The sequence below is a fragment of the Arcicella aurantiaca genome, assembly GCF_003148625.1.
GTDB classification, from domain to species: Bacteria; Bacteroidota; Bacteroidia; order Cytophagales; family Spirosomataceae; genus Arcicella; species Arcicella aurantiaca.
In genome coordinates this window covers 61,995-119,665 of sequence record NZ_QGGO01000004.1, presented here as the reverse complement: position 1 = coordinate 119,665, position 57,671 = coordinate 61,995, and the positions used below count along the sequence as shown (strand labels likewise).

Here is a 57,671-nt window from a genome sequence, read left to right as displayed (position 1 = left end):
AACACATTAAAGAGCAACCTTACGATAACGAAGCCGTTTACGACCATGAATATTATCGTCTGTTTAGCGATTACCACGCAAGTATAGAAAGTGCCAATGGAGAGTTTCCGATAAACTTGCTCAAAGTATCTAAAACTTTGGTGAAGGAATATATTTTGCCTCCATTTTTAATAACATCGGAAAAAGATGATGATAAAAAACATTGGTTCAAAGGAGAATACCTTCCCACAGAAGAGCTTGATGAGGCTTTGCAAGGTAAAATAATCCTACCAGATTCGTTTGGTATAGGCGTTGTAGAGCCTTATAAGCCAAGAGTTTGGTTTACTGAATTAATGCAAATTAGCGTTGTTTCAGTGGCAATATTATTCTTTATCCATGTGTTTTTTTCAAAAAGTGAATTGGTGTTTGAAAAGAAGTTTTACAGCGAAACAATTAGTGAAATGCGTAATGTGGGTAGTGGTTATGACAGCTCGAAGGTCTATATTTCGCCAAGTTTTCAATTAAAAAATGGGAATGCTAATTTAGAATTTACGCTTGAAGCGAACGTTGATAATAATTGGCTTGAAACAGATATTGTTTTAGTGAATGATAAAACGGGTGACGAATATAATGTGTCGATGGGAGTAGAGTTCTACTCAGGTGTTGAAGGTGGTGAGTCTTGGACTGAAGGTAGTAAAGAAACCGATTCTATGATTGAAAAAATACCAGAGGGGTTATATCACTTAGAGATTTCTCCCTCTACAACGTATCCAAATTTAGTGTCTAATTTTACATTGAAGGTGCATCGGGGAGTGGCGGTTTATGGTGGTCTTTTCATTATTTTGCTTTTACTCTGTATTTACCCAATCATTAGCTACTATCAGGAAAAAACTTTTGAGTATCGTCGTTGGCAAGTGAGTGACAATACTCCTTTTGAAGAAGATTCTTGGTTGGGCGTTTTTTAATCAAAATTGAATATGAAAATCAATAAGCAAGCACCCGAAAAAATTACTTACATTGGTGTCGTAGCTCTTATGTTATTCTACTATGGGTATTGTAGATATAATGGTCAAGGCTTATTTTATTTCATGGATTCTCATCCTGAAAAATGGTCGCCACAAGGTGCAAGTAATGGATTTCATCATAAATAAGTATTTAAATAGGGGTAGAGTTTAGTTGTTGGGCATTAGTGTTGGAACTCCCTATTAATCAGCATATTGCAACATAGTTAAACATAAACTAATTCTTAACGAATACTTAGCAGTCGAAATATTATGGTTTTCGGCTAAACCTTTTACCACAAAAACATGGAAAATATCATTCACCTAAAATCTGTTGTTGACTCAATTCTTTTCTCATTTATCGGTATTTGTATTTTGGTGATTTCTTTCGTGATTATCGAAAAAATAACGCCTGAGAATATCTATAAACAGGTGGTGGACAGAAATAATACAGCTATTGCCATCATTTTTGCCGCTTTTATTATTGCCATTGCTATCATCATTAGCTCGGCTATTCACGGATAATTATGCCCATACTTCTATTATTCGCCGTTTTTGTCATTGCTACTTGTGGACTTATCTACGAGCTTATTGCGGGAACACTCGCCAGTTATTTGTTGGGTGACTCCGTGACGCAATTTTCAACTATTATTGGGGTTTACTTATTTTCCATGGGCGTTGGTTCTTATTTCTCGAAGTTCGTTGAGAAAGAACTATTGGCATGGTTCGTGAAAATTGAAATCTTAGTGGGTTTAGTAGGCGGAACAAGTTCATCAATTTTGTTTTTGGTATTCGATAAGGTGGCTTCTTTCCGAATCATTCTTTATTTCCTCATCGGTCTTACGGGTGTTTTGGTAGGTTTAGAAATACCCCTATTGATGAGAGTATTAGAAAAAAGCAAGTTTGAATTTAAAGAAATTGTTTCTAAAGTTTTCACCTTCGACTACATCGGAGCGTTGTTGGCTTCCGTACTTTTTCCCTTGCTTTTTGTACCTTACATGGGGTTGATTCGTACCTCGTTTTTCTTTGGCGTTTTCAATACCATCGTTGCCTTAATTGTCTGTTATCAATTTTCGGATGAATTAAAGAATAAAATTGCTCTAAAAATATCCGCTTGGTCGGTGTTGGTTCTGTTAGTAATTGGCTTTATACTTTCCGATAAAATTATGTCGTGGTCAGAATCTATGGCGTATCAGGACAAGATTATTTTTGCGAAATCAAGCCATTACCAACGTATTATTTTAACTCGGAATAAACGAGAATTGAAACTATTCCTTAACGGAAATTTGCAGTTTAGTTCAACTGATGAATACCGCTATCATGAGGCATTGGTTCACCCAGGCATGGCAAGCCGACAAGCTATTAAAAATGTGTTGATTTTAGGTGGTGGAGATGGTTTAGCGGTGCGAGAATTATTGAAATATCCTCAAATTCAACACATTACTCTGGTTGATTTGGATACTTACATGACGGATTTATTCAAGAAAAATCCGCTACTTACTACGCTAAATCAAGGTTCTTTGACTAATCCTAAAGTAAAAGTTATCAATACTGATGCCTTTCAGTGGGCAAGAAATACCAATGAGCAATTTGATTTTGTAGTAATTGACTTTCCCGACCCTTCTAATTTCTCCGTTGGAAAATTATACACTAATACTTTTTACCGTGAAGTTTGCAAACTAATGAGTCACGAAGCCGTTTTGGTGGTACAATCAACATCGCCGTATGTTGCTCCAAAGTCGTTTTGGTGTGTTAATAAAACGCTTCAATCAGTCGGATTACTAACGCAACCTTATCATTGTTATGTGCCTTCATTTGGAGAATGGGGCTATGTTTTGGCTTCAAAATCGGCATTTCACGTAGCCGAAACTTATGTGCCAGACTTGAAATTTTTAAACAAGGATTCTTTCAAACAAATGGCTTATTTTCCGAAAGATATGCAGTCAGTTCAAACAGAAACAAATAAATTGAATAACCAGATTTTGGTACATTATTTTGAAGAAGAATGGGGAAAGGTGCAATGAAAAACAAGCTGACACGTAAAACATTCTTACTCCGTTCTTTGGCAGGATTAGGAGCTTTCTTTGGATTGTCGTGGGGAACAAAAGCAATTTTAAATCCTATAAAACCCACCATTAAAGGGCGAATATTGGGAGCTAATCATCAAATAGGACATTTATTAAGAAATTTATCAAGTCCTCAAAAAGCCGAAGAAAAGCAAAGCGAAGAAATCATTGAAGTACCCATTTTGATTGTGGGGACGGGGATTGCTGGACTAAGTGCCGCTCGAAAATTACAGAAAGCGGGTCACAAAAACTTTCTTTTAGTGGATTTAGAAGACCACATTGGCGGAAATGCTGATGCAGGGAAAAATGCAACAACTGCTTACCCTTGGGCAGCTCACTATTTGCCTATTCCTAATAATGAAGACCAAGAATTATTGGCATTTTTAGAAGAACACAATATCATAACAGGCTATAATTCAAAAGGTTTACCCATTTATAATGAATATCATCTATGTCAATCACCACAAGAACGACTCTTTTTGAAAGGACGTTGGCAAGAAGGATTAATTCCAAACTATGGTATTTCAGAAATTGATAGAAAACAGATAAGTAGCTTTTTAGCTTTGATGAATAAATATCGTCAGGAAAAAGGTACTGATGGACGTTGGGCTTTTGATATTCCTTTGGCGTTGGCATCAAAAGATGAAGTGTTTCAACAATTAGATAAGATTTCAATGACTGACTTTTTGAGTCAGCATAATCTTGACTCTGAATATTTACTCTGGTACGTAAACTATTGTTGTAGAGACGATTATGGCATCACGAGTGCCAATACTTCTGCTTATGCTGGTATTCATTATTTTGCAGCGAGAAGAGGAAATGCTGACAATGCTGAAAGTAACGCAGTATTGACTTGGGCAGAAGGAAACAACTTTTTAGCAAAAGCCTTATCAACCGATTTCAAAGATAAAATCAAGACTAAAACACTGGTAACGCAAGTAAATTGGAATAGTGATGGAGTAGAAGCTACCGCTTATGATTGGGATAAAAATGTTTCAGTGAAAATTAAAGCTCAGCGAATTATTTTGGCTACGCCACAATTTGTCAATCAGCGAATTTTACCAAAAGAGTCCATTCAAATATCCACGGATTCATTTCAATACGCACCTTGGTTGGTTGCCAATATCACCGTTAACCAAGTACCGATTGAAAGAGATGGTTTTTTATGTTGGGATAATGTGGCGTACAATTCCAATTCATTGGGTTATATCAGTGCCACGCATCAAGAAGTAAGTCGGGAAACGGATAAATGGGTACTCACTTATTATTTACCTTTATCACATAAATCGCCCGTAGAAGCACGTAAAGAGGCTATTAAGAAAATTTATGAAGAATGGACGGAGGAAATTTTAATGGATTTAGAAAGTTTTCATCCTAATATAAGAGCAACAATTGAAGAAATTAACCTTAAAATTTGGGGACATGGTATGATTGCTCCAATGATTGGCTTTCTTTCTTCTGAAAACAGAAAATTAGCTTCCAGAAATATTGATAACCGAATATTCTTTGCTCACAGCGATTTGAGTGGAGTTTCTATTTTTGAAGAATCATTTTATCAAGGTAATCGAGTAGCCGATGAACTACTACCATATTTATCAATTTCATGACAAAACAACCTTGGATTACAAACGCAAAGACTGATTTATTATTCATCATTGCCCCAACTTTTGTGGCATTAGCACTTGCTTTTGTTTTTGCTCAGTCTTATTTTTTCCATGAAACAACGCCACTCTGGGCGTGGGTAGTTTTTGTATTATTGATAGATGTTGCTCATGTTCATAGTATGCTTTTTAAAACTTATTTTGATGCTGGAAGCTTTCAAAAACATAGAATCCTTTATACGCTCACTCCCTTACTTTGTTACTTCGCTTTTGTCTCAATTTATTGGCTTGGTGGAAGTGAATGGTTCTGGCGGATTTTAGCGTATTTAGCTGTATTTCACTTTATAAGGCAACAATATGGCTTTGTTCGCTTGTACAATCGACAACATAGTCAGTCAAAATATTTAGATTTATTTGATGAAATTACCATTTATGGAGCGACTGTTTTGCCGATAATTCATTGGCATCTGAATTCACCAAGAGAGTTCCTTTGGTTTGTTGAACAAGATTTTCTCTCATTTCCTAACACTCAATATTTATCAATTATTAATTGGATTTATGCTGGATTAGTCGTGCTTTATATATTCAAGGAATCTTATAGTATCCTTAATCATCAAGTAAACATCCCTCGCATTTTACTGATTGCAGGAACAATGGCTTCTTGGTATTTTGGAATCGTTTACTTCAATAACGATTTAATTTTCACCATTCTGAATGTTGTAGCTCACGGCGTACCGTATATGTGCTTAATTTGGGTTGACCTTCATAAGCGAAAAGGGCAAGTAAAAGGATTTAGTAGGCTTGTATTCAATAAAAATGGGTTATTTTTTTTCATTATTATCATTATTTTAATTGCCTATTTTGAAGAAGCAATTTGGGACGCAACCCAATGGCGGAGCTACGATACACTTTTTTCTTGGGCTTATTGTTTGCCTACTACGTTTTCAACGATGTCTTTGTCGTTCTTAATACCTTTGTTAGCCCTTCCGCAAGTAACTCATTATGTTTTAGATGGTTTTATTTGGAAGAAAGGTTTTGAATGATAGGTAAACGTCAGAATTTGAATGATTTAGTATTATTTTTCATTGCTGTTTAAAAACCCCATTTTGAACACAAATAACTGCATTCTGAACACATCCAAACTTTTTCAACTTCAGACCTTTGTACCTCACAAATAAACAAAGCGATGAATAATAAATTAGAAAACAAAGTTGTATTGGTGATGAGTGTCGAAAAACTTGCGAGTGAATTAAATGTAACATCATCATATTTTAGTGATATGCTCATAAGTTTGACGGGACAAAATACGCAGCAACATATTCATAACAGATTGATTGAAAGAGCAAAAGAGATTCTAATCACAACTGATTTAACCGTAAGTGAAATCGCTTATCAATTAGGATTTGAATACTCGCAATCCTTCAGAATACTATTCAAAAATAAGACTAATTTAACACCCATTGAGTACCGACACAGTTATAATTAGGGGTGGTATTTATGTTTTATAGAGAATCAAGATGAAATGTCCAGTTTTTTAATTAAAAAACTGGACATTTTATATATTTAAAAGGAGGAACATTTAGATTAAAATATCCATTTTGAATTTTGAAAAGTGCATCCTGATGCACTTTTTTGCGTTTGGTATAAATTTTTTCTTATATTTATACAAATAAACGCAATATATTGCACAAATGAATAAGGAGCTATTAGGGAAAAATATAAAATATAGAAGGAAAGTCTTGAAAGTTCGGCAGGAAGATTTAGCCGAAATTTCGGGTGTAGCTCTTCGTACTGTTGTTTCTATTGAACGTGGAGAAGGTAATCCATCTTTAGAAACATTACTCAAAATTGCAGAGGTTTTAGGTATGGAGCTTCAATTAAACGTGAAATTATGAGAAAAGCAATTGTAAACTTTAAAGGAATGCCAGCGGGTATTGTAGAAGAAAATGAAACAGGATTTGTTTTTAGATACGATGATGATTATTTCCACAATCCTACACAAAGAGCTATAAGCCTTACTTTGCCTAAAACTCAACAGGCTTATTATCACACTTCGCTTTTTCCTGTTTTTTATAATATGCTACCAGAGGGTGCAAACAAAGAAATACTTTGTCGTGTTTTGCGAATTGATGAAAATGATTTCTTTGGCTTATTGCTTGCTACGGCTCAATACGATACCATTGGGGCAATAACCATTACACCAACCAATGACTGATTTTACCTTATCATGCTGTCCATCAACTCTCAAGGAGGGTTTTGATACTTTTAGCCCATTAGCATTAAGAAGGCTTTTTGGAGGTAAATCTGTTAATCATGTTTTACCTTTTACCTTGGAGTATTCGGCTAAAATTACCTCCGAAGTTCAACGTGTTTCTATTTCAGGAGTTCAAGAAAAGGTATCTCTTTTGCTGGAAAGGAACGAACTAAAACCCGTAAAAGAAAATGAACATGGGCAGTATATTCTGAAACCCATTCCCAATAGTCGTTTTAGAGCAGTTAATGAAATCCCTGCTAATGAGCATCTTACAATGCAAATAGCCAAACAAGTTTATAAAATTGAAACGGCTGAAAACTCCTTAATTTTCTTTCCAGACAGTAGTCCTGCTTACCTGACAAAACGATTTGATTATCAGCAAAATAATGGAAAATTAATGCTCGAAGACTTTGCTACGTTGTCAGGTAAATCCAAACTAAAAGGAGGTAGTACGCTCAAGTATGAAGGTAGTTATGAAGACATGGCTAAGCTCATTAAGAAAAGTGTAGTTGCTTATCCCGTTGAAATAGAAAAGTTTTTTCGGTTGGTGTTATTTAATTATTTGTTTTCTAATGGCGATGCTCACCTGAAGAATTTTTCATTGATCGAAACTTCCAGTGGCGATATGGTTTTATCACCAGCGTATGACTTACTGTGTACCCGCTTACACGTGAATGACTCGGATATGGCAACGTCAGACGGTCTATTTTCTGAAGATTTTGAAACAGAATCCTTTCAAGCAAATGCTTTTTATGCGTATGATGATTTTCTGGCTTTTGCCATAAAAATTGGCATTAATCAAAAAAGAGCAGAAAAGATTCTCCAGTTTTTTCAGCGAGACCATTCGCAAATACACGAGCTGACAAGTAATTCTTTTCTCTCGGAAGAAACTAAGAAAATTTATACTGATTTATATTTCGACAAGCTGAAGCGGTTGAGGTACTCTTTTTTGAAAGATTGAGGGTTTATCTCTAAAAAGGTTTTCATATCTTTGGCTCAAAGAAGACAAGTAGCTCAGCTTGGAAGAGCATCTGCCTATCACGCAGAGGGTCGTAGGTTCGATGCCTGCCTTGTCTTTTTTCTTCTATATGAAGAATGTAGTTTAATAGGAAAAACACAAGCTTGCTAAGCTTGAAATTTGGGTTCGATGCCTGACATTCTTCAACTCTTTACGACTTATCCCAATGAATCAATACAACTTTAGTGAAGAAGAGTGGAATACTTGTGTCAAAGTGTTAACTGCATTGAAAGAAAATCCTTTTGATAACCCAGATAATCAGCTATTTAAAACCCTCATTACTGCTATCCATAAAAAAGCAAAAAAGGAAATTCGTCAGATTGAAAATGATACTAAGCATTCTGAGGATATAGCCAAACTCACACAAACTACTATTGTGGATAATGCTCATAATAATGTCACTTTATATTCACATGAGCCTCTCTCTTCGTTTCAATTTACCGAATTAAATCACCCTCAAAGATGCTATTGCTGTGGTTCAAATTATACTACATTGCATTTTTTCTATCACAAACTTTGTCCAGATTGTGCAAAATTTAACTATGCTCAACGGCAAATAGAACCCAATTTCAAGGACTATCAAGTTATTATTACTGGTGGTAGGGTGAAGATTGGGTATTCAACGGCTCTTAAATTTTTGAGAGCTGGTGCCAATGTTTTAGTTTCAACTCGCTTTCCAGCGTTGGCATTAACACAATTCAGTAAAGAGGCTGATTTTACTAATTGGAAGGATAATTTGACACTCTATGGTTTGGATTTACGGAATATTAAGGCGGTTTATGAATTTGTTGAATTTTGTAAAAATACGCTCCCTTGCGTTGATATTCTCATCAATAATGCGGCTCAAACTATCAAATATACCCCTGAATATTATCACCCACTGATTCAGCGAGAACAGCAAAACTTACTTGATTTTCATAGTCAAAAGCTAATTGAGAATACTACGCCCGTAGTGCTAAAACAAGAACAGTTATTGGAATCAGCCAGTTTGAGCGATTTTAAAGTCAATCGTTTTGGGCAACCCGTTGATTATAGAGCTGTCAATAGTTGGAATTCTAAATTAGAGGAAGTAGGTTTAGAAGAGTTGTTGGAGGTGAATTTTATCAATCATATTTCTCCTTATATCTTAATTTCTGAATTGAAGAGTTTGATGGCTAAAAGCTCGCTGAAAGAGAAATTTATTATCAATGTTACGTCGTCAGAAGGTCAGTTTAGTTATGCGAATAAAACTATCTATCATCCACATACTAATATGACTAAGGCTGCACTGAATATGCTCACAAGAACTTCAGCGGCTGATTTTGTAAAGAAAAATATTTATATGAACTCGGTTGATGTAGGTTGGATTTCGACTGGTGCAAATGAAGAAAAACGTTCAAGACTTTTTGAAAAACTGAGTATTCCACCGCTTGATTCGGTAGATGGTGCCATGCGTATCATTCACCCAATCTTAGCAATACAAGAAGGAAATACTTCACTTTACGGAAAATTACTCAAAAACTACAAAGAAGTAGAATGGTAAACTAATCAATAGATTTCATCAGTTTTTTTATTTATCTTGCTTTTGAAATACACTTAAAAGCATCAAAATGAATAATTACTTTTTGATGATGTTAACCGCAATCAGAGAGCGAGAAGAAGTTATTCTCTACGATAATATTCTTCAAACATCTGAGCAAGAACAACATCAAGTTATAGACTATTTAAGTCAGGTTTATCACCAAGAGTCATTAGAATATCCGCACCAAATCCCACCGTTTGACGCTCACGCTGGACTATGGGCAGCCAATACGCTTTATGTCTCGGCTCAACTCTTACTTTATCGTAAGAATAGTAACGATGACCTGTCAGCATTACTTCCTCATTTTATGTATCCCAAAACGCCTTCGGCAGTTCTTTCTGCGGATTTGTCGCTTCGTTTTTTACCCGATGTTATCACTCACTTGGATAGAATTAATCCCGAAGATGAACTTATCCCCATTTTAGAAAATCATCTTTATTCATGGCATTATTCTGGCATTAATTACCCTTTGTTGGTTGAGAAACTTGATTTTACGATTGAACAGTCTGACCGATGTCTTCAACAATTATATGCCAATCGGATTATTAAGTACCAAAGAAAACCATTAGCCGAAACCATTGCATTTTCGGAAATCGTAGGGGCTTCATTAGGAGATTATCGTAAGAGTTTTTGGGTGAATTATTAAAACGTTTAAACAAATAAGTTAAGTTTTATGAATGCTATTGATAAGTTAAATCAAGTATTGTCCTACATCAAAGGGTCTTTTATCGGAAAGGATGAAATCGTTGATTTATTAGGAATTAGTCTAATTGCGAGAGAAAATGCTTTTTTATTGGGGTCTCCTGGTACAGCTAAAAGTGCTATTATCCGAATGCTATCCAATGGTATTGAGGATGGGAATAATTTTGAATATTTACTAACTCGTTTTACCGAGCCAAATGAAATTTTTGGACCATTTGACATTCGTAAATTGAAAGATGGAGAACTCATTACCAATACCGAAGGCATGATGCCAGAAGCATCAATGGTATTTTTGGATGAAATTTTTAACGCTAACAGTGCTATTTTGAATAGCTTATTGATGGCATTAAATGAACGAGTGTTTAGGAGAGGGAAAGAAACTCGGAAACTACCTGCCTTAATGTTTGTGGGGGCGAGTAACGTATTGCCCGAAGATGAAACGTTGAATGCTTTGCTCGACCGTTTTTTAATTCGTGTGAAATGTGATTACGTAAATCCAGATTTATTAGAAAGCGTATTAACCGAAGGTTGGAAGTTACAACGAGATGATAATGCCCCCATGCCAACCATTACGCCAGCCGAAATTAAAGAACTCCAACAGTTGAGTAAAACCGTTGATTTAATGCCTATTCGTAAGCAATATGTAGATTTAATCCATAATTTACGGAATACAGGTATTAAAATATCGGACAGACGTGCCGTAAAAATTCAGAATTTATTGGTGGCATCAGCTCTGATTTGTGGAAGAACAGAAACCATTATTTCTGATTTATGGGTAATGAAATACATTTGGGACACCGAAGAACAAATAGAAATTTTGGCGGGTATTATTGACGGAGTTATTGGCAAAGAAGCTGTTCCACAAAGTCATCCGCAGGCTTTATTTAACAAAGTTCCTAACAGTGAAGAACTAATAAAAGAGGTCGTTTTATTAACCGATAAATGGGAAAATAGCGGTTTGTCTTTCGAGGAACAAAACGTGATTAAAGATAAATTACGCTACGTTCAGAATAGAAGCGGATGGATTAAAAATCAAGAACATAGACAACATATTCAACAAAAAATAGAATCGTTATGGCACAAAATACTTCAAACGATATAAACTATTTTTTGGCTATCGACGAGAAACATCTTGATTTTTTAGGGAAAATCAGGCATTGGGCTAACCTCAAAATGGCAATGGAAGATAATTTTTGTTGGGTTAAAGACTTTACCTATGAGCAAATAAATGCTCTGGACGTGAAAACGATTCCCTACAAAACGATTTATTATTCTCAAGAAAATAAACTGTTCAAGCAAGATAGTTTACTGCCAGAGCGTACAATCCCGATGTTGTTGTGGACTCCTATTGAAAGAGCTTTATCAATTGAATTGCCAAGTTATAATTTTAATTATTTTGGAGTCAGCAACCAAGTTTCGATAAAACTCGTTCAGTCAGAACAGGAAAAGCCTGTGCTGGGAATGTTGGTTGAAAGGAAGACTTTAAAAGAATATATACAAAATGCACCTGCTATTAGACTTCAAAAGCTGAAATGGACTATTCTTGATGAGTCAGCAGTTTTTATCATTGGAGAACCTAATTTACCAATTCAAGGAGAAGGATTTTGGAAGAATGGAGACTTCTTTTTACCCATTGGTTATGATTTTGAACTGCCTATTTTAACCAACGTATTAAGCCTGCTAATTGACCCCAATCATCGAAATCATATAGTTTACGGTTTGGATAACCAGTATTTTTTAATGGGGAAACATGATTTTCAACCACTTTCAATAAGTTCATTCAGATTGAGTTTTTATAACCTATGACACTTTACGAATACTTTCAATCAACCAATAATTACTTTTGGCAATGGGAATACGATGCGGATTCTGAGGGCTTTAATGTCATTGGAATTCCAGAGGGAAATACCATTGTGTATAAAGATATGGTGATAGATATAATGGATAAGTTGAGTCACCAAGGGACACCTCCATTTGGTGTTTTATTGTTGTTATTAATTGCTACTAATCCCAATGGAGAAGAAGACATAAAAAGAATTGATAGAAAACTGACAGATTATCTCATCTATAGTCAAAATACAAAAAATACTAACATTGTATCCACAGTGCTGTCAATGGCTACTCAGTTTTTGTATTTAATAACGCAATTACCAAAAGAGTATAAAATAGGAGCAAACAGAATTTTGTTATTCCAAACTTTACTCCAAAAGAGCCATAATAAATTGGGGTATCAGAAGATTCGTCCGATTGTAAAGGCGATGCAATCAAAAAGTTATTCCGAAGTAGAATTACTTAAAGTCATAGAATTTAATGAGTCGATATTTCTGAAGGATTTTAGAATTGTAAGTTTATTAAAAAAACACTTTGACAATGTTGATGATATTATGTCAAAAATGGGCGACCTTTTGCCTATTGAAGAGGAATTGCTCACTGAAAATACGGATACAGACGAAATACCGAAGCTTGATTTTGTTGAAGAACTCATTGAAAATACAAATACTTTTCACGTTGGTACACTTTTGAAGAGAATTTGGTCGGGATTGAATGTGCCTTTTCATAATGTATTGCCGAGTCAACAACCCATTGGTGGTGTTTCAGATTTAACCAATAAAGGCAATTTTGATAGGCTTTTAATTTCAGAATTTGCTAACGATGATATTGTTTTTCTATCCAGAATTGCCAATAATGAAGCTTTATACATTAACCGAGAAGTGCCGCCACAGTCGGAAGATTTAGAAAGAATTATCTTGATAGATGTTTCTATTAAAAACTGGGGAACGCCCAAGTTGCTTGCTCATGCCCTATTGTTGGCTATTGCCAAACACCCAAAATCAAGTATTCATTGTACTGCCTATGCAGTTGGCGAAACCTATCAACCACTTAATTTTGATACGATTCACGAAATCATTAAAGGGGTACAATATTTAGAAGGCTGTTTGGAGGCGAGTAATGGTTTAACTGCTTTTTTTAACGATAATCCAGCGAATAAAAACAATGAAATATTTTTCATTACGACAACCGATGCAGTAAAATCTGCCGCCGTGCAAAAGGTATTAAGTGATAATCATTCAGCGATAAATTATTGGATTTATACGGATGCCGAAGGTAAAATTGACTTATTCAAAAGACAACATAGTAGCCGAAAGCATATCCAGACACTCAAATTACCATTAGAGGAATTATGGACAAAGAAGCCTAAGAATGATATAATGAAGGTTCCAGAAAAAGTGGAAAATAAACCTACATTTTATAACATCTTATTTCCTAAACAAAGGAAGGTGAGGTTTTCATTATCAACCACTAATAGTAAGGTTTATCACATTGCTCACGATTGTTTATTTGAGGAACGAGATAGCGAATACTTAAATAGAGGTTGGGAGTTAATTAGTGATGATATTCCCAAAGCTCAGGCATTTGAGATTGGATTAATGTCAAATAATGAATTAGTCTTACTGTGTTATGCGGATAATAAAAAAGAGATAACATTAATCAACTTTACCACTAAAATTAGAAAAAGTATTTCATTTGACTGGAAGGGGTCACCACATAAACATTTTGTTTTTGATAAGGATATTTTTCATTTTGCAACATATCCTCGAAATTATCATATAGCATTTGTAGATGGTGAGATACAGATTTCAAAAACTATGGAATACTCATATACTAAGCTATTTAAAGATAAATTTGAGGTAAATGCTGAACTGAGACTTAGAAATATTCATATTTCCAATACCTTGACCAACATCAACAGAGTGTATATCAATGCGAAGGGAAATTTGACAATAAATAATCATGAATACGTAATTGTTCAAGGAAATCAAATTAAACTTATTATATGTGGTGGTTTTTCATCTTCCGTTCAAGAAGTCACTATACAAAGTAATGAGAATGTTGTATTTCCTGTTGAAGCACAAATGCAAAGTAAAGATTACTTCGTTTTTCCCAATGGTTATTCTGTAACAGTTAATCGTTTAGGAATTTTGATTTTATCATATTTTGATAGTACCAACAATCGTGATGAAAAGATTTTCCTTCCAACTGTAATGGATAATCAACTTGGAGTAGCTTCCTATATACACTTTTCTGGGAATACTTTTTATAGTAGAAGAACTGACTTTGAAGGAAGACAAACAATGAAAGAACAAGACTTTTGGGATAAATACATAACACCTTTCATCAAAGACATCATAGATTATGAAGTTAACCATAGAACCATATCATCAAAATAATTATCCTCTCGGTGGTATTTTGATACAGGGAAATCAGCCTCATAAATGGCTGTCTGAAATTCAAGCAATGGGTTTGTTATTAGAAAATATTATAGCATATCCTATTCCAGCGACTACTCCCAACAGTGTTTGGGGGTGTTTTTTGATGGTTAATTTAGAAAAATATAAGGTTGATATTCGCCTAAATACATTCGTGCAGGTGATAAATCAAGTGTTGTATCTGCCCGAAAAAACTACTTTGTATCCAAGCCTTTCTAAACACGATATTGATAAATTGTTCCTGGATAAACCTGCTATTTTACATCCAGCTTTTGGTTTAGTGGAATTGTCAGAACCCATTAATTGGTTTGAATTAGTGATAAGTCCCACGCAAAAAGCAACACATTGTCGTCGCCCTGCTGATGCCGTTTTTATTCCTAAACGAATTAGCAGTTTTCAAATAATGCCGACTTCTGTTGAAGAAACTTTGCAACAGTTGGAAGAAAAAATATTTCCTCAGCAGAAAAATTTTGAAGACCAGCCACTAAATGTTTTTGAGAAGACAAAGTTGTTGCTGTACAAGCAATTATTTGACAAAAAAGCAAAGATAACAGAAACAGAATCCGCAGATTATCAAGAAAAACCTTTATTCTCGCTATTCAAATCGGTACTGAATATCTTTTCAAAGAAGGAATCTGAAATTACAGAATCCATGAAAGAAGACTTTGCTTCCTTAGAAAAGCGAAATCAAAAATACCTTGATAAGTTGTTGGAGATGTTCCAGAATAATTTGGAGGAAGCTTTAAAATATGCTATTCCACTCGACGAAGGTACATCGAGAGGCAGTAATTCAATAAGAGGAGCTGATTTTTCAATGCGTTGGAGTAACTTTTCTTTGTTTGGAAACAACGATAGTTCGGTAGGTGGAAGTACATTTTTTGACAATGATGGATACTTTAAATTGCAAAAAGAATATGCTGAAGCCGCACAGAAATTAATCCAACAAAAGCAGTATCACAAAGCCGCTTTTATTTTCATGAAGCTCCTGAAAAATCCTTTTCAAGCAGCAAAAACATTGGAAGATGGGGGGCTTTACAAAGACGCTGCATCAATTTATCTGAAGTACGTCAAGGATAAAAACAAAGCGGCCATTTGCTACGAAAAAGGCAATATGACCGTTGATGCGATTGAGCTTTACAAAGAATTAAATCAAAATGAGAAAGTAGGTGATTTATATGTAAGTATCAATCGTCAGAAAGAGGGATTTGTCTATTATCAAAAAGTAGTGGATGAATATAAAAATAGCTACCAATACGTAAAAGCTTCGCTACTGTATAAAAACAAAATGTTTGACGTAGAATCTGGACAAGCCCTATTGTTGGATGGTTGGCGAAATCAGCGAGATGCTTTTAATTGTTTGAACAACTACTTAAATAACATTCATCAAGACTCAACTCGTTGGCAAGAATTAGTGAGCGTATATAAAGAAGACGTTTCTCCTCAAAACCATGATATATTCCTTAATGTGCTAAAATATGAATTTGAGCGAGATGGTGAGTTTTCTGAAGGTATCCGAGATATGGCGTATGAGGTAATCACCAAACAACTTAAAACCAACCCAAGTGTTGTTTCTGAGCTGAGGACTTATAATAAAAAAGATAAGCAATTGGTGAAAGATACCATGCGGTATAAGTTGAATGTTGTAAAATAGGAGGATAGGTTATCTTTTGCACCTCCTATTCATTTCATTTTTAATATTTTCAGGTTCTAAAATTTCTAAATCTTCTGAAAACTCCATTAGTTTTCCCCACATTTCATTATTGGGCTTAACTGAAATACTAAAGGTTATGGAAGAATCGTTTTCAGATATTTTTTGCTGAGAAGAGTGCATTAGTTTTGTTTCAATGTAGTAAGCTCTATTTTTTCTTACGTTAAAGATTATGTTTTCAAGTTTGCTATCAGTGACTGTTACGCCAATGATGTCTTTGAAATAGGTTTTAGGGTTGAATTCTCCACTTGGTAATACCTCTTCATGCCAAAAACTAAACTTTGTAATTCTATCCAAAGGTAAGTTTTGGATATTTTCTCTTCCCTTTTCCCAGCCAAATAAAAACCAGCGACTATTGTATTGTTTCAAAAGTACAGGCTTAATAATTCGTTCTTGAATAGAGCCTTGATAAGGCTCGTACATAATCTTTAAAGTACGATTTTCTTTGATGTTTTTATAGAGTTTTTCCAGGTGTTCAAGTCCTTTTAATGACTGTTGTTCAAACTCAATGATTTGACTTTCTTCTCCACCCAATACGCCTATTCTTTGCTCCAATCTCATCAGAATTTCATCTAATACTTTCCAATCTTTTGCTTTCTGTTGGCGTAATAGAGCCAATAATTCATTCAAAGAGCCATATTCTGAATTGTCGAAAACTTCAAAAATTGAGTATGGAATATCATCATAAAAGTATTTTCCTTTACGCTTTTTAACGGGTGCAAAGAAGGTATTTTTTAAAGCTGAAATATCATATTCAATGGTTCGCTGACTCACTTTTATGTCTAATTTACTCTCACACGCATTTGCGAGTGCTTCCCAATCGTAATGAAATTTAGTGCGTAATTTTTGATGGATTAGGAATATTCGTTGGAATTTTTTCAAATCGACTGGCATACTAAATTGAATTTTAAGAGTTTTAGAATAAATAAGTAATCGTAAAATTACGCAAAAAACTTGCGTATTGTAGAGGTTGTTTTGTATCGAAATCAAAAAACAGGACTTATGACAAATACTACGATGCTTTCTTTTCTTGAAAGTCATTCATTAAAAATATGACATCTGAATATTAGAATTGATGTAGGGATTTCAACAGGAATGTTGGATATTTGGGGAGGAATTAAAATCCTTCCTTTTAAAGGATAAAATTTCAAAAATATAAGACACCCACAAGGTATTGATTTTTGCAAAGCGTTTCGCTTTGTGGTTTAGGCATTGTTCTAAACGTAATGTTATGTGTTAACATCGTTGCAAGACATTTGTGACGTATTTAGACATATTACTATTATATATATTATTTATTTAATAATGTGGGAAGTAGGTTCAATTCATACAAAAGAATACGTGGGTGTCTTTAAAATTTATGCAATTAACAGAAGAACAGAAAGAAACTATAAAAATTTGCTTTTCGACGATGGAAAGCATCGATGATTTAGTGGTACTCCTAAATTTTGTCAATCCATTGCTTTATCCTGAAAATTATGAAGGTAAAATAAATGCTATCCAGAAAAAATCTGTTACGTTTTACGCTAATCCAAAACTCTCAGGAGATAAACGCTACGCTGAGTTTTCTATCAGAAAGAAATCAGGAGGAGATCGTAAAATTGCTGCACCCCATAAGTCTCTGAAACTCATTCAAAGTGCGTTAAACTTTATATTTTCAGTTATTTATGAACCCAAAGAGTACGTTACAGGGTTTGTGCCTGAGAAAAGTATTGTTGATAATGCCAAGGTTCATGTTGGCAGAAACTATGTCTATAATATTGACTTAGAAAACTTCTTTCCGAGTATCGAACTCAATCGTGTAAAAGCGGTATTGAAACTCCCTCCTTTTTCACTTGAAGGTACAGAGCGTGAAAAAATTGCTTACTTGATTGCTTGCCTTGCTTGTAAAGATGGGCGTTTACCACAAGGTTCGCCCACTTCGCCAGTTTTATCGAATATTGTATGTCAGAAGATGGACAGACGACTAAGAGGTTTTGCCAAAGCCTTTCATTGCCGATTTACACGTTATGCCGATGATATAACGTTTTCTGCAAATAAAGATGTGTTTAATCAAACCTTCAAAACGGAGCTGAAACGAATCATCGAAGACCAGAATTTTACTATCAATGAAAAGAAAGTGAGATTACAGGGAAGAGGATACAAGCAAGAAGTTACGGGCTTAATTGTAAATGAGAAACTGAATGTAAGTAAAAAATATGTGCGTGAAGTACGTGCAATGTTGAATAATTGGGATAAATTGGGATATGAGAAAGCATCTGAAAAATTCAAGAAGCACTATTATGAAGATAAAGGTCATGTAAAGAAAGGAGAAGCATCTATGCAAAATGTAGTTTGGGGAAAATTGCAATTTTTGAAGATGGTAAAGGGAGAAGAGGATGCTGTGGTGTTGAAATATGAGGCACAGTATAAGAAATTGAACCCTCAACCTTTGCAAGTTAATTTGGATAATCCTACTCTGTCAGATATTTTAGCTATTTGGGAGAATGATATTAATGGAAAAGGAATTGAAGATGCTATGGAGTTATACTACTCTAAATTTAAGTAAAATGCAAAAGGATAAAATTGATTTTATAGTAGATTTATTAGCGGATAACCGAATTGAAGCACCTTTGAAAGAAAAGGTGTCAGATTTGGCTACAAAAGAATTGAAGAGAATTTTTAGTGTTGAAAGCGAGAATCGGGAGAGGATTTTGGAGATTGAAAGGAAGATGTTGAATTTAAAAAATGAGTCAACTTCTAATACACCCACTAATAATACTGACGAAAAACCTAAAAATGATACGATAACTCCACCTAACCCACTTCACACAAAGAACTTTCTTGCTTATTTTAGAGATAGCGAAGGATTAAAATACTTAACGCATGATTATAAAGATTTAGCTAATAAAATTCCAAGGGAAACATTACTTTCAATTGCAAAAAAAGAGTTTGACGAAGCGAAAAGAAAAAATCCAGATGTATATTCTAAGTTACTCAGGAGAGTTGAAGAGTTTGCTTTTAAAGAAAAGCCCAATTGGACAATTAGAAAAGGTAAAAAGGAAACAACGATTAATTTAGGCTGGAAGTCAAAAGAATTTATAGATTGGGAGGCAAGTTCGCTTGTGCATCCATGTATGGATTCAGTTTGGAATACAAAAATGATTGAACCATTTAAAAAAACTATTGAAGTAAGAGATGGTATGTTGTTAGAGATTATTGAAGAGACTATTTCATTAGTTTTTTCAAAAGAAGATTTAGATATTTTTGTAATTAATTATGATAAGACTAATCTCTTATCAGGTCGCTTTTTTACGGATGTAGATTGGTTTGGTCAAGCAATTTATAAGATATTGAGTGGCACAAAAAAGAAAGCGGAAAAGAATGGGTTTTATAATATATCAATCGAATATAAAGAGGTATTTGAGAATAATTATAAATGTCTTAAAATAATTCACCTGGACTCAAAACCAAATAGAAGTTCAGAATCTAATGATTTAATAAGTGGTGACTTTAAAGATATTAGGAGTGTATTGTGGAGTCTTTGCAATTGGGCAATAGAGGCTGAGTTCAGCAATGGATTTAGAAGGAAATATTTACTTTGGGATACTAATATTAAAGAAACAAGTTTTGAAATTCCAAAAGAAGAGGTCAAGGGATTTACACATTTACTTTTATTTTACTAATTATGATTTTAATATTTGATGACACTTTTGTAGAAAGAGAGGCAGACTATCCAACAGATTTTCTTTTGCAAGAAAAATATAAAAATGTTATAAACATACACACACAAATAAAGGGTAGCGAAATAAATACTTTTGAATCAAAAATAACCGATGCAACTTGTATTGCTTGCCATAGGACAATTAAGTTTTATGGTAATTCTGGAAATGTACTATCACAGGAAAAAAATATTCATTTTTTTGACAAATTAGAATCGTTCATCAATAATAGTGGGAAGCCTTACATTTCATTTAGTGGTTCAAATATTCATACGAAGCTAATTGGGGAGAATAATTTAGCAATTAATAAAAGACAGTTTTACTTTAATCTGCAAAATTTTGCTGATTATCTTATTGATAATCAGCAAGTAGAGCTAAGAACGTTAACCTATGGAAAGAATTGGTTAGGATACGAACTATCGGGAATTCAAAGTAATATTTTTTATATTTTAGGACGATACGAAATGTATCAATTTTTAACTGATTTTGATAATATTGAGTCTAAATTATTTTCTGAATTAATAAGATTTAATGATGTAAATGGTTTATTTACATCATCTGAAAGTTGGATACAATACTTGAGAACTAACTATAATGAAATTTTTTTTTTACAATCATTTCTTGAAAAAATTGTAAAATCGTACATAAAATATGGAAAATACATATATAATCTCTGACAATTCAGATTGGATACAGAAAATAACTAAACAATTAGAGTTACCTAATAATCAAGTTTTATTCTATCAAGAATGGCGGGAAGATTTTCTTTTTGATGATTGGGTAAGTATCAATATTAAACCTGATATATCGTACTTGATTATACCTATTGAATTAGGTTCAAATAGATTCAATTCATTTGAAGGGTTAAGGTTGGCAATGCACATAAGATTTATGAAAAGTCATGTAAGGTATTTGCCGATTATCTTCATTTCTAACCGTGAAGAATGGCAAATACGCCAAATGCTTCGTGATAATCTTGATAAGAACCATTTGGATTATTTAATTGGGACAAAAGGAACAGATTTTTTGAAACCTAATATTTCTGAGATAAAGGCTGTTTTAGAGAATATAAAACCTTTAAACGAAGAAGAATATAAAGCTCAATTTTATGACCATATTCATTTATTACCACTTGAAGAAGATGGCGGTAAACACTCCCTCGCTAATATTTGGGGTGCATTGAGATTAAATGAAGTCTTAAATCTCAATGCAATAAATGATAAAAATTTAACGAACCGTACCAAAGAACTTTATTTCAAGTATTTACGAGCTTTTCACGAAGAAAGCAAAGGCAGTTTTGAATATTTACAATCTTTGCAATGCATTGGAAAACGAATTTTGTTGATTGATGATGAGGCTGATAAAGGCTGGAATGATGTTTTAAAAGCAATATTTAAAGGTGCTGATTTCCAATTCATTGACTTTAATAATAAAACGTTTAAATATAAAAAAGAGTCCATAAAAAAAGTAAAAGACGAAAACTGGGATTTAATATTGCTGGATTTACGCCTTAATCCCTCAGAAGAAGACACAAGCAATAAATTAATAAAAACAGAAAACTATTCTGGTGCAAAAATTCTAAAAAAAATAAAAAGACATAACGCCGGGATTCAGGTAATCATGCTTACAGCCTCAAATAAGGCTTGGAATATGAAAAAACTGCTTGATTTAGGTGCTGATGGCTATTATATTAAAGAATCGCCAGAATTTAATTTTTCGGCAGAATTTACCCATGAAAGTTACGATAACTTTGGAAAAGAGTGTAACACTTGTTTTGAAAGACATTACTTACGGAAGATATTTGAGATGGATAAAGTAATTCAAAAAAGGTTAGATTTAGAGAATGGTATTTTGAGCAATGCTACACTAAATCGTGGTGCTGTAAATCTTATAAAGGTATATCTTAAACAAGCTTTTAACGCAATTTACAAATACTCACAGACTCAAAAAGAATATGCGTTATACAGCTTTCTGGAATATTACAAAATTGCAGAATTATTGGGAAAGGAATTAATAGATGATAATACTACCAAGTTTTTTATCAAAAAAAAATCGGGCAATATTGACTTCATAATCAAGACACCATTGCTATCCAAAGTAGAACCAGTCAAAGAGGCTTCGAGTACAGGAAAGTCTTTCTTAAAAGGCTACAAAGAAAAGGATTATACACCAATAAAGGATGATGATGAAGGGTTTTATAAGAAACCCACTTCGTCTTTACGCTTTTCTGGTCTTATGCTTTTAAGATTTGGTTTTGAGGAAGTCAGTGTAGAAACTTTTATGTCTTTGAATAACCTTAGAAATACAGTAGTAGCTCATTCGGCTGATAACTCAGCATCAGAAATTAAAGTTGAAAATGTAATTTCATTATTAGAAATATTGGAAAAAGTATTTCAAAAATTATAAATATGGGACAATACCTCGCTATCGGCATAGCAACTAACTTTACAGCCTCAAAAAGAGAAGTTGAAGCCGTTTCTATTGAAAAAGTAATAGAAAAAATGACCGCTGATATTGGTTTTGATACAAATCTTTATGAATTGGAAGAAACCGAATACTCTTGGCAATGGAATCTTAAAAGCGATAAAATTCAAAGTGAATTTGTGCCTTTTTTAGAGCATTTTTATAGAGTGATGGGTAAATTTGTTCGTCTCGATGATGCCGATGAGGTAATTCAAAAGTTAAAGTCTGAACAGTCCAAATCTCTTCAAGCATTTCTGAAAAAAGGGCATTTCTACAATTTTCAAGAAAGCTACTCAAATGATTCTTATGATTTTTTTTTCGAGAAAGAAGGTTCACAGATGAAAAACAGAGTACGCATCACTTCTGGTGTGATTAGTTTAGCTATGACAGGTAAAATAATGATGGAAGCCACAGGTGGTTTTTTTGAGTTCTTTGAAGCAATGATTCACCAAAATTTTAGTGAATTTGATTTATCGAAAAATATCCGTGTGTACATAGCAGGTTAAACGTAAATAAATACCTTATTTTTCTTTCAAGAACAAAAAAATATTAGACATAAGGAGTATTTTAAGGTGTATATTCTTCATAGACTAATATTTCAAGAAAAATAACACAACTCTCAAAATTTCCACCATTCTTGGTACTCAAACTAATGGCATAGTGTTAAAGGATTGACAGTCAATGGGTTGTGTATTTGTTTCGTCCAGACCGCAAAAGCTCAGAAATTTATTTCTGAGCTTTTTCTTTGTTGGTTAATTCGCTTATTGATAAGTTAGAATCTTCGCTTTTTGGTACATAACTAACGGAGCGTTGTTTACACCGAACAAGATTTTATCACCCACAAAAGCCATGTTTTTAACGTCGCCACGAATGTTTAAACCTGAAGTGTTTTGAGGTAAATATTCAAACGCTCCCTTTCCTTTGTTGATGAAGAGTTGCCCGTGATTGGCATCTAAATTCCCAATTCTTACTCGCATTTTTGAGTTGTTGCCTGCTAACAGTAAATCTGGGAGTTTGTCTCCGTTAATATCTTGAAATTTAATGGCGTTTACCATCGAGAATTGTGCTTGAATGGGTAGTCTTGTAAAACTTAATTCTCCATTATTATTCATTAAAATTCCCGAAGCCAATTCATGAATTTGAGTGGTGAATGATTCTTTGTCGTTCAATAATGTTAGTAAATCTGAGGTTTTTGTCTCTGAATATGATTTATAATCGGTGTATTTTTTCTTGATGCTTGGTAGTTGGCTCGATAGTTCATCTAAACTGTATGCAGGATAATTTTGTCCCTGTATAAAGTGAGACATAATTGGGTCGATGCTTCCATTGCCGTCAAAGTCTTTTACTGTGAGCGTAAATGGCTCGTTTACAGATGCTTTATATTGCGAATTAAGCCCCAAATTGCCTAATACAAGGTCTTCGTCGCCGTCATTATCTATGTCTTGAGCTTCAATGCTTTGCCAAAAACCGTTCAGATTTGGGAGTTCTTTTTTCTCAAAATTACCGTTTTTATTCATCAAAATCGTTACGGGAATCCACTCGCCAACCAAAACTATGTCTTTTAATCCGTCTTTGTTAATATCAATTGCCGTGGCATCTGTCACAATTCCTAATTTTGATAAATGTTCGTTTGGAAGCTCTTTGAAAGTTCCTTTTTCGTTTATTAAAATGGACGAAGGATTATACGCAGGGTAATTATGTGGCACTACATAACCTGCCAGAAATAAGTCTAAATCGCCATCATTGTCGGCATCAAATGGAAGGACTTTACTTTTTGAGCTTCTATTGAGAGGCAGTTTATCTTCCGATTTAGTGAAATTCCCTTTGCCATCGTTTAGGTATAAACGGTCTTGTAATAGAAAATCATCGACCAAATATTCATAACCTCCACTCACTACGTATAAGTCGAGGTCGCCGTCATTGTCTGAATCGAAAAAGGTCGCATCGGCATCGGTACAAAGTTCGTCTTGCTTAAAAATAGCTTGCTGACTTTCTCTGAAATTTCCCGATTTATCTTGTAGTAAAAGTTGTCCTTTTGAGCCTTTTCCACCACCCAAATAAACATCCTCGATTTTATCACCGTTGACGTCTCCAACTGCCAAAGCTGGTCCTTGATACGAATACATTTGTGGTAAAAGGAGCTGTTTGCTAAAATCATTAAATGGCATTTGGCTATGCACAAAGCTATTATTTTGAACTTCTGTATAATAAGGCGTTGGGCTAATAGATTGATATTCAGATTCTTTTTGGTAGTTGATTGTATTCGTTTGGTTTATCTGAAGATTTTTTATGATTTGTGTTGCGTTATCATTCCAGACAATTCTGATGCTATCAATTTTTGTATTGTTCCCTAATCCAAAATGTAGTGGAATGGAAACACTACTCTGAAATCCACGAAGATTTGACGCTTCTTGGTATTGTTTCAACCCTCCCGAATAAGCATAAACTTTTGATCCTTCAATGCTTTTATTGCCGTTTTTAAGGGTAATATTTACAAAATTTTGTGGAGTATTTTCTTGCTGTAAATTCTGATAAATACTGGCTTCTTCGTTGATATTATTGACGATTAATTCAAGGTCGCCATCGTTGTCTAAATCGGCATAAACGGCTCCGTTTGAGTTGATGGGTAACTCAATGCCCCAATCTTTGGTTAGGTTTGAGAAGGTTAAATCTCCGTTGTTTTTGAAGATGTAATTTGTCGTTAGGGTAGAAGGCATTTGCTTGATAATATCGAGCATACTGGCGTTTTCATCACTCTTTTTATCAGCGTAATATTTCACAAAATCCATGTTGGAATAATCTCTTAAATAGCCATTGGTGACAAATAAATCTTTGTAGCCGTCATTGTCATAATCTGCAAAAAGTGCCGACCAGCTCCAATCGGTATTTGAAATTCCCGAGACTTGTCCAATGTCGCTAAATGTGCCATTTCCATTGTTCATTTGCAACATATTTCGCATGATTTCTGGGTGAAAACCATTTTTTAACATAGATAAATATGCTTCATAATTGTCTGGACCAAATAACAATTTTTGACGCTTATTATCTTCTGGAAGCATATCGAGTGTGATAATATCGGGCAGTAAATCATTGTTAAAATCGGCAATATCATTTCCCATTGAAAAATAACTGGTGTGGTCAGTCATCTTGGCAATATTATCGCTAAATGTTCCGTCCTGATTATTGATGTATAAATAATCAGACTCGATGTAGTCATTTGAAACGTAAATATCGGGGAAGTTGTCGTTGTTCAAATCGGCAATGTGAAGCCCTAAACCAAAGCCAATTGGGTTTCCTTTGATGCCTGCCGCAACGGAAACATCAATGAATTTGCCATTATCATTTCGGAGTAATTTATCGCCTGCTAAAGAATCTCGCATGGCGTGAACTGCTTCAACATCAAAACGATTAAAATCTTTGACATTGTGGTTCATCACGAAGGCATCTAAATCGCCATCTTTGTCGTAATCAAAAAATGCAGTTTGGGTAGTAAAACCATTGCAATCAAGTCCGTATTCAGCCGCTTTTTCGGTAAATTGTGGCGATGAACTATTTTTATTATTGATGTAGAGTTTGTTTTTGCGTAATGCAGGATTGTCAACATTGCCCGAAACCGAAACATAAATATCATTCCAACCGTCGTTATTTATATCTACTATCGAAACGCCCGTTTTCCATTCGCCATTAAATGTAATGCCCGAATTTTCGGTAACATCTTCAAATTCAAGTCCTTTTCCTTTATTGATATACAATTTGTCGCTTCCCATATTGGCAGTAAAATAAAGGTCAATCAAACCGTCATTATTAAAATCAGCCGCTGCGACACCACCGCCATTATAGAAATATTCGTAGTTTAAAACATTTTGGGTTTCGTTTTCTTCGATTTTATTGATAAAGCTAACGCCTGTTTTGGCAGAACTTAGTCTATCAAATTTTTTATTGTTAGTCTTGCAAGAGGTTAAAAAAAGGACAATAATTATGGTAAAAAGAGGAGGAAGGAAAGGAAGGCGATTCATGTTTATATAAAGTATTTCGGGTTGACTTTAAATGAAAGAAACGGAGCAAATATAGCTCCGTTTCAGTAAATCTCTATTATGAAACAAAATTACTACTTATCCCACCAAATTTTAGATGTGAAAGTATCTCCACCTGTTAAAGATGCAACCGCAGCTTTATAATTATCAGGGTTGTATGATGCTTCCGTAGATTTGTATGGAATTCGTCGTGGAATTGTACCGTTTGAGAAACCGTTTGGATAAACAACTGCCGTTAATGCAGGGTATCCAGAACGTCTCCAGTTAGACCATGTTTCAATGAAGTTGAATGTGCTACCAGTAGCTACCCAAATTTGCTCATTGATTTGTTTTAACGATGCTTCTGTTGAACTTACGTTCAAAGGGTTTTTCGTTAAAAATGCGTCCATTGCCGTTACTGCTTTCGTAATTGAAGCATCACCGCTGGCAGTTGTATTAAACTGTGCTAATGAAGCTGCTGCTGCTTTTACACCTGCTTTGTAGTGGTCTGCTGCGGTAGTTGTTCCAACATTCCAACCTTTTATTTTTGCTTCTGCTAAAAGAAGTTCAGTTTCTGCATAAGTCAATACGAAGTTTACACCACTTCTATCAATGAAAACTGAAGTACGTGGACGAGAATATTTACCTACACGTGCTACGTCTGCTCCTGAACCCGATGCTCCCGGATATTGTGGATGTTTAGCAACGTCAGTTGTTCCACCGTTCAAATCATATCCGTTTGGCAAACCAATTTGGATTGCTTCGCTGTTATCTCCTGCAAGATTTTGGTCTGTATTTTTGGCGTAACCTTCTTGCGAAACTTCTGCAATAGCACTTAAACGTGGGTCAGCAGTTGCTTTTAAATAGTCAATGAAAGTTTTGCTCCATCTTACTTCACGGTAATCGTCTGGTACTCTTAATGCACCACTTGTATTATTTCCGTTTGTAGCGTTGTCGGTTAATACTTTTGCGTTATCGTCAATGCTTGAAAAAACACCACCTGTATATGCTTTTTCAGCCCAAGTTTTAGCGGCTGCTGCATCAATTTTTGTTAAACGCATCGCTAATTTTAGCATTAACGAATAACCAAATTTCTTCCATTTCGTAACATTTCCACCATACATTAAATCAGCGGTTGGACCAGCTTTTGAGGTGTTCAAAGCAGTAATGGCTGCATCTAATTCTGTAAGCATTGCAGGATAAATAGCCGCCTGAGTGTCATATTTCGGTAACGTAATTCCTTCTTTAGCCTTTAATGCTTGTGAATATGGAACGTCTCCGTAACAATCTGTAATACGAGCTAAACAAAGCACTTTCATGATTGTTCCAATGTTGTATAAATTGGACATTTCAGGTTTGTCTTTTGTCAAATTTTGCATTTCGTAAGACAATGAAGCCGCACGGTATGTTTCTTCATGTACTCTTCCTTGATAAGCAATAAAACTTCCAGAAGGTACATATTTATCACCGTTTCCGTAATAAGAAAACGTTGAAGCAAGCACTTGAGTCCACATACTTTGGAAAAGTAATTGTGAATAACCCGTATTTCCGTACTCAAATTGAGATTGAGATAAAAGGTAATTTGGATTAAAAACTGCGGAACTCGTCTTGTTTGGGTCAGTATTTATCGACTCGAAATTGTCAGTACAAGAAGTCGTAAATACCGTAATTAATGTCAATATATATGCTATTTTTTTCATATTTTCCGAATTTAGAATTTAACATTTAGGTTGAAACCGTAAGTTCTGGTTGATGGTAAACTGTTACCTTCAATACCTGCGTAACTTAAAATCGGAGAGAAACCTGCTTCTGGGTCGATATTATCAGTATATTTCAAGAATGTAAATAAGTTTCTACAAACTAATGATACTTCAACTGCCTTGATTGGCGTATTTCCAAAGATTTTTGGATTGATTGTGTATCCCAAAGTCACTTGTCTTAACTTAATGAAACTTCCGTCCATCACGTTCAATGCTGAAATTCTTCTTGCTAAGTTTTGATAGTAAGTTTGAGCTGGCACGTTTACTGTATTGGCAGAACCGTCAGCCGTAACACCATTTGCCACAACGCCCGTCTCACGACCTGCCAATGTCATCTGGTTCAAACCTCTGAAAATAGTGTAATAGTTTGTCGCTGAAAGCACTTTGTTGCCAAAACGATAGTCAATCAAGAATGAGAAATTAAAGTTTTTGTAAGTAAACTCATTGTTGAAACCACCATAAAATTTAGGTAAAACTGAACCCATTGGTGTGCGTTCTGCCGCTTGTACAGGAATACCAGAAGCATCTACTACGATTTTACCATTTTTATAAACGTAGTCATAAGCCATGATTTGTGGGCCGGGTAAGCCTTTAATCAATGCCGTATTGGCGTTTAATGGACGGTAAGTTCCTAATCCTAATTGTTGTTGGTCTGAACCAGAACCGTTGATTTCAACAATTTTGTTGCTGATAAACGTAAAGTTCAATGAAGTTGACCATTTTAATTTACCCGTTGAAACAGGAATACCCGTAATCAAAGCTTCTAAACCTGAGTTCTGAGTAGAACCTGTACCGATTTGTTGATTGCTAAATCCTGTTGCTTCCGACAATGAACCATTGATGATTTCATTGTTTGTTTTACGGTTGAAATATGCAAGGTCTAAACCTAATCTATTTTGGTAAAACTTCAATTCTGTACCAATTTCAAATTCTGAAAGTGTATATGGTTTCAAGAATAAGTTTGGTAATGTGCTACTGAATGAACCCGTAGTTGTTCCTTGAATGGCAGAACCTACGCTATAATATTGTGAAGTGCTATAAGGACTTGCAGGCTCACCACTAACTACTGCATAAGATGCTCTTAATTTTCCGTAGCTCAATTTTGAAGAATTAGCTAATTCAGTGAAGTCATAACTTAATGATACTGAAGGCGTGAAAATTCCGTAGTTATTTACTGGTAAAGTAGAGAAGGCATCATAACGACCCGTTGTTGATAAAATCAACTGATTTTTGTAGTTGAAATCAACTGAATAGTATGCCGAGTTTGTTTGCTTTTCGTTGTAGTCGTAAGAACGGTTGAATGAAAGTACGTTTAATGGACTGTAAAAGAATGGAATCACGAATGGACCTCCACCAATTGCCATTCTGTCGTATTTGTTTTTACGAATAGCCACACCACCAAGCACATCAACGCTAATATCTTTTACTAAGTTGAAATTTCCACCGATGATAGCGTCTGCGTTAAGTTCAGAAGTTGAAGCCGTTGAAAGTTCATCAAATCCACCTTTCTGACCATTTGAATAAGCCGTTCCTGTTGGTGTAATTTTGAAAATTCCGTCATTCAATTGGTCATAACCTAAACGAATTTGTGAGTAAATGTTTTTCGTAAAGTCATATTTTGCCGTGATTGCAGAAATCATACGTTTACGTTTTACATCATTTCTATAACGATTTACCACAAACCAAGGATTGGTTACATAAATATCGTCATTGTATTGTGTTTCGTTACCGTTTTCAGTCGTTGCATCAAAACCTGGATTCAACACATTTTGGTCAAGGTTGGTTGCCAAGAAGTTAATGTTGTTAGCATTCATTGGACCATCACTCAATTGTGGTTTGTTTTGATTCAATTCATCAACATAATTGAACATTAAATCAACTTTCAATTTATCTCCGAATTTCTGAGAACCTGTGAAGTTGAAAGTTTTTCTGTCAAGACCACTGTTACGAAGAATTGAATTATTACTCAAATTAGCAATTGATAAACGGAATGCACCATTGTCGTTTCCGTTTGAAATTGAAATAGAGTTTGTCAAAGAAGAACCGCTTCTGTAAAAGTTTTTGATATTGTCTTTTACTGCCGAATAAGCATAACTTTTTCCGTCAAATTGGATAGTTGAAGCACCGTCCAATTTTTCACCCCAACTCAACATACCACTGTTCAATGCACTTGTTGTGTTGGTTGGTCTTTTTCCGTTTAAGCCTTGCCCGTAAACATATTGGTAATCTGTAAAATTGATAGCTTGGTCAGTAACTGCATTTAGGTTATAGTCGATTGACATTTTACCTTTTTTGCCCGATTTCGTTGTAATCAAAATTACACCGTTTGCAGCTCTTGCTCCATAAAGTGCCGAAGCCGAAGCACCTTTCAATACCGACATACTTTCGATATCGTCTGGGTTAAGGTTAGAGATACCGTCTCCGTTATCAGCACCACCCCATTCTCCAGCACTACCTCTTTGGGTATTGTCGATAGGCACACCGTTCATGACAATTAATGGAGAACTTGCCGTAAAACTCGCCATACCTCTCAATAAGATTCTTGCAGAAGAACCAGAACCTCCGTTTGTTCCAGAGATATTCAAACCTGCCACTCTACCAGCCATTGAATACGCAACGTTAGTTTCTCTGGCTTTTGTCATTTGCTCGCCACCAACCGTCGTTACGGCATAACCAACTTTGCGAGCTTCTTTCGAGATACCCAAAGCCGTTACAACAACTTCGTTCAAAGCATTATTCTCTGGCGATAAAGCAACGTTAATAACACTAAGACTTCCAACAGTTACTTTTTTTACACCAAAACCAACATAGCTAAAGCTGATAATATCTCCTGCTTTTGCATCAATAGAATACTCTCCTTTGTCGTTAGAAACTGTACCTTTGGTTGTTCCCTGTAAGGCAACATTTACCCCGTAAAGTGGTGCTCCAGCTTCGTCCGATACCTTTCCTCTTATGCTCATTTTTTGGGCTATACCCTCAAGAGAACAAACCGAAAAGATGAAGCAGTAACAAAACATTTGTAGCGCTTTCTTCATAATTTGTGTTTTAGATTAAAATTGGATTGAAAATTTATATTAACTGAAAATAAAATTATGGATGGGCGAATAATTTTTTATTAATATTTAATTAACAACGTCATAACTTAGCTTAATGCAGTGATAATAATAAGCCTTAAAATACAAAAAACGCCTTTCTGATAGTTCAGAAGGGCGTTTTTTGTCAAATTCCTAAAATATTTTATTGGGCTTTCTATAAATCTAAAAACTCTCGATATGGGATTGTGTATTCCTCAGAATAAAGCCTTTGGTAGTCTTTTGCAAACTTTTCGTAAGAACTTTTAGCTAAAGAATGCTTCCCTAAATGGATTAATGACTTGCATTTTAGAGACATTGCTTTTTCATCAATCGAATCAAATTTGAAAATGTTATCTGCAATTTCTACGATTTTTTCTGCATCGTCTTCAACCGTTAATTGCTCCGAATATGCCAAAAGGACATCAATAATTTTATTGGAAATTTCGCCTTTAAAATCATCCAACCATTCATATTCCAGATTCGATAAAAACGACCCCTGATTGATGATGGCTAATAGTTTTTTGACTTGTGCATTACTCAATACTTTTTTAGATTGTGTTAAATTTTGGATTTCGTAATAATCAATATTTACTTGGGAAGGCTCAAAAATGATTTTCCAATTCCCTGAATCTTTGTTGATTTGAATGCCCGATAATTGTTCAAAAATTGATTTTAATTTGGTAATATTTACCGAACGGTTATTTCTGGCACTATTGGTTGATTTGTCGTACCAAAATAGTTCATTCAATTTTGAAGACTCAATTCCTTTATTCCAACGAATCGAATTTAATAAAATGAACAAAAACATTTCTTTCAATAATGGCGAAAACTGATTGGTCAAATCTACCTCTTGATTATTGATTACCTTGAAAGTTCCGAACAAAGAAATCTTCCCTGTTTCGGCGTTTTTCTCTTCTTTTAGGCTTTCAGTTTGTACTATTATTTTGGGTGCTTCCGCCACCTTTTTACTCTCTATTTTAAGGTCTTCTTGAATGATTTTAACAACTTTTTTTTGCTTTGTTTTCTTCTTCCTGAAATACCAAATACCAATAAATAAGCCAGTTAATCCTACAATTCCCAATATCCACCATTGAGAATTGGCTTTATTAAACTGAGTTTTGTTTTGAGGATAAACCGTAAGATTTGTGGGTGGAAAATTGAGAGAATAAATGCTTATCTCTGTCGAATCTACGGGTGTTCTATCAAAGAAACTGGTTACACAAAATAATTTCTGATTCTCTTGGTCATAATACAAATCTGCAAAGCTTGAAACGTCCATAAATTTGTACGGAATTTCCTTAGAAATACGTGTAAATGTAGGATTTGTCAGCGAACCTTCTATTAATTGTAAACTTGAACTTAATGTTAACTGGTTGTAAATCAGTCCATAAAATGTTTTTTTGTTGTCATTCACAATAAGAGAAGACGCTACCACAAAGGGGTCGTCTGGTTGTGAAAGTTGATATACTTTTTTGGAAGTATTGGTCTGCCAATCAATTTCAAAAAGGTCATAATAATTTTGAGGACTCAAGCCTTGGTCGCCAGATTTTGAGCCAAAACCACCAAAAATAAATGATTTTGTAGCTCCATAATGCCCCAAACCAAACATATAACGTGGTTGAATTTCATCACCTTTTAGCACAATATCCGACCATTTTTGGGTGTTAAAAGAGAATTTTTGAACTCTATTTTTATACTTAAATTGCCCATAACCACCAATGAACGCCATTGCAGTGTCGTTGGGGTAAATGTATTTATTATGATGCCAATATTCGGTTAAATTAAATTGTTCATTGGGTGAAATATCCCAAGAATTTTGGGCTTGATTATAATTAAAAATCTTCTGTTCGTTTAATCTTACATTGATTAATTTCTGCTGATTTTTTAGGTAAATACCAGCATCTCCGAAGGTAAACTTAGCGTGTTGACTTACGAAATCTTTAGATGAAAATACATCATTATTGGTATTGAGGAAGTATGAGCGGAGGTTACTATTGATGATAATTTGGTGTGATTTTTCATCAAAAGCAAAACTGGAATTACCTTTAAATTTGATTTTTTTCAAAAGTTTCCATTCGTAATGGTCTTTCAATAACCATTGTGGATTTTTGGCAATTGCCTGATTTTGACCGATAATGTCTAACGATGAATTTCCAAAAACTTCTTTTAAAGTCCAATGGTGAGTAATTTCATCGTCAGATTTTAGAATAATATTCCTCAAAAACATGGGAAGGGCATCGCTCGTCAAAAACTTCGGATTTGAACATTCTCCTGCATAAATCTTAAAGCATTTATTGAATTTGAAAGGCAAAATTCCTTTTCCAAAAAGCTGATTATTACAGTAAAATTGGAGTTGATTGTCTTGAATGAAAATTTTGAAATGATTCCATTTTGAGTATAAAGCAGCGGAGTCGAGTTGCCTTCCAATTTTTATATCTTGCCCTGCGGAAACAATCCTAAAATGTTGCTTTTTACCTTTAGAATCTGACTGAAAAAGTAAGTCTATATTCCTATTGTCATCATCAATTATCCTGAAAACGTAACCAAAATATGAGCTTACTTTGGGCTTGAATTTTAAATCGAATTCTAAGGCAGTATTTTCATCGGAGCAGAAGCTTTTTTCTTTTCCTAAAATTAGAGATGTTCGTTTGTCGATAACGACCTCATGCCCCAAAAATTCCAGTCCATATTCTTGTCCAATTACCTCTTGATTTATGATTAGACCAATAAAGAATATATAAAGAAATTTAGATTTAAAGAGGCTCTTCCACATATTATCAATTGTAAGCTATTAATGGGTTGTTGATTGGGTAAATGCTAAAACGACGTTATGGTAAGTGGTTACGATAAATTAGTTATCAAGTAACGACTTTGTATAATAGGCTCACTTTCAGTAAATTAATTGAAGTAATTTGAAATCAATCTGCTAAAGTAAATTTGCTTGATTCCGTATTAATCAAATATTAATTTTTTATTTATCGACCTACATAATTTTGATGCACTTAGCTTTATATACAAAGCTATTTTTTAACGAGTCAAAATGCAAATTCTTACTACGATATTAGTGCGAATTGTGCATCTTTTAAGGCTCTTATCGTATAATATTTGTTTAAACTTTTACTAAATGAAAAATTTCTGTATTATATTACTGCTGATGCTCTCAATGTCGGCTTTTTCTCAAAACACGCTTCATCAGACATCTTCGCAGTATCAATATCCAACTGAACCAGCCGTCAGACAAAAATTGGAAGATTGGCGAAATTTGAAATTCGGAATGATAATCCACTGGGGTTTGTACGCCGTTCCAGGAATTATTGAGTCTTGGCAAATTTGTAATGAAGATTGGATTACGAGAGATTCTACCAGTAAATATGACGACTATAAAAAATGGTATTGGGGTTTAAATAGTCAGTTCAATCCTACCAAATTTGACCCAGAATCTTGGGCAAAATCAGCCAAAAATGCAGGAATGAAATACGTGGTTTTCACGACGAAACACCACGATGGTTTTGCCATGTTCAATACCAAATTTTCAGATTTTAGTATTAGTAATGGCCCGTTTGCTACTAACCCAAAAGCAGATGTTGCCAAGTATGTTTTTGATGCTTTCAGAAAAGAAAATTTCATGATTGGTGCGTATTACTCAAAACCAGATTGGCATTCTCAATATTTTTGGTGGGACAGATACGCTACTCCTGACAGAAATGTGAATTATGATATTCGTAAATTCCCTTGGCGTTGGAATCAGTTTAAGCAATTTACCTATAACCAAATTAATGAATTGACTTCTAATTATGGTAGTATTGATATTTTGTGGTTAGATGGTGGTTGGGTGCGTCCACTCGAAACGGTCAATGATGAAGTACGTTCTTGGGGAGCTCCAATTCCTCCTTTTAGTCAAGAAATTGATATGCCCGCTATTGCTAACATGGCTCGTAAAAACCAAAAAGGACTTTTGATGGTAGATAGAACGGTGCATGGCGAATTTGAAAATTATCGTACCCCAGAGCAAAGTATTCCAAAAACGATGTCGGATACGCCTTGGGAAAGTTGCATTACGCTCGGCGATGCTTGGGGATACGTTCCGAATGATAATTTTAAGACTTCTAATAAAATAATTCATACCTTAATTGAAGTAGTTGCCAAAGGTGGAAGTTTATTGCTTGGCGTTGGACCAACTGCTGAAGGTACGCTTTTGCCTGTTCAGACAGAACGCCTAAAACAAATTGGCGATTGGTTAAATATCAACGGAGAAGCTATTTATAATACCAGAGCCATTCAAGAGTTTCATGATAAAGAGGTATTTTTTACGAAAGGACAAAATTCAACGCATTTCGCATTGGTGAGAATTCCCGAAGGACAATCGCCCGAAACTGTAATTTCTTGGACTACCAACCTACCAAAAGCGGGTAGTAAAGTAACTTTATTAGGCGAAATTGTGAATTTGAAATGGGAAATAAAAGACAATACTGTACAAGTTGTTTTACCCAAAAAACTGCTTGAAAAATATAAATCATCACCCGCTTTAGCCTTTAAATTTGAAAAATGAGATATTTGAAATTTTCCTTGATATTGGTATTCGTTGTACTTTGTTCAAACGGTTTTTCACAGTATAAATTAGTCAGAGACGGATTTATCAATGACAATGCGGAGGAAAAAGCGTGTCATGCCTCAACCATTGTAGAATTATCCAAATCTCGATTAATGGCAGCATGGTTTGCGGGTGAATATGAGAGCAATCCCAAAGTTTGTATTTGGGTGTCAACTTTTGAGAAAAACGTTTGGAAAAAGCCACAAAAAGTTGCTGACGGAATTTTTGAAGGAAAACAATACGCTTGTTGGAATCCTGTACTTTTTAAAAATAAGCAAGGAAAATTATTTCTATTTTATAAAGTAGGTGTAAATCCAAGAGAATGGTGGGGCATGATGAAAACCTCATTGAATGATGGCAAAACATGGTCGAAAGCCGAGAAATTGCCTAATGATATGCTTGGGTCAATCAGAAATAAATCTATCCAATTGAGTTCTGGCGAAGTATTACATCCATCAAGTACCGAAAGCGTAAAGGGCGAAATTTGGAAATCGCACCTTGAAATATCAGATTCAAATGTCAAAAATTGGCAGAAAATTGAGATTGATTGTGGCGAATTTGGCGTAATTCAGCCCAGTATTTTGGTACATAAAGGTGAAATTTTGCAAATGCTTTTACGGAGTAAACAAAATAAAATTATCCAGTCGTGGTCGATTGATAAAGGCAAAACTTGGGGTAGATTGACACCCACTAATTTACCAAATCCCAATTCGGGTATTGATGCCGTGACGCTCAAAGACGGTTCATTTATTTTGATTTATAATCCACTAATAGCTGGAAAAGAATGGTCGAATGGCAGAAATATTTTGAAAGTAGCTCATTCTAAAGACGGAATAAATTGGACAGATATTTATGAACTTGAAAACGAAAAACAAGGAGAATTTAGCTATCCAGCCGTCATTCAAACAAGTGATGGTCTAATTCATATTACTTATACTTTTGACCGTAAAAAGATAAAACACGTTGTTTTAAAAACTAAATAATCTCACGTGTTAGTGGGGTGACTTCCCGAAAGTTTTAACACTTTCGGGAAGTTAAACGACAAAGCAATAATATTATAAACTTTAACTATCTTGAAAATGAATAACTTATTGAAAATAAAATTATTTCTATTTGTCTTGTCATTCTCGGTCAATTCAATAGCACAGGTCAAAAAAAATGCTCCTTCGCCTGTTTATCCCATTCCCACTGCCAAACAATTAGCTTGGCACGAGATGGAAATGAACGCTTTTATTCATTTCACAACCAATACTTTTACCGATAAAGAATGGGGATACGGCGATGAAAGTAATTCGGTTTTTAACCCGACCAACGTTGATGCAAACCAATGGGCAAGCAATTTGAAAAATGCAGGATTCAAAATGATGATTTTAACGACTAAACATCACGACGGATTTTGCCTTTGGCCAAGTAAATTCACAGAGCATTCTATCAAAAATAGTCCCTATAAAAATGGCAAAGGAGATATTGTAAAAGAAACAAGTGAAGCAGCTAAAAAAGCAGGGTTGAAATTTGGCGTTTATTTATCGCCTTGGGATAGAAACAGAGCCGATTACGGAAAACCGTCTTACGTTGATTATTACAGAAATCAATTAAAAGAACTATTTACCCAATACGGAAAAGTAACCGAAATGTGGTTTGACGGAGCCAATGGGGGAGACGGTTTTTATGGCGGAGCAAATGAAAAACGTAAAATTGATGGAAAAACATTTTATCAATGGTCAGAAACCTTGAAACTCATTCGTAGTATTCAGCCCAATGTTGTATTTTTTAGTGACGCAGGTCCAGACATTCGTTGGGTAGGTAACGAACAAGGCAAAGCAGGCAGAACCAATTGGAACAACATCACTACGGATACACTTTATGCAGGTAAAGGCGGAATTGAAGAATTATTAAATACAGGTTCTGCCGAAGGGAAAAATTGGGTTCCTGCCGAAGTCGATGTTTCTATCAGACCGGGTTGGTTTTATCATGCCAAAGAAGACAGTTTAGTAAAAACGCCAGAGAAATTATTTGATATTTATTTGACATCAGTAGGGCGTGGCTCAAATTTATTATTGAATGTTCCGCCAGATAGAACTGGACAATTTCATGCCAATGATGTGAAGGCGTTACAAGGTTTTAGTGCTTTAATGAAGAAAGAATTAGGTAAAAACTTGGCGGTAAATGCTTCAGTAAAAGCAGATTCGTATCGTGCAGGTTTTGCTCCAAGTTTATTAACCGATGGCAAAAAAGATACGTATTGGGCAACCAATGACGATGTTAAAACTGCAAGTTTAGAAATCAATTTAGGGTCGCAAAAAACGGTTAAATACATTTTGTTACAAGAATACATCCAATTGGGACAACGAATAAAAGCCTTTAGTGTTGATGTTTGGAAAGATGGAAAATGGCAAACTGTTGCCAACGAAACTACGATTGGCTATAAACGAATTGTAAAAATTTCGCCAGAAAAAACTGATAGAATTCGTGTCAATATTTTAGATTCAAGAGCTTGTCCTGTACTTTCAAATCTTGAAGTTTTTTAGAGTAATTAATTACAAAAGGAGGCTGATTGACACTCTACTAATAAAGATGAAAATTTAGGTATTTACCGTTCAACTTCCCGAAAGTTTTGAACTTTCGGGAAGTTCTCCAAAATCTACTTTGGTCTATTAATTTAAAACACCAAAGTAGAATTAAAAACTTCCTCCTTTTCAAACACTATCTTTCGTTCATTCATTTTCAATCCCAAACTTCTACATTTTTACGCTCGAATGAGTTTTCTTTTCCTTCTCGTTATTTTTTGAAAAATTGTCATAAATTTACACCGAATAACTAACCACAAAAATATTAATGTTAAGCCGAGTTAAAAAGTGGCTCAAAAGTTTTGAGAAATACCTTTTTTATTACCACGACGGTTTTTTTGAGCTTCCTTATCTATCAAACTCTCCCGAAGTAATGATTGAGAGTTTGAAAAAAATGCCCGTCACCAAATATAACCCATTAGAGCAATCAATACTTTCTAATAACCCTTTCACGAAAGGAGAAATGCGGTATCGAGAGATTGAGACTGGCTTTTGGGTACTTGCCACTCAAATTGAGTTTAAAGTAAATGTGCATACCAGAGCCATTTACGATGAAGGTGGTTCTGACTATTATTTCTTGGCATTTTCGCTTTATCGTTGTGATATTCCTTTAGTGAATATGCACGTCAATAAAATTACGATGCCTAATAAAAGTTGGGCAATTTATAAACCGGGTAGCGAAATTGATGCCTATCATTATAAAGGAACAGAAGGGCTTTTCTTGAATTTTGTATTTAATCATACTTGGTTAAACCAAAATTTGTTTGGTGGAAAAGGCTCAGAAAGTGAATTGCAAAATTTCCTAAATCTTCATACTGGGCATATCACTTGGGAGGATGTTGTGCCTGATGCCGAAACTATGGCTCAGAAAATCTGGAAAAATCTTTTGCAGGGGCAAGAAGAACGCTTTAATGCTTTATCGTTAAAAATACAGACGCTTGAACTTATTTCTACTTTTTTTACCAATATCAATAAAGAGAAAGTATTGGAACAAACTTTTCCTCAAAACGAAGCCGACCGTGTGGCTTTAGTAAAGGTTGAGAAAATATTGATGGACAATTTGACAGAAGGTTTTATGGGTATTGAAGCTATCGCCAAGCAAATAAATATGTCAGAATCTAAGTTAAAGGTCGTTTTTAAAGGCGTTTATGGGCAATCCATTTATCAGTATTTTAAGGAAAAACAAATGGTTTTAGCCTTTCAACTACTTAAAAATCCCGATGTGCAGATTAAAAATATTGCAGCGTCTTTAGGCTATGAAAATCCGGGAAAATTTACTGCGGCATTCAAAAAATATCATAAAATCTTACCTTCAGAAGTCATAAAATAGTTATAGATTTTACACACTAAAAATGTCTTAATGGATTATTGATTTGTCGTTTTGGATTATCGACGAGAATCTTTCATGTTTTACCTTTGTGCATTCTTCAAAGCTTGTATTCCAACCGCCCAAACGAGCATTAACCACACCCAAATTTTAAGAGAATGCGAGATAATCATTACTTCCTGTTACCCAACAAACATCGAAAATTTGAGCAAATACTTTATTCAGATATACTGTATCTGCAAAGTAACAGCAATTATACCCTCATACATTTACAAGATGGTTCAGTAAAAATTTCTACTAAAACGCTACTTTTTCACATCAACAATTCTTTAGACGAGAGTTTTATCAGAATTCATAGAACATTTTGCGTTAATAAAAATTACATTCAAAATCCTGATGTTAATGGCAATACCGATTTTTTACAAATTAGAGGAGGTATTCAATTAGCTCTTTCTCGAAGAAAAAGACGAGAAATATTAAGAGAGAAATCGCTTGAATTTTCAGGAGAAAATCAATCAATAGAAGAATTATCAACGATAGCTCCTTAGTTTTTATATAAGTGTATTTCAGACAAAATATTTACCTAACACTCCAATATATGCAAAAGTCTATGATGATATAAAATATCTGTGCAGAACTCAATAGACTCACAATAGCATCCAGCAATGGGTGCTATTTGCATTTATTTACCATGCTCGTTTAATAGAATGCTGAATTTGTCTTATTTTTGGAGACTATTAAAATACAAAATTATGTCGTTAGAAAATTTTTCAGAAAAATTAAATCAAAGTCCAGAAAGTATAGATTTCGCAGAAGTGATTGCATTAATAGATGCCAATTACGATTTTACGCCAACTGCTTTCCAAAACGGAGAAACACGCAATGAAGCAGGACAGAATTCTGGTTCTTGCAAATTATTTTCATTTGCTCAGGTACAAAATTTGACACAAGCACAAACCTTAGCTTGCTTTGGAGCATTTTATAGAGTAGATGTTTTAGAGAATCCGACGGGAGATAATCACCAAAACATCCGAAATTTTATAAAATTTGGATGGGATGGAATAAAATTTGAAGGAATTGCCCTTTCGCCAAAAGCATAAGACGTCCAAAAAACGCTTGTTGTTTATCTCAAAAAGGTAAACAACAAGTCATGAAAATGCTCTTTATTGAGAATAATTAAAAAAAGTTTAAATTATTTTCAATGATAAATAATTGATTATCAATGTGATTAATAATATTATTATTTTTTTAAATATTAAGGCTTGCATAATTAATAGAGAACGTGTAATTTTGCACCACGTTAAAAGAAACGGTAATAGTATTTTGGTTTCATAGCTCAGCTGGTTCAGAGCACCTGCCTTACAAGCAGGGGGTCCTAGGTTCGAATCCTAGTGGGACCACCACTTTAAGTCCTCATTAAGTAATTTTTGAGGACTTTTTTGTTTTAAATCCAATCTCAATACTATGATTAATAAAGTAATTTCTGGTGCCGATGAAGCCGTAGCAGATATAAAAGATGGTTCTGTACTTATGATGGGCGGTTTTGGCTTGTCTGGCATTCCTGAAAATTGTATTTCAGCCTTACTTCGTACAGGTGTGAAAAATCTGACTTGTATTTCAAATAATGCTGGCGTTGACGATTTTGGCATTGGCTTGCTTTTGCAAACTCGTCAAGTAAAAAAAATGATTTCTTCGTATGTAGGCGAAAATCAAGAATTTGAACGTCAATTATTAGCTGGAGAGTTGGAAGTTGATTTAATACCACAAGGTACACTTGCTGAGCGTATGCGTGCAGGTGGTGCGGGTATTCCTGCATTTTTTACGCCTGCGGGAGTAGGAACAGAAGTTGCCGAAGGAAAAGAAATGAGAGAATTTGATGGTAAAATGTATTTGATGGAACGTTGGTTAAAGGCTGATTTTGCTATTGTTAAAGCATGGAAAGGCGATACCGCAGGAAATTTGATTTATCGTGGAACTGCCCAGAATTTTAATCCTATGGCAGCCGCAGCAGGAAAAATCACGATTGCAGAAGTAGAAGAATTAGTACCTGTTGGCACACTTGACCCTGCCCAAATTCATACGCCCGGAATTTACGTTCAAAGAATTTTTCAAGGGAAAGATTATGAAAAACGTATCGAGAAAAGAACAGTTAGGGGCTAAGGTGTGAATGAGGGAATTGTGATTTATTTTTTTTAAATATATTTTTTTGTTACCAAATAAAAATCCTTTACGACTAAATGGTTGTAAAGGATTTTTTATGAATATACTTCAAAGAAATCTGCGATGCCCTTAACGTTTTATCTCTAATAAACTTATGTCAAATCTTATAGCCCATAGAGACGCACTGCTCACAGTGGATTCTAAACGAAATATTGCTTTATTTATCGACCGTATCATTATGCTGAAAGGAGAGGGTAATTATACTCTTTTTCATTTACGTGACGGAAAGGCAAAAATGTTTGCTCATTGTATCAATACTTATGAGGAAATTTTGCAAGCCAAAGGTTTTTTGCGTGTTCACAAGTCATTTATGGTTAATCCACAATACGTAATTGATTATAATTCTGATGATAGTAAATTGGTTTTGCAAAATAATCTGACGGCATCAGTTTCTCGCAGGCGAAAAGGTATTTTGAAGGAAGTTTAGAGGTAGGTCGTAGGTATGAGGTATGATTTCGTAGGTATGAGGTATGAGGTATGATTTCGTAGGTATGAGATTTTATTTATTGGCAGGAATTAATTAACCTCATAAATACTTACTACCTCATACCTACTACCTCATACCTTTGACTCGCTTTTATTAATCGTTTTTTAATGGCTTTTACAAAATGTTCAGGACTCAAAACCTTCATCACTTCGCCAAAACCCAAAATTTCCTTTTCTAATTCATAATTGTGTTGTACTTTAATTTCAATGATAATTCCGTCTTCGTTTCTTTCAATGACTTTTTGAGAATGATGTAAAGGCTTGGTTTCTACGTAAGGGGCGTGTTGAGCAACGACAAAAATCTTCACATTCATGGGTCGTAAATTATTTACGGTCACGCCAATAACGTTTTTATAGTATTCTTCGGGAATAAGGTCTTGATTTTCTGTATATGCTACATCGTCGGATAAACTTACGTCGATAATTCTATCTAATGCCAAACTTGAAATTGAACCGTTTTGCTTACGAACTCCTACCGCAAACCAACGATTTTTAAATTCCTTTAGCCACCAAACATGAAAGAAAAATACGTTTGGTTCTTTTGCTTTAAAGGATTGGTAGGTCATTTTGATAGCTTTTTTCTGGATAACCGCTTGGTACAAAATATCCAAATATGCCAAACCCTTCAAATTATCATTTTTCTCAAAATCAATAACTGGCGATTTCTTTTTTCCTACCGAATACACATGGTCTTCTAATTTTTGGACAACTTCATTTAACTGCTCAAAGTGCGAAAACCCTTTGAATTGTTTTAGCATTTCAACCGCTTCGTTCATCCGTGAAAGGTCAGTATCAGAAATGGGAATATTGGTAATGCTATAATTGTGGTCTTCGTAGGTATAATATTTTTTCTCCAAAACTACAATTGGAGCGAAATAGCCCAACTTATCACTTCTCATCATCTGAATATCATTCTGGATTGTCCGTTTACTGATGGTTTCGATGCCTTCATATTCATAAAGTGTATCCGACACTTTTTCAATTAAATCTTCCAATGTCCATTTTCGGAATCGGTTTCTCAAACAAGTATCAATGGTTTTATAGCGGATAAGGGCGTTGCGGTTGGCTGGCATATTGTTGGATTTTAGATTAGAACGCAGATTACGCTGATGCAAGCAACGCAGATTTAAAAGGATTTTTATTTATCTGTTAAAATCTGTATGTCATAAATTCACGATTCGCAATTCGCAAATCGTGAATTTTTATAAATATCTAAATTATTTTTTATCTACGCAAATAGATTGCGTAGTAGGTTTTCAACTTTGTATCATCAAATTAATAATCATGGTTGATTAACAATGTTGGTTTCTGTATAGCCACGTAGTGTCGGGATAATAATTGCCGATATGCTATCGAAGGTTTATTGTTTGATGTATAACCTGTTTGTCGGAGGTTCGAATCCTTCTCTCAGCAATGAGATAACTCAGTCTGGTAGAGTAACAGAAAATCGCAGGTTCGAATCCTGCCGTCGAGTGATTGACGTAGCTAAGTTGGTAAAGCACCACTCTTTCAAGTGGATTCCAAGGATTAAAAAACAGTTCAGATTGGTCTGCGTAATGATTTCCCAAAGAATGATTTACAATTTGCCAAAAGCCTGAAAATGATGGATACCGTAATGTGATTGGTTTGTACTTTTTAATTGAATTTAGCTTTTGGTTACAATGAAAATTAATGTCATAAACATTGATAAAATTCTGAAAGCCGATTGCTAATAAATTTTAAAAACTACTCAACAATTATTTACTAAAATCAGATTCCGTTTTCGATAAATGGATTAATCTGACTGTTTTTAAAAAACGAAAACAAATAAAACGATGAAATATGTAACAATTAACGCCTATAAAATGGGCTTAGTATTCAAAAATGGAGCTTATAAAAAAGCTATTTCAGAAGGAAATCACTGGTTAATGCCTTTTGAAAATCTACAACAATTTGACATGACACAGCCTTTTGTTTCGTCTGTGCATTTAGATATTTTATTGAAAGACGAAACGCTAAAAACTCAATTGGAAGTCGTTGAAGTTCAGGATAATGAAATTGTTTTGCAATACGAAAACGGTTTGTTTAAAACTATCTTGACGGCTGGGAAATACGCTTTCTGGAAAGGGATTATAACCTATAAATTCGTGCGTGTTGATACGAGCAAAATTGAAATTACGGAAGAAATTCCTGCAAATATATTGGTGAATAAATTGGGAGCGTACATTCGTGGATACGTCGTAGAGTCGCATGAAAAGGCGTTATTGTTTGTTAATGGCAAATTTGAGCGACTTTTAGAAGGCGGAACTTATTATTGGTGGAAAAACAATATTACGATTCACGTAGCTAAAATTGATACTCGCCAAATGCAAATAGAATTGTCGGGACAAGAGATTTTGACGAAAGACAAAGCCTCTTTACGAATCAATTTTTATGCTCAATACAAAGTTACAGACATTGTAAAAGCGGCTTTGGAGAACAAAGACCACGAAAAACAATTGTATGTTTTGGTACAATTGGCATTGCGTGAATTTGTGGGAACATTGACTTTAGACGAGCTTTTGGAGAAGAAAGAATCTCTCGCTCCTGCGATTTTGACATCACTTGCTACCAAAACGACTTCTTTGGGCGTAGAGGTTTTGAACTGTGGAATCCGTGATATTATTTTACCGGGAGAAATGCGTGAAATTATGAATCAGGTATTGGTGGCTGAGAAAAAAGCACAAGCCAACATCATTATGAGACGTGAAGAAACGGCGTCAACTCGTAGCTTATTGAATACGGCAAAATTGATGGAAGAAAACGATATGTTATTCAAATTGAAAGAAATGGAATACGTGGAGAAAATTGCCGACAAAATCAATAATATTTCGGTTTCGGGCGGAGGGCAGTTTTTGGAACAAATGAAGGCGATGTTTAGTCCTGTTAGGTAGAATAATGGCTAATTATGATTTTGTAATTAGCCATTATCAAAATATTAGCGACTTTTTATCAGTTCTTTCAATCTACGAAGGATAAATACAATTTGGGTTAAATCTTCTAAATTAGAAGCATCAAATTTATGGCTTACAAAATATTCACTTCCTTGTAAAAGTGTGAAGTTCCAAATACTACCCACTAACCATGCTCCATAAATGGGTTTATTATCTGCGTTTTTGTATTGAGCAACCAACATTGCCGCTAACATTTGTGCTTCGGGGTCGTTGCTATCTCCTTTTTGCTTTTTAAATTCTTGGAGGAAAAAATAGGGCGTTTTTGGAGTCGAAATTCCCGCAGGAGAAGCTAAAAGACAATCACAAATTACGCCGATTTTAGTTCCATTGAAAGTTGCATTCATTGGACGTTCGTAGAATGAAATAATCTTGTCTTCTTCTTCAATATCAGCCAAATCGAAAAGCAGACTAATGAATTTCATTTTTAGCTCTTCCTCATTCCAACCATCACCAGATTTTAAGGCTTTGCGGTAAAGTTTTTCGATTCGTTCAGATTCTCCTGAGTTTAGTACACCTTTGGCAGTAACCCACTCGTCAATCAATTTACCTTCTCGTAATCGTGGTAAATTGAAATGCACTAAAATTGAATCAGTATCCAAAGGTAATTTACTAATTTGTTCCATCTTCTTGATTTGTTATTTATACGAAATTACGGATTTTTGAAGGTAATTAAAATAAAATTATAATTACGCAAATAGACTGCGTAGTGGGTTTTTAGCTTTGTATCATCAAATCAAACAACATGAACACCAAACAACTAAACCAACTAATTGCCGATAACTACATCATTGTCAATAAACATCCAACGGCAGATTTATATATCTATAATTATTCGCAAAAAGCTCAATACGACCGTGTTTGGAATGAGTGGACTTTGGCTTGTCGGGGCTTGATTTTGGATGGAAATTATCAAGTCGTGGCTCGTCCGTTTCAGAAGTTCTTTAATTTGGGTGAGCATGAAAATCAAGAAATTCCGAATGAACCTTTTGAAGTTTTTGAGAAAATGGACGGCTCTTTGGGGATTTTGTATTGGCTTGATGACAAACCACATATCGCTACTCGTGGGTCGTTTACGAGTGAGCAGTCGGAGGTAGCAACGGAAATGCTTCATACGCAATATGCTGAGGTAATTCCGCTTTTAGATAAATCAAAAACGTATTTATTCGAGATTATTTATCCCGAAAACCGTATTGTTTTGGATTATGGAAATGAGCGTAAATTGGTTTTATTAGCAATTGTTGATACCCAAACAGGCGAAGAAACCAACGTAGAGACGTTGCCTGCAACGTCTTCTGAAGAACAATATTTTCCAATAGTCAAACGATACAATGGGTTAAACGATTTATCTAAATTGAAACAATTAGAAGAAGATAACAAAGAAGGATTTGTCGTGAAATTTAAGAGTGGGTATCGACTAAAAGTTAAATTTGAGGAATACCAACGAATTCATCGAATAATTTCGCAAGTTTCTACTTTGAGTATTTGGGAATATTTGAAAACAGGACAAGATTTATTACCATTTTTGGATAGAGTTCCCGATGAATTTTATGATTGGGTAAAAGCTACGCACGCTAAATTCTTAGAAAAATTTGCCGAAATTGAAACGAAATCCAAGCAAGAGTTTAAGGTTTTGGAAGACAGAAAAGCGACCGCTATGTATTTTCAAACTTGTCAATATCCTTCAGTTTTATTCAAAATGTTGGACGAACAGCCTTATGACCAATTAATCTGGAAAATCATTAAACCTGATTATCAAAAACCTTTTGTTGATAAATTTGATGAGATTTATTAGACCACAGATTTTACAGATTAGACGGATTTAAGCGGATAAAATGTTAAACTAAATCAGTTCAATCAGTAAAATCTGTGGTCTATTTTTAATTCGAGAAAATGAACATAATATTTAAAACCATAGTAGGTAGTCAAGCATACGGGACAAATACCGTTGGGTCGGATACGGACCATAAAGGTGTGTACATTCAGCCTGTCCGTGAGTTGGTGGGCTTTGGTTACAAAGAACAAATTGAAGTTAGTAAGGACGAATGTTATTATGAGGTTCGGCGGTTTTTGCAGTTGCTTCAATCGGCTAATCCTACGATGTTGGAATTGCTTTTTATGCCCGAAGATTGCATTATCGAAAAACATCCAGCCTTTGATTTAATTCTCCAAAATCGTGATAAGTTCTTGACAAAGAAATGTTTACATTCTTTTGGCGGTTATGCCGTTGCCCAAATAAAAAAAGCAAAAGGTTTGGATAAAAAGATGAATTGGGAAAAGGATAAAATGGTTCGGAAGTCATTGATGGATTTTTGCTTTATTTATCAAAATGGGAAAACCTTACCTTTAGAAAGCTTTTTATCCGAGAATAATTTAGAAGAAAAACATTGTGGATTGGTCAATTTAGCCCATTTTAAAGATTGTTACGCCTTTTATTATGATGCTTCCAAACAATTGGGTTATCGGGGAATTATGGCTGAAAATGGGGACAATGTCAGGCTAAGTTCTGTACCGATAGGGGAGAAGGATTTAACGATTTTGTATTTTAATAAGGAAGGCTATTCAAGCCATTGCAAGGATTTTGTGCAATATACCGATTGGCTGAAAAATCGAAATACGCAACGGTATGTAGATATTGAGAGTCATGGACAGCAAATTGACGGCAAAAATCTCTTGCATTGTCAGCGGTTGTTGGACATGGCTTTGGAGATTGCCGAACAAAAAACAATCATCGTCAGGAGACCAAATGCCCAAGATTTATTGAAAATTCGTAGAGGAGAAATTGATTTGGAACGCTTTATGGAAAAAGCCGAAGCGGATATTTTAAAGCTAAATTCCTACTTTGAAAAAAGTGATTTGCCCGATGATGTGGATAAGGATTTTGTGAATGAGTTGTTGTTGGGGGTGAGGAGCAAAGTGGCATAGTGACAAAGGAGCAAAGTTTCAAAGGAGCATAGTAACAAAGTGGCATAGTAAGAAAGTAACGGAGTGACAAAGGAGCATAGTAACAAAGTGGCGGAGTGACAAAGGAGCATAGTAACAAAGTGGCGGAGTAACAAAGTGGCGGAGTGACAAAGGAGCATAGTAACAAAGTGGCGGAGTGACAAAGGAGCAAAGAAAAAAGTTTAAGCATTTACTACTTTGCTCCTTTGTTCCTCCGTCCTCTGCTCCTTCACTCCTTAAAATAAAACATAATGAAAAAACTATTAATACTACGTGGGTTGCCTGCAAGCGGGAAATCCACTTATGCGAAAAATTTATTAACTGAAAATCCGCACGTTTGGAAACGACTGAATAAAGACGAATTACGGGCGATGTTGGATAATTCGGTACATAGTAATCCCAACGAAAAGTTTGTGGAGCGTGTCCGTGATTTTATGCTCGTGGAGGCTTTGAAAGAAGGAAAGCACGTGGTGATTGACGATACCAATTTGTCAGATAGACCAATTGAAAGAATTACGCAAGTCGTTCAAAAATACATGAAAGATTCGGGCGATAAAGTACATATTGAGATAAAAGGTTTTGATACGTCGCTGGAAGAATGTTTGGAACGAGACGAAAAACGGGAGAAAAAAGTAGGTCGAGACGTAATTATGCGAATGTATAAACAACACATTCTGAAAGATGAACGTGGACCACATTATCAAGAACAAGACGATACTTTACCACCTGCCATTCTTTGTGATATTGATGGAACATTAGCCATTATTCACGACCGAAGTCCATTTGATACCAAACGTTGCGAGACAGATTTATTAAATACTCCTGTGGCAGAAATCGTGAAAATGTACCATGAAAAAGGGGTGAAAATAATTTTAATGTCGGGGCGAGAAGATAGTGCGAGAAGTCAAACTATGAATTGGTTATCGTACAATAAAATTCCGTACAATGCCTTGTATATGCGTTCTGCGGGTGATGTGCGAAAAGATGCCATCATAAAAAAAGAATTGTACGAAAAACACGTCAAAGGACAGTTTTTCGTACAATTCGTATTAGATGACCGAAATCAAGTAGTTGATTTATGGCGTTTAGATTTGGGTTTATTATGTCTGCAAGTTAATTATGGAGACTTTTGACGTAACACAGACTTTAGTCTGTATGTAGAATAAACAGACTAAAGTCTGTGTTACGTTACTCAGATAAATGAAAACTAATTGGTAAAGTAAATCTTACTGCAACAGCTCTACCTGATTGTTTTCCGGGCGACCATTTTGGCATCAATTTTACTACTCTCTGTGCTTCTTCATCACAACCAAAACCGATTCCCTTCAGTATATCAACTTTGGTGATACTTCCATCTTGCCCAACTACAAATTGCATGAAAACTTTTCCTTCTACATTAGCATTGGCGGCAGAGGTAGGATAACGTAGGTTTTTCTGTAAAAACTTCGCTAATGCTTCCATTCCACCCATGAATTCTGGATTTTGCTCAACCGTTATAAATTCTTGATTACTTTCTTCTGTTTTAACGGCTACTGGCATTTCTGGTTGAGATGCTTTATTAGCGTCGGGGTCTTCTGTTGGGATTGGTTCGTCAACGCCAATAATATTTTGCGTTCCGATATTTGTTGCTTCACTCAAAACATCTTGGTCGGGAGGTAATTCCGTTGCTTTGGAATCATCAACAATTTCAGGTTCCATAAATCTTACTTGACTTCTCACTTGCGGTTCTGGTTCAACTGGTGGAGGAGGAGTAACAGGTTCGATGGGTTTGACTTCTTCTTTTGGAGGTTGTTCCATAACTAACACATCTGCAATTACTTCTCTTCTTATATCTTTATCCACTTTTGCCCAAAGCATAGGTGTAAGTATTGCCAAACAAAATAGTCCAATGCCAATAATTAAGGATTTTCTGATAACGTTTTGGTAGTCAGCTCGTAAAATGTAAGCTCCATAGCTTTTGTTACGATTTTGGAAAACAATGTCCTCCAATGTTTCGAGATTTTCTTGGTGATTTTCCATGATTGATTATTGTTTGAAGTTTAACTATTTCTTTAGTTGATTTAATTTTTAAAAAAGCCCAAGCAGGGCAGGGTAAATAAACTATCTATTTAGTTGATTTAGGGTTTTAAAATCCCCACTTGTTGGGGTGGGGGAGCTAATTTGTTTGAACTGAGATTAAGTTGATTAAATGATTTTCTTTTTTGTTTGAACTAAGATTGATAGAATTAAATGAATTTAGGATTATTAGCAACGATGTTTAATCTTAAATTTGAACCAAGATTAACAGGATTAAATGATTTTAGGAATATCTGTAACAATGTTTAATCTTAAAATCATTTAATCTCATAAATCTTAGTTTAAACAGTTTATTTCGATAATTGGAAATTAATCGGTATCGTAAAACGGCTTCTTACATTTTTACCACTTTGTTTGCCTGCTTCCCATTTAGGAATTGACTTCAAAACTCTCAAAGCTTCTTGGTCTAAACTCTCATTTTCGGTAGATTTCAAAACTTCAAAATTTTCGCCAGAGCCATCTGTATTGATAACAAATTGGACATAAATTTTTCCTTGAATTTTTGCTTTTTGAGCAGCTTCTGGATATTTTAAATTGTCTTGTAAATATTTGGCAAATGCCTCCATTCCTCCCGGAAACTCAGCTTGTTGTTCAACAGCATTAAAAACCTTATTTGTATCTTGTTTACTTTGTTGAAACGTTTTTACTTCATCAACCAAGGCAGGGCTGATAATCAGTGCTTTAGATAGGTCAATACCTTCCTCTGCCAATACTTCTCTGGCTGATTTTCTGACGGTTACTTCTTCTAAATGTGAATCTGTGATTCCATCAATTTTTGATTCTATATTCTTTAGTTCTTTGTTCGCCAATGTTGCCGACGAAACAACAATCATCACCATAAAAAGAGGTGCGATGAGTCCGTATTTCATCAAAGCCGTTTGGTTTGAACGTTCTTGTTGTAGCATTTTTATTCTTGTTTTTAAAAGGGAAGAATTAAAGAAATTATTGGTTAACGGAATTGCTTGTACGCCAAATTGTTCTTGGAATAAAAGCATCGCATAGTCCGCCTTTGAGGCTTCGTTACGACTTGCCACTTCGTCTGCAATAAACTCGTGAATGTGTTTTATTGAGTTTTTGTAGAAATACACAACAGGATTGAACCAGTTGAATATCGCAATTAATTCAAACAGCATCACATCGGCAGAGTGTAACTGACGAATATGGACAAACTCGTGTTTCATAATGGTAGAACGTTGCTTTAACTCTTTGCTTACGAATAGCATATTGAAAAACGAAAAAGCTTGTTTTGAGTCTTTCTGAGTTGTTTTTAGCTTCATCATTTTGCCGAGATAAACTAAATTTCCACTGAAACGGGCAATACCTACAAGAATTCCAATGATGTAAAATACCGCCATAAAATCGCCCAAAGTGAGAGAATGAGCTTGTTTTTTAACGGCAACATAGAAAATTTGCGGGTCATAAAATACCTCTATCGTCTGCGAAACTTGTTCAGTCACAAACCAACTACGTACCCATTCCGACTGCATCAATGGTATGAAAAAAGCCAACGCTGCCGATGCCACCAAGTAGCCACGATTGAGGTTAAAGAACGTTTCTGAACGCAACAAAAGGCGATAAAAACCGTAGAATAAAATCAAATATAAATTCACTTGGAGGAGGTAATTGAGCCAGTTCATATTTTATTTGTGATTTATAGAATGAATAATTGAGAGATTTATGGAGCTTGTGATTAAGGGAATAATTTAGTGATTTAACGAATTAGTGATTGAGTGTAAAATTTAGATTATTATTTTCAAGAAAATAAATGAATGAAAATGAACTTAAAATATATCAATTCACTTTTAATACCTAATACCTAATACCTAATACCTAATACCTAATACCTAATAGTTTTTCATCTTCCTTCGTAATCCCCACAATAGCGTAGTGTTTGTTATTGGTGATGACCATTTCGTCTAATAAATCTACCATATTGCGGTATTTGGCTTTGTCGGTTGACTTGATGACAACGGTAAAAGCTTCACCAATTTTTCGTTTATAATCAAATAAAACTTCACGAATACCTTTGTCAGAAAAATCAGTTGTTTTTACTGTTGGATTACACTCTGTTCCTTGATAATAATGCACTTTGTTGTCGGCATCAATTACTACATTTAATGATTCAGAACAACGCACAGGAGAGCTTAATCCTCTATCAGTTTTATCAGGCATATTCAGTTGCATAACCACAGGTTTCATCAGCGAAGTAGTTAGCATAAAGAATGTTATCAATAAAAAGCCTAAATCTACCATCGGGGTCATGTCGATTTTAGTAGATAATTTGTGGCTACGTTTTTTGCCTTTTGGGGCTTGGTCGGATGCAGATATTTCAGCCATGTTTTTAATTTAGTTGTGAATTGTGAATGAGTGAGTTGTGATTTTACTCACAAATAGAACTGTTGTAGAACTAATTTAGTTAATCCGATTTCACTTCCCGAAAGTTTTAAAACTTTCGGGAAGTTTGTCTAAATATATTTTTTAACTGGTGTAGAACTAATTTAGTGTTTGATTTCTGTACTCAGTAATTTTTATGATTGTGTGAACTAAAGACAATTATGAAAAGCTTTTCCCTTTTTATTTAGTAGATGCAGAAGAATCTGTTTTTCCATAAATGTTTTTTGCGGACAAGGCTGTCCGTGTTACTTTTCTTCTTCCTTCATTTTGTTAATCATCGCCAAAATTTGGTCAGCATCTTTTACGTCGATTTTTCCTTTTTTAGAGAAAAATGAGAAAAGACTTGAAAACGAATTCTCAAAATAACCTTCTACTAATTTTTCGGTAGCATAAGAACTGTAATTTTCTTTGCTCACAATCGGGAAATATTCGTGTGATTTTCCGTAAGCATTATGACTGACAAATCCTTTTTCCTGCAAAATCCTGATAATGGTCGAAACCGTATTATAAGCAGGTTTTGGTTCTGGCAATTCGTCTAAAACGTCTTTAACGAATCCCTTTTCTATTTGCCAAAGCACCTGCATTATCTGCTCTTCGGCTTTAGTAAGTTCTCTTTCTGGTTGCATGATTTTATGCTTTTATATGCTGATTGTGATACCTTAATTGTTAATTCTGAAACAAACATATAACTAATATTTTAGTTTACAAACTATTTGTTTAGTTTTTTGAAATATTTTTATAAAAAGCATAAAAAAAGCGGTTTTAAACCGCTCTTTTCTTTAAATAGATTTTCAAAAGTTATCTCACAATTACAATTTCTCCATTTTCTAATTACCAATAACTAATCTCCATTTACTTCATTATTTTCTTCGAGGTGGTAATAATGCGGTTACAGTAATCTCAATATTGGCACCACTTGCAAGTCCAGAAACGGCAACTGTGCTACGAGTAGGGAAGTTTGACGTAAAATATTTGCCATAAATAGTATTCATTTTTTGAAAATCATCTATGTTTTTTAGATAAATTGTGGTACTCAGAATATCTTCTAATTTTGCCCCACCTGCCGTTAAAATAGCTTTGATATTCTCTATAATTTGTGCCGTTTCTGCTTCTACACCGCCTTCAACTAATTTTCGAGTCGTTGGATTTAAGCCAATTTGACCAGAAACAAATAAAAATCCGTTTGCCTTAATCCCTTGACTGTACGGAGCGATTGGCACAGGAGCTTTGTCGGTTTTGATGATTTCTTTATTTTGAGCGATAATTTCCAAAGAAGTGAAAAGGAATAAGATTGATAAAAAGGATGCTTTCATAGTTGTTATTATTTTTACTTATCAATTTACAATTTTCACTTTTGAGATTCAAAAAGTTTTGCAATTAACCTTCGTCGCTCACTAAACTTTTAACTTTCTTCGCATTTTTAGATTGATTGAAACGATAATTGAGCGTCAGATTTATTTGTCGAATTCTAAATTGCGACATTCCTTCTGAATAAAAAGTGTCTCCCTGCGTCGTATAACGCATTTTTCGAGTATTGAATAAATCGGTTATATTAAAATTTAACGTTCCTTTGCCGCCAAAAACTTCTTTGCTCATCGACAAATCAACATAGTATAATGCTAAGCGTTCGCCTTGTGCCGTTTTTTGTGGAGCTTCATAATTTCCTCTTACTTGTAAATCAAAACTTTTAGCAATTGTAAATCTTGAAGTTTGGCGTACAAACCAACTTACTGTTTTTCTTTTGTATAATTCGCTAATATTACTTCCGTCAATATCAGCTTGGAAGAAATTGAAGTTAAAATCTAACTTCCACCATTTGTAAAGGTTGTATTGGCTTGTTAATTCTAAACCAAAACTTTTTTCGCCATTCAAATTTTCGGGACGAGTTCTTGAAAAACCTGTTGAATCCACTCTTCTAATTCTATCAATTTTTCCTTGTGTATCTCGGTAAAAAAGAGAAGAAGTGATAGAACCTTTTTCAAAATATTTAATGTGTCCTAATTCAAAAACATTGCTAAATTCTGGATTCAAATCTGGATTTCCGCCAAAGAAATTTCTACTATCTGGAAAAGAGAAAAATGGACTTAAATCATTGTAAAAAGGTCTTCTTACCCTACGGCTATAACTCAATTGTAGAGCATTTTCTTTGGGTAAATTGTAGGTGAAATGTACGCTTGGGAACAAATTAGCGTATTTTCTTGGATTTACTTCGTTGGTTTCTCGCAAGGTTGTTTTTACGTCTGTCCATTCTGCTCTTAAACCTGCCTGATACGAAAATTTCTTGGTTTTATTGCCTAATATTCCATACCAAGCGTTGATATTTTCATTGTAAATAAAGTAGTTTTTTAAGCCTTGTACCACCGCCCATTGTCCAGATTCGTTGCGTTGTGTAACGATATAATCATTCACCATATCTCTAAAACTGCTGCGTACACCTGTTTCAAATTTTCCTTCTTTGCCAATTGGTTGCACGTAATCCACCTGTACGAGCCACTGTTTTTCGTATTCATCGTTCAACGAATTTTGGAGAGAAGTATTCGCTTTATCTGCTGAACCATCTTTGAAAATAGCATTTTGCGTAAAGACTTGATTGGAACGTTCCCAGTTATCCAAGAAACGAACATCAGCCGAAAGAGAATGGTTTTTCTTGGTAAAATCCTTCTTATAACTCAACGCATATTCCGAATTTGGTTCTTGTTCGTCTTCTGTTTGGTTTCGGAAAGTCGTTCTGAAAACACTTTTATCTGTTGCCAATAAATCATGATAAACAATATCTAAATTGCGGTGAGCATCGCTTCTTTTGAATAAATAAGAAGCCGTTAAAATGCTTTTGTCGCTGAAAAAATAGTCTAAACCACCTCTAATATTGTTGTTTAATCCACTCACTTCATTTTCACTTGATTGGTCATAAATGGCTTTTTGTCCATTCACAATGGCTTCTTGATAGCTATTTCCTTTTCCCGGAGATTTACGATATGAAAGTCCGTAATTGATAAAGAAATTGACTTTTTTGTGACGATAATTCAAATTTCCTCCGATTCCATAATTGGTTGGATAGCCCGTAATTAGCTCCAATGAACCGTTAAAGCCTTGTCTTTGGTCTTTTTTCAAGATAATATTGATGATACCCGCCATACCTTCGGCTTCGTATCGAGCAGACGGATTGGTGATAATTTCAACTCTTTCTACCATATTTCCTTGTAATTGTTGCAAGCCTGCACCACCCTTAAAACTGACTAAGCCAGAGGGTTTTCCGTCAATCAAAATTCTAACATTATCGCTACCACGTAATTTTACGCCACCGTCTGGGTCAACTGAAATGGAGGGAATATTAGTCAGTAAATCGCTGGCAGAACCACCTGCGTTTGCCAAGTCTTTGCCGACGTTGAATATTTTTTTATCCAATGCCAAAACCATGGTGCTTTTTTCGGCTCTGACTTCCACTTCTGCAAGTGTACTGCTCGAAACTTCCAATTTTATCGTTCCTAAATCAACGATATTTTGTTCTTTTGAAAGAGAAAATTCTGCCGTTTTAAAATTTTTATAGCCCATAAATTCAATTTCGGCAATATATTTCCCGAAGTTGATATTTAAAGAAATTTCGCCTTTTTCATTGGCAATGTTTCCTGTAACTAATTTATTGTCAGAAACTTGTAAAATTTTCAAACTTGCGAAGCTTAATAGTTCGTCTGTTTTTGCATCAACAATTTTGGCTTTTATTGTTCCTTTCGACTGTGCTTGTGTATTGGTACAAAAACAAAAAATGAGTAAAATGAAGCAATAGAGAGATAGTAAAGATTTTTTCATTGAGGTTATTTTGGATATTCAGAAAAATAAAACAAAGGTCGTTGTTTTTACCTCAAATGTTAGGATGGTCTATACATAAAATAGATGAAATTGCTGTTTGTAGCTTTCAACGGCTCAATTTTAGGAATAAAAAAAGGTTGACAAATTTGCCAACCCTTTAAAAAAATCAATTTTCAATATGTTATTTCTGTAAATAATCTCGTTTTCAGTTGTACAGATTTATTTAACGGTAATTTACCCAAGAAATTTCTTGATGAAAATATCAAAAACTTCAATAAGAATCAGAATAATAACAATCCATTCGAGGCGGGTAGATTCCCGATTTTGGAGAAGGTCGGTGAAAAGAGTTAGGTTATCTTGAACAATTTTGAGCTTATAGTCAATGTCTTGATAACGCATTTTTAGGTCAAAAGTTTTCTTTAAACCTTTGTCTATACGTTCTAAATGTTCATTTTCCCAAACAATATCTGGAGCATCAAAAATGTAAAGATTGTCAATAATACTGTTTTTGATATTGATGGTTCTGCCAATGAATTTCAGTAGGTCTTTTTTTGAATATTTGAATGTTCCTGTCTTTTCGAGTTCATCGGTTATTTCTCTGGAATCCTTAAAAATTTCAAGAGTTAGGTCTTCGTAATGGTCTAAGGCTACTGATTGACCAATATTTAACATCACAATTCTGATGGTATCGTCTGTGATTTCAGAAACGGTAATTGAATTATATTTTAGGACGATTGATACAGAAGGGTCGGTTTGTAAATCGAAATGCTCGTCATATTTTCCATCTACTTCATTTTCGACATATCCTTTGACAAACTTCAAAAATTCACTTTTTTCTAAATCCCCAAATCCTCCAAATACCACAATTCCATAACTTAATAAGTAGCAATATTTTTCGTCGTCTCGTTTATAAAAAAGCTCAGAATTATTAAATAGTATGGGCTGGCTTGCATAATCATTTCTAAATTTTTTAAGGTTTATAACTTCAGAGATTTGATAGGCTTCAATTTTCATAATATGGGTTGGCAGTTGGCAGTTATCAGTTAACAATGAACAGTTAACAGTTAGTAGTTCAGTTAATCTGTAATCAGCTATTTGTGAATATTAAACAGTTAGCAGTTA

At 34.6% G+C, this 57,671-nt stretch carries 46 protein-coding genes, 3 tRNA genes and 1 pseudogene (1 of these 50 only partly in view); 36 read left to right on the top strand and 14 right to left on the bottom strand.

Annotated elements, in window-relative coordinates; all coding sequences use genetic code 11:
- The 18 genes and pseudogenes from LV89_RS04985 to LV89_RS04910 form a co-directional block, all read left to right on the top strand.
- A protein-coding gene (locus LV89_RS04985) for a DUF4178 domain-containing protein (RefSeq protein WP_109741773.1) crosses the window boundary here: on the top strand, nucleotides 1-944 show its 3' portion. Its footprint begins 412 nt before the window's first position; only the last 944 of its 1,356 coding nucleotides appear in the window; its start codon lies beyond the left edge, outside the window; its stop codon occupies nucleotides 942-944.
- A gap of 12 nt (nucleotides 945-956) precedes the next feature.
- Complete coding sequence (locus tag LV89_RS25025; protein ID WP_158279512.1) at nucleotides 957-1,130, top strand: hypothetical protein; 174 nt, start codon at nucleotides 957-959, stop codon at nucleotides 1,128-1,130.
- 156 nt (nucleotides 1,131-1,286) lie between these two features.
- Nucleotides 1,287-1,505 (top strand): DUF350 domain-containing protein, encoded by a 219-nt coding sequence (locus LV89_RS04980; protein ID WP_109741772.1) that lies wholly within the window; start codon nucleotides 1,287-1,289, stop codon nucleotides 1,503-1,505.
- 2 nt (nucleotides 1,506-1,507) lie between these two features.
- The gene (locus LV89_RS04975) at nucleotides 1,508-3,004 is read left to right on the top strand and encodes a polyamine aminopropyltransferase (protein ID WP_109741771.1); all 1,497 of its coding nucleotides are present in this window, start codon (nucleotides 1,508-1,510) and stop codon (nucleotides 3,002-3,004) included.
- Nucleotides 3,001-4,653, top strand: coding sequence for an NAD(P)-binding protein (locus LV89_RS04970; RefSeq protein ID WP_211321148.1), 1,653 nt, complete (start codon nucleotides 3,001-3,003; stop codon nucleotides 4,651-4,653). The genes LV89_RS04975 and LV89_RS04970 overlap by 4 nt, the downstream gene beginning before the upstream one ends.
- Complete coding sequence (locus LV89_RS04965) at nucleotides 4,650-5,690, top strand: hypothetical protein (RefSeq protein ID WP_109741769.1); 1,041 nt, start codon at nucleotides 4,650-4,652, stop codon at nucleotides 5,688-5,690. Before LV89_RS04970 ends, LV89_RS04965 begins: the two co-directional genes overlap by 4 nt.
- Before the next feature lie 203 nt (nucleotides 5,691-5,893).
- Nucleotides 5,894-6,133, top strand: a pseudogene (locus tag LV89_RS04960) (helix-turn-helix domain-containing protein); the annotation flags it as partial.
- 205 nt (nucleotides 6,134-6,338) lie between these two features.
- Nucleotides 6,339-6,542 (top strand): helix-turn-helix domain-containing protein, encoded by a 204-nt coding sequence (locus LV89_RS04955; protein ID WP_109741767.1) that lies wholly within the window; start codon nucleotides 6,339-6,341, stop codon nucleotides 6,540-6,542.
- Nucleotides 6,539-6,862, top strand: coding sequence for a HipA N-terminal domain-containing protein (locus tag LV89_RS04950; RefSeq protein WP_109741766.1), 324 nt, complete (start codon nucleotides 6,539-6,541; stop codon nucleotides 6,860-6,862). The genes LV89_RS04955 and LV89_RS04950 overlap by 4 nt, the downstream gene beginning before the upstream one ends.
- Nucleotides 6,855-7,862, top strand: a complete 1,008-nt coding sequence (locus tag LV89_RS04945) for a type II toxin-antitoxin system HipA family toxin (RefSeq protein WP_109741765.1) — start codon at nucleotides 6,855-6,857, stop codon at nucleotides 7,860-7,862. The genes LV89_RS04950 and LV89_RS04945 overlap by 8 nt, the downstream gene beginning before the upstream one ends.
- Nucleotides 7,863-7,904: 42 nt before the next feature.
- A tRNA-Asp gene (locus LV89_RS04940) sits at nucleotides 7,905-7,978 on the top strand.
- 13 nt (nucleotides 7,979-7,991) lie between these two features.
- Nucleotides 7,992-8,065, top strand: a tRNA-Ser gene (locus LV89_RS25020).
- A 20-nt stretch (nucleotides 8,066-8,085) separates the two neighbouring features.
- Nucleotides 8,086-9,441, top strand: coding sequence for an SDR family oxidoreductase (locus tag LV89_RS04935; RefSeq protein ID WP_109741764.1), 1,356 nt, complete (start codon nucleotides 8,086-8,088; stop codon nucleotides 9,439-9,441).
- Nucleotides 9,442-9,508: 67 nt separating this feature from the next.
- Nucleotides 9,509-10,126, top strand: a complete 618-nt coding sequence (locus tag LV89_RS04930; RefSeq protein WP_109741763.1) for a conflict system bpX4 domain-containing protein — start codon at nucleotides 9,509-9,511, stop codon at nucleotides 10,124-10,126.
- Nucleotides 10,127-10,153: 27 nt separating this feature from the next.
- Nucleotides 10,154-11,284: an AAA family ATPase gene (locus tag LV89_RS04925; protein WP_109741762.1), complete on the top strand. Its 1,131-nt coding sequence runs from the start codon at nucleotides 10,154-10,156 to the stop codon at nucleotides 11,282-11,284.
- Nucleotides 11,257-11,988, top strand: a complete 732-nt coding sequence (locus tag LV89_RS04920; RefSeq protein ID WP_109741761.1) for a hypothetical protein — start codon at nucleotides 11,257-11,259, stop codon at nucleotides 11,986-11,988. Before LV89_RS04925 ends, LV89_RS04920 begins: the two co-directional genes overlap by 28 nt.
- Nucleotides 11,985-14,411, top strand: coding sequence for a hypothetical protein (locus LV89_RS04915; RefSeq protein WP_109741760.1), 2,427 nt, complete (start codon nucleotides 11,985-11,987; stop codon nucleotides 14,409-14,411). Before LV89_RS04920 ends, LV89_RS04915 begins: the two co-directional genes overlap by 4 nt.
- Nucleotides 14,377-16,101 carry a bpX3 domain-containing protein gene (locus LV89_RS04910; RefSeq protein WP_109741759.1) on the top strand — a complete coding sequence of 575 codons (1,725 nt, stop codon included), beginning with the start codon at nucleotides 14,377-14,379 and terminating at the stop codon, nucleotides 16,099-16,101. Before LV89_RS04915 ends, LV89_RS04910 begins: the two co-directional genes overlap by 35 nt.
- 9 nt (nucleotides 16,102-16,110) lie before the next feature.
- Here the strand turns inward: LV89_RS04910 and LV89_RS04905 are convergent, their stop codons facing one another.
- Nucleotides 16,111-17,052 carry a helix-turn-helix transcriptional regulator gene (locus tag LV89_RS04905; protein WP_158279511.1) on the bottom strand — a complete coding sequence of 314 codons (942 nt, stop codon included), beginning with the start codon at nucleotides 17,050-17,052 and terminating at the stop codon, nucleotides 16,111-16,113.
- A 466-nt stretch (nucleotides 17,053-17,518) separates the two neighbouring features.
- Between LV89_RS04905 and LV89_RS04900 the strand changes: the two genes are divergently transcribed.
- Genes LV89_RS04900 through LV89_RS04880 form a run of 5 tightly spaced genes read left to right on the top strand, consistent with a single transcriptional unit; the run spans nucleotide 17,519 to nucleotide 22,828 of the window.
- Entirely contained in the window at nucleotides 17,519-18,706 is a 1,188-nt protein-coding gene (locus tag LV89_RS04900; RefSeq protein WP_109741757.1) for a reverse transcriptase domain-containing protein, read from the top strand.
- A gap of 1 nt (nucleotide 18,707) precedes the next feature.
- Nucleotides 18,708-19,823: a hypothetical protein gene (locus LV89_RS04895; protein ID WP_146199078.1), complete on the top strand. Its 1,116-nt coding sequence runs from the start codon at nucleotides 18,708-18,710 to the stop codon at nucleotides 19,821-19,823.
- A gap of 2 nt (nucleotides 19,824-19,825) precedes the next feature.
- Complete coding sequence (locus LV89_RS04890; RefSeq protein ID WP_109741755.1) at nucleotides 19,826-20,536, top strand: hypothetical protein; 711 nt, start codon at nucleotides 19,826-19,828, stop codon at nucleotides 20,534-20,536.
- On the top strand, nucleotides 20,511-22,265 hold the full coding sequence (locus LV89_RS04885; protein WP_109741754.1) for a response regulator transcription factor: 1,755 nt from the start codon (nucleotides 20,511-20,513) through the stop codon (nucleotides 22,263-22,265). Before LV89_RS04890 ends, LV89_RS04885 begins: the two co-directional genes overlap by 26 nt.
- A 2-nt stretch (nucleotides 22,266-22,267) precedes the next feature.
- Nucleotides 22,268-22,828: a hypothetical protein gene (locus LV89_RS04880; RefSeq protein WP_109741753.1), complete on the top strand. Its 561-nt coding sequence runs from the start codon at nucleotides 22,268-22,270 to the stop codon at nucleotides 22,826-22,828.
- Nucleotides 22,829-23,083: 255 nt separating this feature from the next.
- Here LV89_RS04880 and LV89_RS04875 read toward each other — a convergent pair whose 3' ends face one another.
- The 4 genes from LV89_RS04875 to LV89_RS04860 form a co-directional block, all read right to left on the bottom strand.
- Entirely contained in the window at nucleotides 23,084-26,338 is a 3,255-nt protein-coding gene (locus LV89_RS04875) for a VCBS repeat-containing protein (RefSeq protein ID WP_109741752.1), read from the bottom strand.
- Nucleotides 26,339-26,430: 92 nt separating this feature from the next.
- A complete protein-coding gene (locus LV89_RS04870) occupies nucleotides 26,431-28,035 on the bottom strand; it encodes a SusD/RagB family nutrient-binding outer membrane lipoprotein (protein ID WP_109741751.1) in 1,605 nt (534 codons plus the stop codon).
- Nucleotides 28,036-28,046: 11 nt separating this feature from the next.
- Entirely contained in the window at nucleotides 28,047-31,055 is a 3,009-nt protein-coding gene (locus tag LV89_RS04865; protein ID WP_229201477.1) for a SusC/RagA family TonB-linked outer membrane protein, read from the bottom strand.
- 289 nt (nucleotides 31,056-31,344) lie between these two features.
- Nucleotides 31,345-33,942 carry a hypothetical protein gene (locus LV89_RS04860; RefSeq protein WP_109741749.1) on the bottom strand — a complete coding sequence of 866 codons (2,598 nt, stop codon included), beginning with the start codon at nucleotides 33,940-33,942 and terminating at the stop codon, nucleotides 31,345-31,347.
- Between the two features lie 351 nt (nucleotides 33,943-34,293).
- Here LV89_RS04860 and LV89_RS04855 point away from each other — a divergent pair, with 351 nt between their 5' ends.
- From LV89_RS04855 to LV89_RS04815, 9 genes are all read left to right on the top strand, one after another.
- Complete coding sequence (locus LV89_RS04855) at nucleotides 34,294-35,718, top strand: alpha-L-fucosidase (protein ID WP_109741748.1); 1,425 nt, start codon at nucleotides 34,294-34,296, stop codon at nucleotides 35,716-35,718.
- A complete protein-coding gene (locus LV89_RS04850) occupies nucleotides 35,715-36,743 on the top strand; it encodes a sialidase family protein (RefSeq protein ID WP_109741747.1) in 1,029 nt (342 codons plus the stop codon). The genes LV89_RS04855 and LV89_RS04850 overlap by 4 nt, the downstream gene beginning before the upstream one ends.
- A 96-nt stretch (nucleotides 36,744-36,839) precedes the next feature.
- The gene (locus LV89_RS04845) at nucleotides 36,840-38,288 is read left to right on the top strand and encodes an alpha-L-fucosidase (protein ID WP_109741746.1); all 1,449 of its coding nucleotides are present in this window, start codon (nucleotides 36,840-36,842) and stop codon (nucleotides 38,286-38,288) included.
- Nucleotides 38,289-38,595: 307 nt separating this feature from the next.
- The gene (locus LV89_RS04840; protein WP_109741745.1) at nucleotides 38,596-39,657 is read left to right on the top strand and encodes a helix-turn-helix domain-containing protein; all 1,062 of its coding nucleotides are present in this window, start codon (nucleotides 38,596-38,598) and stop codon (nucleotides 39,655-39,657) included.
- A gap of 155 nt (nucleotides 39,658-39,812) precedes the next feature.
- Nucleotides 39,813-40,202 (top strand): LytR/AlgR family response regulator transcription factor, encoded by a 390-nt coding sequence (locus LV89_RS04835; RefSeq protein WP_109741744.1) that lies wholly within the window; start codon nucleotides 39,813-39,815, stop codon nucleotides 40,200-40,202.
- 204 nt (nucleotides 40,203-40,406) lie between these two features.
- Nucleotides 40,407-40,754, top strand: coding sequence for a HopJ type III effector protein (locus LV89_RS04830; protein WP_109741743.1), 348 nt, complete (start codon nucleotides 40,407-40,409; stop codon nucleotides 40,752-40,754).
- Nucleotides 40,755-40,979: 225 nt separating this feature from the next.
- Nucleotides 40,980-41,057, top strand: a tRNA-Val gene (locus LV89_RS04825).
- Between the two features lie 61 nt (nucleotides 41,058-41,118).
- Entirely contained in the window at nucleotides 41,119-41,814 is a 696-nt protein-coding gene (locus tag LV89_RS04820; protein ID WP_109741742.1) for a CoA transferase subunit A, read from the top strand.
- Between the two features lie 154 nt (nucleotides 41,815-41,968).
- Nucleotides 41,969-42,301, top strand: coding sequence for a LytR/AlgR family response regulator transcription factor (locus LV89_RS04815; protein WP_109741741.1), 333 nt, complete (start codon nucleotides 41,969-41,971; stop codon nucleotides 42,299-42,301).
- A gap of 112 nt (nucleotides 42,302-42,413) precedes the next feature.
- Here the strand turns inward: LV89_RS04815 and LV89_RS04810 are convergent, their stop codons facing one another.
- Nucleotides 42,414-43,433 carry a helix-turn-helix transcriptional regulator gene (locus LV89_RS04810; RefSeq protein ID WP_109741740.1) on the bottom strand — a complete coding sequence of 340 codons (1,020 nt, stop codon included), beginning with the start codon at nucleotides 43,431-43,433 and terminating at the stop codon, nucleotides 42,414-42,416.
- Between the two features lie 741 nt (nucleotides 43,434-44,174).
- Here LV89_RS04810 and LV89_RS04805 point away from each other — a divergent pair.
- A complete protein-coding gene (locus LV89_RS04805) occupies nucleotides 44,175-45,272 on the top strand; it encodes a slipin family protein (protein WP_109741739.1) in 1,098 nt (365 codons plus the stop codon).
- Between the two features lie 44 nt (nucleotides 45,273-45,316).
- Here the strand turns inward: LV89_RS04805 and LV89_RS04800 are convergent, their stop codons facing one another.
- Nucleotides 45,317-45,955: a hypothetical protein gene (locus LV89_RS04800; RefSeq protein ID WP_109741738.1), complete on the bottom strand. Its 639-nt coding sequence runs from the start codon at nucleotides 45,953-45,955 to the stop codon at nucleotides 45,317-45,319.
- Nucleotides 45,956-46,074: 119 nt separating this feature from the next.
- On the opposite strand from LV89_RS04800, the gene LV89_RS04795 reads away from it, so the two are divergent.
- From LV89_RS04795 to LV89_RS04785, 3 genes are all read left to right on the top strand, one after another.
- A complete protein-coding gene (locus tag LV89_RS04795; RefSeq protein ID WP_109741737.1) occupies nucleotides 46,075-47,124 on the top strand; it encodes a T4 RnlA family RNA ligase in 1,050 nt (349 codons plus the stop codon).
- 98 nt (nucleotides 47,125-47,222) lie between these two features.
- The gene (locus LV89_RS04790; RefSeq protein WP_109741736.1) at nucleotides 47,223-48,254 is read left to right on the top strand and encodes a DNA polymerase beta superfamily protein; all 1,032 of its coding nucleotides are present in this window, start codon (nucleotides 47,223-47,225) and stop codon (nucleotides 48,252-48,254) included.
- 269 nt (nucleotides 48,255-48,523) lie between these two features.
- Nucleotides 48,524-49,405: a phosphatase domain-containing protein gene (locus LV89_RS04785; RefSeq protein WP_109741735.1), complete on the top strand. Its 882-nt coding sequence runs from the start codon at nucleotides 48,524-48,526 to the stop codon at nucleotides 49,403-49,405.
- A gap of 55 nt (nucleotides 49,406-49,460) precedes the next feature.
- On the opposite strand, the gene LV89_RS04780 is transcribed toward LV89_RS04785, so the two are convergent.
- The 7 genes from LV89_RS04780 to LV89_RS04750 form a co-directional block, all read right to left on the bottom strand.
- Complete coding sequence (locus LV89_RS04780) at nucleotides 49,461-50,291, bottom strand: energy transducer TonB (protein WP_109741734.1); 831 nt, start codon at nucleotides 50,289-50,291, stop codon at nucleotides 49,461-49,463.
- A gap of 347 nt (nucleotides 50,292-50,638) precedes the next feature.
- Nucleotides 50,639-51,985 carry a M56 family metallopeptidase gene (locus tag LV89_RS04775; RefSeq protein WP_109741733.1) on the bottom strand — a complete coding sequence of 449 codons (1,347 nt, stop codon included), beginning with the start codon at nucleotides 51,983-51,985 and terminating at the stop codon, nucleotides 50,639-50,641.
- 193 nt (nucleotides 51,986-52,178) lie between these two features.
- A complete protein-coding gene (locus LV89_RS04770) occupies nucleotides 52,179-52,685 on the bottom strand; it encodes an ExbD/TolR family protein (protein ID WP_109741732.1) in 507 nt (168 codons plus the stop codon).
- A 302-nt stretch (nucleotides 52,686-52,987) separates the two neighbouring features.
- Entirely contained in the window at nucleotides 52,988-53,368 is a 381-nt protein-coding gene (locus LV89_RS04765) for a BlaI/MecI/CopY family transcriptional regulator (RefSeq protein ID WP_109741731.1), read from the bottom strand.
- Nucleotides 53,369-53,602: 234 nt separating this feature from the next.
- A complete protein-coding gene (locus LV89_RS04760) occupies nucleotides 53,603-54,055 on the bottom strand; it encodes a Rid family detoxifying hydrolase (protein WP_109741730.1) in 453 nt (150 codons plus the stop codon).
- Between the two features lie 64 nt (nucleotides 54,056-54,119).
- Nucleotides 54,120-56,549, bottom strand: a complete 2,430-nt coding sequence (locus LV89_RS04755) for a TonB-dependent receptor (protein ID WP_109741729.1) — start codon at nucleotides 56,547-56,549, stop codon at nucleotides 54,120-54,122.
- A 234-nt stretch (nucleotides 56,550-56,783) separates the two neighbouring features.
- Complete coding sequence (locus LV89_RS04750; RefSeq protein ID WP_109741728.1) at nucleotides 56,784-57,563, bottom strand: RMD1 family protein; 780 nt, start codon at nucleotides 57,561-57,563, stop codon at nucleotides 56,784-56,786.
- Nucleotides 57,564-57,671 lie beyond the last annotated feature (108 nt).

Excerpts from the sequence above, each read along its gene's own strand:
- LV89_RS25025 (WP_158279512.1), top strand. The coding sequence starts at position 957 with ATGAAAATCAATAAGCAAGCACCCGAAAAAATTACTTACATTGGTGTC.
- LV89_RS04980 (WP_109741772.1), top strand. The coding sequence starts at position 1,287 with ATGGAAAATATCATTCACCTAAAATCTGTTGTTGACTCAATTCTTTTC.
- LV89_RS04975 (WP_109741771.1), top strand. The coding sequence starts at position 1,508 with ATGCCCATACTTCTATTATTCGCCGTTTTTGTCATTGCTACTTGTGGA.
- LV89_RS04970 (WP_211321148.1), top strand. The coding sequence starts at position 3,001 with ATGAAAAACAAGCTGACACGTAAAACATTCTTACTCCGTTCTTTGGCA.
- LV89_RS04965 (WP_109741769.1), top strand. The coding sequence starts at position 4,650 with ATGACAAAACAACCTTGGATTACAAACGCAAAGACTGATTTATTATTC.
- LV89_RS04955 (WP_109741767.1), top strand. The coding sequence starts at position 6,339 with ATGAATAAGGAGCTATTAGGGAAAAATATAAAATATAGAAGGAAAGTC.
- LV89_RS04950 (WP_109741766.1), top strand. The coding sequence starts at position 6,539 with ATGAGAAAAGCAATTGTAAACTTTAAAGGAATGCCAGCGGGTATTGTA.
- LV89_RS04945 (WP_109741765.1), top strand. The coding sequence starts at position 6,855 with ATGACTGATTTTACCTTATCATGCTGTCCATCAACTCTCAAGGAGGGT.
- LV89_RS04935 (WP_109741764.1), top strand. The coding sequence starts at position 8,086 with ATGAATCAATACAACTTTAGTGAAGAAGAGTGGAATACTTGTGTCAAA.
- LV89_RS04930 (WP_109741763.1), top strand. The coding sequence starts at position 9,509 with ATGAATAATTACTTTTTGATGATGTTAACCGCAATCAGAGAGCGAGAA.
- LV89_RS04925 (WP_109741762.1), top strand. The coding sequence starts at position 10,154 with ATGAATGCTATTGATAAGTTAAATCAAGTATTGTCCTACATCAAAGGG.
- LV89_RS04920 (WP_109741761.1), top strand. The coding sequence starts at position 11,257 with ATGGCACAAAATACTTCAAACGATATAAACTATTTTTTGGCTATCGAC.
- LV89_RS04915 (WP_109741760.1), top strand. The coding sequence starts at position 11,985 with ATGACACTTTACGAATACTTTCAATCAACCAATAATTACTTTTGGCAA.
- LV89_RS04910 (WP_109741759.1), top strand. The coding sequence starts at position 14,377 with ATGAAGTTAACCATAGAACCATATCATCAAAATAATTATCCTCTCGGT.
- LV89_RS04905 (WP_158279511.1), bottom strand. The coding sequence starts at position 17,052 with ATGCCAGTCGATTTGAAAAAATTCCAACGAATATTCCTAATCCATCAA.
- LV89_RS04900 (WP_109741757.1), top strand. The coding sequence starts at position 17,519 with ATGCAATTAACAGAAGAACAGAAAGAAACTATAAAAATTTGCTTTTCG.
- LV89_RS04895 (WP_146199078.1), top strand. The coding sequence starts at position 18,708 with ATGCAAAAGGATAAAATTGATTTTATAGTAGATTTATTAGCGGATAAC.
- LV89_RS04890 (WP_109741755.1), top strand. The coding sequence starts at position 19,826 with ATGATTTTAATATTTGATGACACTTTTGTAGAAAGAGAGGCAGACTAT.
- LV89_RS04885 (WP_109741754.1), top strand. The coding sequence starts at position 20,511 with ATGGAAAATACATATATAATCTCTGACAATTCAGATTGGATACAGAAA.
- LV89_RS04880 (WP_109741753.1), top strand. The coding sequence starts at position 22,268 with ATGGGACAATACCTCGCTATCGGCATAGCAACTAACTTTACAGCCTCA.
- LV89_RS04875 (WP_109741752.1), bottom strand. The coding sequence starts at position 26,338 with ATGAATCGCCTTCCTTTCCTTCCTCCTCTTTTTACCATAATTATTGTC.
- LV89_RS04870 (WP_109741751.1), bottom strand. The coding sequence starts at position 28,035 with ATGAAAAAAATAGCATATATATTGACATTAATTACGGTATTTACGACT.
- LV89_RS04865 (WP_229201477.1), bottom strand. The coding sequence starts at position 31,055 with ATGAGCATAAGAGGAAAGGTATCGGACGAAGCTGGAGCACCACTTTAC.
- LV89_RS04860 (WP_109741749.1), bottom strand. The coding sequence starts at position 33,942 with ATGTGGAAGAGCCTCTTTAAATCTAAATTTCTTTATATATTCTTTATT.
- LV89_RS04855 (WP_109741748.1), top strand. The coding sequence starts at position 34,294 with ATGAAAAATTTCTGTATTATATTACTGCTGATGCTCTCAATGTCGGCT.
- LV89_RS04850 (WP_109741747.1), top strand. The coding sequence starts at position 35,715 with ATGAGATATTTGAAATTTTCCTTGATATTGGTATTCGTTGTACTTTGT.
- LV89_RS04845 (WP_109741746.1), top strand. The coding sequence starts at position 36,840 with ATGAATAACTTATTGAAAATAAAATTATTTCTATTTGTCTTGTCATTC.
- LV89_RS04840 (WP_109741745.1), top strand. The coding sequence starts at position 38,596 with ATGTTAAGCCGAGTTAAAAAGTGGCTCAAAAGTTTTGAGAAATACCTT.
- LV89_RS04835 (WP_109741744.1), top strand. The coding sequence starts at position 39,813 with ATGCGAGATAATCATTACTTCCTGTTACCCAACAAACATCGAAAATTT.
- LV89_RS04830 (WP_109741743.1), top strand. The coding sequence starts at position 40,407 with ATGTCGTTAGAAAATTTTTCAGAAAAATTAAATCAAAGTCCAGAAAGT.
- LV89_RS04820 (WP_109741742.1), top strand. The coding sequence starts at position 41,119 with ATGATTAATAAAGTAATTTCTGGTGCCGATGAAGCCGTAGCAGATATA.
- LV89_RS04815 (WP_109741741.1), top strand. The coding sequence starts at position 41,969 with ATGTCAAATCTTATAGCCCATAGAGACGCACTGCTCACAGTGGATTCT.
- LV89_RS04810 (WP_109741740.1), bottom strand. The coding sequence starts at position 43,433 with ATGCCAGCCAACCGCAACGCCCTTATCCGCTATAAAACCATTGATACT.
- LV89_RS04805 (WP_109741739.1), top strand. The coding sequence starts at position 44,175 with ATGAAATATGTAACAATTAACGCCTATAAAATGGGCTTAGTATTCAAA.
- LV89_RS04800 (WP_109741738.1), bottom strand. The coding sequence starts at position 45,955 with ATGGAACAAATTAGTAAATTACCTTTGGATACTGATTCAATTTTAGTG.
- LV89_RS04795 (WP_109741737.1), top strand. The coding sequence starts at position 46,075 with ATGAACACCAAACAACTAAACCAACTAATTGCCGATAACTACATCATT.
- LV89_RS04790 (WP_109741736.1), top strand. The coding sequence starts at position 47,223 with ATGAACATAATATTTAAAACCATAGTAGGTAGTCAAGCATACGGGACA.
- LV89_RS04785 (WP_109741735.1), top strand. The coding sequence starts at position 48,524 with ATGAAAAAACTATTAATACTACGTGGGTTGCCTGCAAGCGGGAAATCC.
- LV89_RS04780 (WP_109741734.1), bottom strand. The coding sequence starts at position 50,291 with ATGGAAAATCACCAAGAAAATCTCGAAACATTGGAGGACATTGTTTTC.
- LV89_RS04775 (WP_109741733.1), bottom strand. The coding sequence starts at position 51,985 with ATGAACTGGCTCAATTACCTCCTCCAAGTGAATTTATATTTGATTTTA.
- LV89_RS04770 (WP_109741732.1), bottom strand. The coding sequence starts at position 52,685 with ATGGCTGAAATATCTGCATCCGACCAAGCCCCAAAAGGCAAAAAACGT.
- LV89_RS04765 (WP_109741731.1), bottom strand. The coding sequence starts at position 53,368 with ATGCAACCAGAAAGAGAACTTACTAAAGCCGAAGAGCAGATAATGCAG.
- LV89_RS04760 (WP_109741730.1), bottom strand. The coding sequence starts at position 54,055 with ATGAAAGCATCCTTTTTATCAATCTTATTCCTTTTCACTTCTTTGGAA.
- LV89_RS04755 (WP_109741729.1), bottom strand. The coding sequence starts at position 56,549 with ATGAAAAAATCTTTACTATCTCTCTATTGCTTCATTTTACTCATTTTT.
- LV89_RS04750 (WP_109741728.1), bottom strand. The coding sequence starts at position 57,563 with ATGAAAATTGAAGCCTATCAAATCTCTGAAGTTATAAACCTTAAAAAA.